Annotated in this window: 54 protein-coding genes (1 of these 54 running past the window's edge); 22 read left to right on the top strand and 32 right to left on the bottom strand. The window is 42.5% G+C overall.

Annotated elements, in window-relative coordinates; all coding sequences use genetic code 11:
- The 4 genes from IQ230_RS03830 to IQ230_RS03815 form a co-directional block, all read right to left on the bottom strand.
- Nucleotides 1-2,329 carry the 5' portion of a TonB-dependent receptor gene (locus tag IQ230_RS03830; RefSeq protein ID WP_322742275.1) on the bottom strand. Its footprint begins 263 nt before the window's first position, so 2,329 of the gene's 2,592 nt are visible here — the first part of the coding sequence; it begins with the start codon at nucleotides 2,327-2,329; its stop codon lies beyond the left edge, outside the window.
- A 163-nt stretch (nucleotides 2,330-2,492) separates the two neighbouring features.
- On the bottom strand, nucleotides 2,493-3,473 hold the full coding sequence (locus tag IQ230_RS03825; protein WP_193930757.1) for a helix-turn-helix transcriptional regulator: 981 nt from the start codon (nucleotides 3,471-3,473) through the stop codon (nucleotides 2,493-2,495).
- An 81-nt stretch (nucleotides 3,474-3,554) separates the two neighbouring features.
- A complete protein-coding gene (locus IQ230_RS03820; protein ID WP_193930756.1) occupies nucleotides 3,555-3,710 on the bottom strand; it encodes a hypothetical protein in 156 nt (51 codons plus the stop codon).
- 244 nt (nucleotides 3,711-3,954) lie between these two features.
- A complete protein-coding gene (locus tag IQ230_RS03815) occupies nucleotides 3,955-4,122 on the bottom strand; it encodes a hypothetical protein (protein ID WP_193930810.1) in 168 nt (55 codons plus the stop codon).
- Between IQ230_RS03815 and IQ230_RS03810 the strand changes: the two genes are divergently transcribed.
- Entirely contained in the window at nucleotides 4,105-5,367 is a 1,263-nt protein-coding gene (locus IQ230_RS03810; RefSeq protein WP_193930755.1) for an MDR family MFS transporter, read from the top strand. The genes IQ230_RS03815 and IQ230_RS03810 overlap by 18 nt on opposite strands.
- Before the next feature lie 173 nt (nucleotides 5,368-5,540).
- Here the strand turns inward: IQ230_RS03810 and hisIE are convergent, their stop codons facing one another.
- Nucleotides 5,541-6,188 carry a bifunctional phosphoribosyl-AMP cyclohydrolase/phosphoribosyl-ATP diphosphatase HisIE gene (hisIE, locus tag IQ230_RS03805; protein WP_193930754.1) on the bottom strand — a complete coding sequence of 216 codons (648 nt, stop codon included), beginning with the start codon at nucleotides 6,186-6,188 and terminating at the stop codon, nucleotides 5,541-5,543.
- 127 nt (nucleotides 6,189-6,315) lie between these two features.
- Nucleotides 6,316-6,504, bottom strand: coding sequence for a ChaB family protein (locus tag IQ230_RS03800; protein ID WP_193930753.1), 189 nt, complete (start codon nucleotides 6,502-6,504; stop codon nucleotides 6,316-6,318).
- Nucleotides 6,505-6,615: 111 nt separating this feature from the next.
- Between IQ230_RS03800 and hemL the strand changes: the two genes are divergently transcribed.
- Nucleotides 6,616-7,914, top strand: coding sequence for a glutamate-1-semialdehyde 2,1-aminomutase (gene hemL / locus IQ230_RS03795; RefSeq protein ID WP_193930752.1), 1,299 nt, complete (start codon nucleotides 6,616-6,618; stop codon nucleotides 7,912-7,914).
- 72 nt (nucleotides 7,915-7,986) lie between these two features.
- Here hemL and IQ230_RS03790 read toward each other — a convergent pair whose 3' ends face one another.
- The 3 genes from IQ230_RS03790 to IQ230_RS03780 all read right to left on the bottom strand — a co-directional run bounded on the left by IQ230_RS03790 (nucleotide 7,987) and on the right by IQ230_RS03780 (nucleotide 10,581).
- Nucleotides 7,987-8,958: a DUF1517 domain-containing protein gene (locus IQ230_RS03790; RefSeq protein ID WP_193930751.1), complete on the bottom strand. Its 972-nt coding sequence runs from the start codon at nucleotides 8,956-8,958 to the stop codon at nucleotides 7,987-7,989.
- A gap of 332 nt (nucleotides 8,959-9,290) precedes the next feature.
- Nucleotides 9,291-9,503: a sulfur carrier protein ThiS gene (gene thiS / locus IQ230_RS03785; protein ID WP_193930750.1), complete on the bottom strand. Its 213-nt coding sequence runs from the start codon at nucleotides 9,501-9,503 to the stop codon at nucleotides 9,291-9,293.
- Nucleotides 9,496-10,581, bottom strand: coding sequence for a thiamine phosphate synthase (locus IQ230_RS03780; protein ID WP_228054564.1), 1,086 nt, complete (start codon nucleotides 10,579-10,581; stop codon nucleotides 9,496-9,498). The genes thiS and IQ230_RS03780 overlap by 8 nt, the downstream gene beginning before the upstream one ends.
- Before the next feature lie 210 nt (nucleotides 10,582-10,791).
- Here IQ230_RS03780 and IQ230_RS03775 point away from each other — a divergent pair, with 210 nt between their 5' ends.
- Nucleotides 10,792-12,513, top strand: coding sequence for a DUF1565 domain-containing protein (locus IQ230_RS03775; RefSeq protein ID WP_193930748.1), 1,722 nt, complete (start codon nucleotides 10,792-10,794; stop codon nucleotides 12,511-12,513).
- Nucleotides 12,514-12,822: 309 nt separating this feature from the next.
- Here IQ230_RS03775 and IQ230_RS03770 read toward each other — a convergent pair whose 3' ends face one another.
- From IQ230_RS03770 to IQ230_RS03745, 6 genes are all read right to left on the bottom strand, one after another.
- Nucleotides 12,823-13,497 carry a response regulator transcription factor gene (locus tag IQ230_RS03770; protein WP_193930747.1) on the bottom strand — a complete coding sequence of 225 codons (675 nt, stop codon included), beginning with the start codon at nucleotides 13,495-13,497 and terminating at the stop codon, nucleotides 12,823-12,825.
- A 12-nt stretch (nucleotides 13,498-13,509) separates the two neighbouring features.
- Complete coding sequence (locus IQ230_RS03765; RefSeq protein WP_193930746.1) at nucleotides 13,510-15,699, bottom strand: ATP-binding protein; 2,190 nt, start codon at nucleotides 15,697-15,699, stop codon at nucleotides 13,510-13,512.
- Between the two features lie 421 nt (nucleotides 15,700-16,120).
- Entirely contained in the window at nucleotides 16,121-17,695 is a 1,575-nt protein-coding gene (gene ndhD1 / locus IQ230_RS03760; protein WP_193930745.1) for a photosynthetic/respiratory NAD(P)H-quinone oxidoreductase subunit D1, read from the bottom strand.
- A 94-nt stretch (nucleotides 17,696-17,789) separates the two neighbouring features.
- Nucleotides 17,790-19,874 (bottom strand): NAD(P)H-quinone oxidoreductase subunit 5, encoded by a 2,085-nt coding sequence (locus IQ230_RS03755; protein ID WP_193930744.1) that lies wholly within the window; start codon nucleotides 19,872-19,874, stop codon nucleotides 17,790-17,792.
- Between the two features lie 277 nt (nucleotides 19,875-20,151).
- The gene (locus IQ230_RS03750; RefSeq protein ID WP_193930743.1) at nucleotides 20,152-20,547 is read right to left on the bottom strand and encodes a thioredoxin family protein; all 396 of its coding nucleotides are present in this window, start codon (nucleotides 20,545-20,547) and stop codon (nucleotides 20,152-20,154) included.
- Nucleotides 20,548-20,873: 326 nt separating this feature from the next.
- Nucleotides 20,874-21,587: an NnrU family protein gene (locus tag IQ230_RS03745; protein ID WP_193930742.1), complete on the bottom strand. Its 714-nt coding sequence runs from the start codon at nucleotides 21,585-21,587 to the stop codon at nucleotides 20,874-20,876.
- 204 nt (nucleotides 21,588-21,791) lie between these two features.
- Here IQ230_RS03745 and IQ230_RS03740 point away from each other — a divergent pair, with 204 nt between their 5' ends.
- The 3 genes from IQ230_RS03740 (at nucleotide 21,792) to IQ230_RS03730 (ending at nucleotide 25,547) form a co-directional block, all read left to right on the top strand.
- The gene (locus tag IQ230_RS03740; RefSeq protein ID WP_193930741.1) at nucleotides 21,792-22,802 is read left to right on the top strand and encodes a LysR family transcriptional regulator; all 1,011 of its coding nucleotides are present in this window, start codon (nucleotides 21,792-21,794) and stop codon (nucleotides 22,800-22,802) included.
- 52 nt (nucleotides 22,803-22,854) lie between these two features.
- Nucleotides 22,855-24,225, top strand: a complete 1,371-nt coding sequence (locus IQ230_RS03735) for a serine/threonine-protein kinase (RefSeq protein WP_193930740.1) — start codon at nucleotides 22,855-22,857, stop codon at nucleotides 24,223-24,225.
- A 272-nt stretch (nucleotides 24,226-24,497) separates the two neighbouring features.
- Entirely contained in the window at nucleotides 24,498-25,547 is a 1,050-nt protein-coding gene (locus tag IQ230_RS03730) for a PstS family phosphate ABC transporter substrate-binding protein (protein ID WP_193930739.1), read from the top strand.
- A 38-nt stretch (nucleotides 25,548-25,585) separates the two neighbouring features.
- Here IQ230_RS03730 and IQ230_RS03725 read toward each other — a convergent pair whose 3' ends face one another.
- The gene (locus IQ230_RS03725; RefSeq protein WP_099701090.1) at nucleotides 25,586-26,305 is read right to left on the bottom strand and encodes a Crp/Fnr family transcriptional regulator; all 720 of its coding nucleotides are present in this window, start codon (nucleotides 26,303-26,305) and stop codon (nucleotides 25,586-25,588) included.
- 550 nt (nucleotides 26,306-26,855) lie between these two features.
- Between IQ230_RS03725 and IQ230_RS03720 the strand changes: the two genes are divergently transcribed.
- Entirely contained in the window at nucleotides 26,856-27,707 is an 852-nt protein-coding gene (locus tag IQ230_RS03720) for a DALR anticodon-binding domain-containing protein (protein ID WP_193930738.1), read from the top strand.
- Nucleotides 27,708-27,968: 261 nt separating this feature from the next.
- On the opposite strand, the gene IQ230_RS03715 is transcribed toward IQ230_RS03720, so the two are convergent.
- Complete coding sequence (locus IQ230_RS03715; RefSeq protein WP_193930737.1) at nucleotides 27,969-28,835, bottom strand: Cof-type HAD-IIB family hydrolase; 867 nt, start codon at nucleotides 28,833-28,835, stop codon at nucleotides 27,969-27,971.
- A gap of 297 nt (nucleotides 28,836-29,132) precedes the next feature.
- On the opposite strand from IQ230_RS03715, the gene IQ230_RS03710 reads away from it, so the two are divergent.
- Nucleotides 29,133-30,422 carry a glycosyltransferase gene (locus tag IQ230_RS03710; RefSeq protein WP_193930736.1) on the top strand — a complete coding sequence of 430 codons (1,290 nt, stop codon included), beginning with the start codon at nucleotides 29,133-29,135 and terminating at the stop codon, nucleotides 30,420-30,422.
- Here the strand turns inward: IQ230_RS03710 and IQ230_RS03705 are convergent.
- The 4 genes from IQ230_RS03705 to IQ230_RS03690 form a co-directional block, all read right to left on the bottom strand.
- Nucleotides 30,345-30,941, bottom strand: coding sequence for a class I SAM-dependent DNA methyltransferase (locus tag IQ230_RS03705; protein ID WP_193930735.1), 597 nt, complete (start codon nucleotides 30,939-30,941; stop codon nucleotides 30,345-30,347). The genes IQ230_RS03710 and IQ230_RS03705 overlap by 78 nt on opposite strands.
- A complete protein-coding gene (locus IQ230_RS03700; RefSeq protein ID WP_228054553.1) occupies nucleotides 30,938-31,699 on the bottom strand; it encodes a PIG-L deacetylase family protein in 762 nt (253 codons plus the stop codon). The genes IQ230_RS03705 and IQ230_RS03700 overlap by 4 nt, the downstream gene beginning before the upstream one ends.
- Nucleotides 31,687-32,904 (bottom strand): acyl-CoA dehydrogenase family protein, encoded by a 1,218-nt coding sequence (locus IQ230_RS03695; protein ID WP_193930733.1) that lies wholly within the window; start codon nucleotides 32,902-32,904, stop codon nucleotides 31,687-31,689. Before IQ230_RS03695 ends, IQ230_RS03700 begins: the two co-directional genes overlap by 13 nt.
- A gap of 196 nt (nucleotides 32,905-33,100) precedes the next feature.
- Nucleotides 33,101-33,706: a hypothetical protein gene (locus tag IQ230_RS03690; RefSeq protein WP_193930732.1), complete on the bottom strand. Its 606-nt coding sequence runs from the start codon at nucleotides 33,704-33,706 to the stop codon at nucleotides 33,101-33,103.
- Nucleotides 33,707-33,880: 174 nt separating this feature from the next.
- Between IQ230_RS03690 and rpsD the strand changes: the two genes are divergently transcribed.
- Nucleotides 33,881-34,489 (top strand): 30S ribosomal protein S4, encoded by a 609-nt coding sequence (rpsD, locus tag IQ230_RS03685; RefSeq protein WP_193930731.1) that lies wholly within the window; start codon nucleotides 33,881-33,883, stop codon nucleotides 34,487-34,489.
- A 190-nt stretch (nucleotides 34,490-34,679) separates the two neighbouring features.
- Here the strand turns inward: rpsD and moaA are convergent, their stop codons facing one another.
- Both moaA and IQ230_RS03675 read right to left on the bottom strand, forming a co-directional pair.
- Complete coding sequence (gene moaA / locus IQ230_RS03680) at nucleotides 34,680-35,666, bottom strand: GTP 3',8-cyclase MoaA (protein WP_193930730.1); 987 nt, start codon at nucleotides 35,664-35,666, stop codon at nucleotides 34,680-34,682.
- A 71-nt stretch (nucleotides 35,667-35,737) separates the two neighbouring features.
- Nucleotides 35,738-37,204 carry an MFS transporter gene (locus IQ230_RS03675; protein ID WP_193930729.1) on the bottom strand — a complete coding sequence of 489 codons (1,467 nt, stop codon included), beginning with the start codon at nucleotides 37,202-37,204 and terminating at the stop codon, nucleotides 35,738-35,740.
- Between the two features lie 341 nt (nucleotides 37,205-37,545).
- Between IQ230_RS03675 and cbiD the strand changes: the two genes are divergently transcribed.
- From cbiD to IQ230_RS03630, 9 genes are all read left to right on the top strand, one after another.
- On the top strand, nucleotides 37,546-38,643 hold the full coding sequence (gene cbiD / locus IQ230_RS03670) for a cobalt-precorrin-5B (C(1))-methyltransferase CbiD (RefSeq protein ID WP_193930728.1): 1,098 nt from the start codon (nucleotides 37,546-37,548) through the stop codon (nucleotides 38,641-38,643).
- Nucleotides 38,644-38,841: 198 nt separating this feature from the next.
- Nucleotides 38,842-40,389: a glutamine-hydrolyzing GMP synthase gene (guaA, locus tag IQ230_RS03665; RefSeq protein ID WP_228054562.1), complete on the top strand. Its 1,548-nt coding sequence runs from the start codon at nucleotides 38,842-38,844 to the stop codon at nucleotides 40,387-40,389.
- A 46-nt stretch (nucleotides 40,390-40,435) separates the two neighbouring features.
- Nucleotides 40,436-41,185, top strand: a complete 750-nt coding sequence (locus tag IQ230_RS03660) for a class I SAM-dependent methyltransferase (protein WP_193930726.1) — start codon at nucleotides 40,436-40,438, stop codon at nucleotides 41,183-41,185.
- 475 nt (nucleotides 41,186-41,660) lie between these two features.
- Nucleotides 41,661-41,840: a hypothetical protein gene (locus tag IQ230_RS03655; protein WP_193930725.1), complete on the top strand. Its 180-nt coding sequence runs from the start codon at nucleotides 41,661-41,663 to the stop codon at nucleotides 41,838-41,840.
- 440 nt (nucleotides 41,841-42,280) lie between these two features.
- Nucleotides 42,281-42,448 (top strand): hypothetical protein, encoded by a 168-nt coding sequence (locus IQ230_RS03650; RefSeq protein WP_193930724.1) that lies wholly within the window; start codon nucleotides 42,281-42,283, stop codon nucleotides 42,446-42,448.
- 77 nt (nucleotides 42,449-42,525) lie between these two features.
- Nucleotides 42,526-42,768 (top strand): DUF433 domain-containing protein, encoded by a 243-nt coding sequence (locus IQ230_RS03645; RefSeq protein ID WP_193930723.1) that lies wholly within the window; start codon nucleotides 42,526-42,528, stop codon nucleotides 42,766-42,768.
- A complete protein-coding gene (locus tag IQ230_RS03640; protein WP_193930722.1) occupies nucleotides 42,752-43,126 on the top strand; it encodes a DUF5615 family PIN-like protein in 375 nt (124 codons plus the stop codon). Before IQ230_RS03645 ends, IQ230_RS03640 begins: the two co-directional genes overlap by 17 nt.
- A gap of 145 nt (nucleotides 43,127-43,271) precedes the next feature.
- Nucleotides 43,272-43,847, top strand: a complete 576-nt coding sequence (locus IQ230_RS03635) for a Crp/Fnr family transcriptional regulator (RefSeq protein WP_193930721.1) — start codon at nucleotides 43,272-43,274, stop codon at nucleotides 43,845-43,847.
- 69 nt (nucleotides 43,848-43,916) lie between these two features.
- On the top strand, nucleotides 43,917-44,348 hold the full coding sequence (locus IQ230_RS03630; RefSeq protein WP_193930720.1) for an ester cyclase: 432 nt from the start codon (nucleotides 43,917-43,919) through the stop codon (nucleotides 44,346-44,348).
- A gap of 44 nt (nucleotides 44,349-44,392) precedes the next feature.
- Here IQ230_RS03630 and IQ230_RS03625 read toward each other — a convergent pair whose 3' ends face one another.
- Nucleotides 44,393-45,313 carry a cation diffusion facilitator family transporter gene (locus IQ230_RS03625; protein WP_193930719.1) on the bottom strand — a complete coding sequence of 307 codons (921 nt, stop codon included), beginning with the start codon at nucleotides 45,311-45,313 and terminating at the stop codon, nucleotides 44,393-44,395.
- Nucleotides 45,314-45,478: 165 nt separating this feature from the next.
- Here IQ230_RS03625 and IQ230_RS03620 point away from each other — a divergent pair, with 165 nt between their 5' ends.
- Nucleotides 45,479-45,826, top strand: coding sequence for a hypothetical protein (locus IQ230_RS03620; RefSeq protein ID WP_193930718.1), 348 nt, complete (start codon nucleotides 45,479-45,481; stop codon nucleotides 45,824-45,826).
- 326 nt (nucleotides 45,827-46,152) lie between these two features.
- On the opposite strand, the gene IQ230_RS03615 is transcribed toward IQ230_RS03620, so the two are convergent.
- From IQ230_RS03615 to IQ230_RS03600, 4 genes are all read right to left on the bottom strand, one after another.
- The gene (locus IQ230_RS03615; protein ID WP_015187198.1) at nucleotides 46,153-46,386 is read right to left on the bottom strand and encodes a DUF4327 family protein; all 234 of its coding nucleotides are present in this window, start codon (nucleotides 46,384-46,386) and stop codon (nucleotides 46,153-46,155) included.
- A 320-nt stretch (nucleotides 46,387-46,706) separates the two neighbouring features.
- Nucleotides 46,707-48,263, bottom strand: coding sequence for a glycoside hydrolase family 3 protein (locus tag IQ230_RS03610; protein ID WP_193930807.1), 1,557 nt, complete (start codon nucleotides 48,261-48,263; stop codon nucleotides 46,707-46,709).
- A gap of 57 nt (nucleotides 48,264-48,320) precedes the next feature.
- Nucleotides 48,321-48,755 (bottom strand): 30S ribosome-binding factor RbfA, encoded by a 435-nt coding sequence (gene rbfA / locus IQ230_RS03605; protein WP_193930717.1) that lies wholly within the window; start codon nucleotides 48,753-48,755, stop codon nucleotides 48,321-48,323.
- Nucleotides 48,756-48,811: 56 nt separating this feature from the next.
- Complete coding sequence (locus IQ230_RS03600; protein WP_193930716.1) at nucleotides 48,812-49,018, bottom strand: DUF751 family protein; 207 nt, start codon at nucleotides 49,016-49,018, stop codon at nucleotides 48,812-48,814.
- Between the two features lie 222 nt (nucleotides 49,019-49,240).
- Between IQ230_RS03600 and IQ230_RS03595 the strand changes: the two genes are divergently transcribed.
- Entirely contained in the window at nucleotides 49,241-50,071 is an 831-nt protein-coding gene (locus tag IQ230_RS03595) for a DNA adenine methylase (RefSeq protein ID WP_193930715.1), read from the top strand.
- A 104-nt stretch (nucleotides 50,072-50,175) separates the two neighbouring features.
- Here the strand turns inward: IQ230_RS03595 and IQ230_RS26370 are convergent, their stop codons facing one another.
- Both IQ230_RS26370 and IQ230_RS03585 read right to left on the bottom strand, forming a co-directional pair.
- Nucleotides 50,176-50,331, bottom strand: coding sequence for a hypothetical protein (locus tag IQ230_RS26370; RefSeq protein WP_228054552.1), 156 nt, complete (start codon nucleotides 50,329-50,331; stop codon nucleotides 50,176-50,178).
- Nucleotides 50,332-50,403: 72 nt separating this feature from the next.
- Nucleotides 50,404-51,327: a metallophosphoesterase gene (locus IQ230_RS03585; RefSeq protein ID WP_193930714.1), complete on the bottom strand. Its 924-nt coding sequence runs from the start codon at nucleotides 51,325-51,327 to the stop codon at nucleotides 50,404-50,406.
- Between the two features lie 110 nt (nucleotides 51,328-51,437).
- Between IQ230_RS03585 and IQ230_RS03580 the strand changes: the two genes are divergently transcribed.
- Nucleotides 51,438-52,352, top strand: a complete 915-nt coding sequence (locus IQ230_RS03580) for a hypothetical protein (RefSeq protein WP_193930713.1) — start codon at nucleotides 51,438-51,440, stop codon at nucleotides 52,350-52,352.
- Between the two features lie 130 nt (nucleotides 52,353-52,482).
- Here IQ230_RS03580 and IQ230_RS03575 read toward each other — a convergent pair whose 3' ends face one another.
- Both IQ230_RS03575 and IQ230_RS03570 read right to left on the bottom strand, forming a co-directional pair.
- Nucleotides 52,483-53,172 (bottom strand): N-acetylmannosamine-6-phosphate 2-epimerase, encoded by a 690-nt coding sequence (locus IQ230_RS03575; RefSeq protein ID WP_193930712.1) that lies wholly within the window; start codon nucleotides 53,170-53,172, stop codon nucleotides 52,483-52,485.
- Nucleotides 53,173-53,211: 39 nt separating this feature from the next.
- Nucleotides 53,212-55,170 (bottom strand): sensor histidine kinase, encoded by a 1,959-nt coding sequence (locus tag IQ230_RS03570; RefSeq protein ID WP_193930711.1) that lies wholly within the window; start codon nucleotides 55,168-55,170, stop codon nucleotides 53,212-53,214.
- A gap of 190 nt (nucleotides 55,171-55,360) precedes the next feature.
- Here IQ230_RS03570 and cobN point away from each other — a divergent pair.
- Nucleotides 55,361-57,671: cobaltochelatase subunit CobN (gene cobN / locus IQ230_RS03565; RefSeq protein ID WP_193930710.1), on the top strand; the 2,311-nt coding region annotated here is incomplete at its 3' end.

Here is a 57,671-nt window from a genome sequence, read left to right as displayed (position 1 = left end):
CTGTTTGAATCTCATAAGTTGACCACAAACTGGCTGAATTAAACGGCACACCATCAAGTAAATTACCTGGCTGTAGATTGTCATCTTTGGTAACTCTGGCATCGGTGTAGGCGTAGGATGCAATAATATTCCATCCTGGAAGAATTTGTCCTGTAACATCCAACTCAATACCCCGGCTTCTTTGCTCTCCTGATGGAATGGAGAAATTTGGATTATCTGGATCAGTAACTGCAAGATTACTCCTGGTAATTTCGTAGGCAGCCAGATTTGTAATCAAGCTACCGTCGAGAAACTCACCTCTAACACCTACTTCGTACTGCGTACCACGCACGGGTTCAAGCAGCGAACCATCTGCACGATTTCCAAAGTTAGGTTGAAATGACCTACTGAAACTGGTATATAGAGAAATTGGCTCTATCGGTTGATAGACGATGCCAACTCGCGGACTAAAGGCTTGATCTTGCCGTTCATCAGAAGGAGAGCTTTGATCGATATTGTCAAAACGTCCACCTACCAGTAGTTTTAAGTTGTCGGCTAGGGTAATTTGATCTTGCAGAAAAAAGCCAAGAGCATTAGTTTGAGACCCCAAAGGAAATACATCTGAAAATTCATCTCGGCTAGGTCGGGGAGCGATTCCATAAACAGGATTAAAGATATTAATGCTAGGAGCGGGTTCAAAACGCTCTACTCCTCCGTAATTTTGCCAAGATAAATCAACGCCAAATAGCAGGGTGTGCTGGATTGATCCCGTAGCAAAATTTCCCTCTAGATCGATTTGCAATTCATAATTTCTTATTGTAGATTCACCCTCAGCAAATTCTCTACCTAGTTCCCCAGTGGTTTCGTTGAGCCTGCCCGGTTCGAGCCGATTCCTGGTTTGGTCAGAGAAAGAGTACCTAAACCGATTGCGAATTTTCCAGTCATCATTGAAACGATGCTCCAATCGATATCCTGCTGACAAATTTGTTCTTTCATTGAAGTCGTCTGGTTCACCCAAAACTCGATCAAAGGGAATATTAGCAATGCCTGTTCCAAAAGCAACCAATCCCCGATCAAATGGACGACGATCATTTACGTATTCTAATTCAAGAGTTAAGTCAGTGCGATCGCTAATATTCCATGCAATAACAGGTGAAATAAAGAATCGCTCGACATCTGTGTCAAAGTTCCGAAAATTTCCGCCTCTCTCATAAGCTGCGTTTAATCGATAGAGTACTGTTCGCTCTGGGTTTAAGGGGCCTGATAAATCAAGGGTTGGTCGCACTAAACCAAAACTTCCAACCTGCAATCCCGCAGCATAAAAAGGCTCTAAAAGCGGTTGCTTTGTAACGAAGTTAATCACACCACCAGGGTCTAAATTACCATAGAGTACAGAAGCCGGTCCTTTGAGGACTTCTATCCGTTCCAAATTTGCCGTTTCTACAGTAGAAAAAAAGTTTCTATTGTTAAAGCCATCGCGGAGATTCCCTCCAAATTGTTGAAATCCGCGAATGTTAATGTTAAACACCTCGGATGTGCCACCAACTGTATTTCCCCTTTGCACACCACTGACATTACGCAATGCTTCTGAGGCTCGAATCACCTGTTGGTCGTCTAGCACCTGTCGGGGAACCGCTTGAATCGATTGGGGAATGTCACGCAAGGGTGTATCAGTCCTCGTCGCAGTTGTGGCATTGGGTACACTGTATCCGTCTTGCTCACCCGTTACTACCAATTCAATTGGCTCATCAGTTTGAGTTGATGGTTGTTCTGTTTGAGTTTGAGTTTCAGTTTCTGGTTCTTCTGCTGGTAATTGTGGAGTCTGGGCAGAGGATACAACTGGTGTGAAGCCAAAAATCAGACCTTCATCACTATCAAATAACTCCACTGTGGGTAATCCCGCCTCACCTATCGCTGTGACTCGTATAGTATTAGCATCAAAGTTTGTTACCGTTATTTCCGTAATCCCTCCAACTGGTTTTTGAGAACGAAATGTGAATCCATCACCACTGGGTAAACGCAATTGAGCATTAGGAATATCAGCGATAAAGTTATTATCGGCACTGCGATTGGTGATTTGTAACTGTTGTCCTTGAGTTGATTGTAAAATTACCTCCACACCTTTATCTGTGGGAGTAGCTTCCACTCCTGTCACTTCCACCAGTGTCGGGGAATTAGGTACTTGAGAAAGCAATTCAGCTTGATTCACAAGACGTTCACGTAGTCCTCTGCGCGTAATATTTTGCGAAACGCTTGATTTCGGCTGAACCACCTCAGCAGACGCAGATTGCACAATCAACGCAGATACAATGCCTGTCAAGCAAATGCTATAAAAAAGTTGTCGATTCACAGTACTCACACCAAAACCACAGTTACATGACATCAGCAAGCAAATGACAAATAAAGTTTTCACCTGCTAGTTAAGAATAGTTTTCAACTATCTTGCAAATATCTTTATGGTTTTGTAGGTACTGAGTCTATCCATAGACGAACTATTTTTATCCATAGACGAACTATTTTTGTCGGTAAGCACTGGGATTTACCCCAAATTTCTTTCTAAAGGCAGATGCAAAGTGACTCAGGTGAGAATAGCCAACAGCATGGGCAACTTGGGCAACAGTCAATTTTTGTTCTGTCAACATTTGTTTAGCTTGTTCCATGCGATAATCATGCAGGTAGCCAAAAACTGTAGTCCCAAATATCTGACGAAAACCTTGCTTCAGTTTCCTTTGATTAATAGCAACTTGACGTGCTAGTTCTAGCAATGTTGGTGGATGATGTAAGTTAGTAATAAGGATATCTTTGGCATAGTAAATACGTTCTATATCATCTGGGGAAAGTTTGACCGTAGACAGCTTTACCTGACGATAATTGAGTTCTTGTCCCAGCCACAATGCCACAAGTTCCAGTGCTTTACTTTGTAGATAAATATCTCGGATAAAATCTCGATAGGGACAATTGAGAATTTGGTATAGTACCGATTGCATTACAGGTGTAGTGGTTCGTAATTCGTAGTGTGGTGCATTTTTAGCCCCAAAAAGAGGAAGTTGCTGGTGTGGAGATAAGTATTGTGAGTGTTGATGAATCAACATTGCCCACATTTCAGGCGTGAGGTTGATGTCAACTTTCAAGTGTCGTTGATTACCAGCCCATTCTGTTATACCTCCGCGTCCGACATCCGACAAGCACAAGAAGTTTTGACCACCTTGCATCACCTCGCCTGAATACAATTTACGGTTTCCCGATAAACGAAACCCTATTTCCGGCCATCCCTCGTCGTCTGGTTCCTCCAAGATAATATGGTTTAGGAATTCATTATTTTCAATATCTATAGAAATGCCATCTGGTAGGAAAGCTCGCTGCCAATATCCTTTACCAATAGACTCTGAATATTTCAAAACAATGTCATTTTTAGTTCGATAAGGCTGATTACCGTTGATAGCTGTCTCTTCAAATATTGCATCCATACTTTTGATTAATAAAGCACCAGCCATCTCTAGTTGCACGCTCTTAAAGATAATATTTACAACTAGGCTAGCAGCATTTAAAGAATATTTCTCAAAAAGGATGGGTAGTTATGCATAGTAATGGTAAGCTAATAAACCCCGATTCTGCTGCCAAAACTGCGGACTAGTTTGTAGAGAAAGCAAGCCGACAGCCGATTGATAAGGCAACTCGCCAATTAATGAATAAGTTGTTGCTCGAACGCCTTGCCTTGGCAGCGATTGCAAGAGTAATAGGTGTATCTCAGCGTTGGCTGCAATTGTAGGACAACAGTTTGTCCAGCGCCTACGACTAACAACAGGACAATGACAGCCATAGGGGACAAACCAAGTTAGGAAGAACCTGTGAGTGCGTTGAAAAATTCGCGCTTAATCAAGCCAGGTACAGCAGGTAGACCGTAGATCAAAATCCAGGAAAAGCTATCAATCAAATACAGCTTAGGGTTGTTGCCATCTTGTTTTATATTGCCCCTCAGACTAATACATCTGTCAAACCCGTCTGCAACAATTGAGCAAAATGGGAGTTGGGATTATTGGCTAAACCCTGGCGATCGCCATATTCCACAATTCGACCACGTTCTAAAATTAATATCTGTGCCCCTCGCCCCTCGTTCCTAATTAAATGAAGTTTCTTCCGCAACAGTTATCCTCGTGGCTGCCACAACTCGATCCACAAGTCTGGATTCTTGGTTTTGGTCGTTTTTTATCAGAAATCGGTACAGGTTTTACACTATTTTATGCCCCCATCTTTTTTGTGAATCAGGTGGGTTTTTCAGCTACTGCGGTAGGTTTTGCTCTAGGTAGTGCTTCGATTTCTGGTATTTTTGGACGCATCCTAGGTGGTTCCTTGTCTGATTCTCCCAAGTGGGGACGCCGTCGCACTTTACTCCTTTCTGCGGCTGTTGCGGCGATCGCTTCTTTAGTCTTAGCAACAACAGTCACTTTCCCAATTCTGATTCTTGGTAATTTACTTGTCGGATTGGGACAAGGTTTGTATTGGCCTGCAACTGAGGCAGTTGTTGCCGATTTAACAACACCTGCAAATCGACGCGAAGCATACGCCTTGACACGACTCGCAGATAACTTAGGTTTAGGAACAGGAATCGTTTTTGGTGGCGCACTAGTTGGTGCAACTGGGGCATATCGCGCGCTGTTTTTAATTGACTCTACTTCTTTTATGGTGTTTTTCGTCGTCATCTACTTGGCGATTAAAGATTATCAACCCCAAGCATCTGTGTCTGAATTATCTGCCAAAAGTAGTTGGGCTATAGCACTAAGCGATCGCCGTTTGCTTGTTTATGTTCTAGTGAATATCATTTTCACAACTTACACCTCTCAACTCCACAGCACATTACCACTCTATTTGAGAAACTTCGTGGCTTCTGGTGCGACGCAAGGATTTACTGAATCAATCCTCAGTGTTTTGTTTGCTTGGCACATGGCGATCGCAATTTTGTTTCAATTACCAATTGCTCGTATTTTAAAGCACTTTACACATCCCCATGCTCTCATTGTTTCTGCTTTGATTTGGGCAGTGGGTTTTATCTGTGTTTGGTTTACTGGTATTACTCCTGTCAATCACTTATTTTGGGCTGTAGTTTCACTAGGTATATTCGGTTTAGCAATTGTTTCTTATACTCCTTCTGCTGCTGCTTTGGTGACAGAATTAGCTCCTGAATCTCAACGCGGAGTTTACTTTTCTATGAGTTCCCTTTGCTGGGCAGCTGGCTATTTCATCGGTCCGCCTTTGGGCGGTTGGGCTTTAGATCAATCGCCTGTTTTTGCCTACAACTACTGGCTTGGTTTGGCTGCTAGTGTTCTACTCACAATTGCTATTTTGTATTATCTCAACCAAATTGTTTACCAAGGCTTTCAGAAAAAATAAAGAAAGTTTTTGGAAAAGTTGGGCTAGATATTACTTGAGATTTCTGATATAATCTCTTTATAATGAAAATCTATTCTTTATTTTTAAAAAAGCTTATATTTCTATTATTTCATAAATCAATAATACCATATATCAAAAGACAATTTACCTTGACTTCTTAACTAAAGCTAAAATTAACGGCGGCGTTCTTGTAGCTTGCGATAAACGTCTTTTAGTTCAACTTTGTGATGCGCTAAAGCCACAAGTGTGTGATAAAACAAATCAGCGACTTCAGCCGCAATCGCATCTGGTTCATCATCTTTACAAGCCATGACAACTTCAGCGGTTTCCTCACCTAGCTTTTTCAAGATCTTGTTATCTCCGTTAGCTAAAAGCTTACAAGTATAAGAATCTTCCGTGGGATAATCGCGGCGATCGCAAATTACAGCAAAAAGCTGCGACAAAGTATCTGCAGGAGGAGCCACAACCTGCCCATCGATACGGTGGAAACAACTGCGTTCTCCAGTGTGACAAGCAACATCGCCGATTTGTTCAACGCTAACGAGCAAGGCATCGCTATCACAGTCATAACGCAGCGATCGCACTTTTTGAATATGACCTGAAGTTGCTCCTTTGTGCCACAGTTGAGCACGAGAACGACTCCAAAACCAGGTTTCTCCGGTTTCCATCGTTTTTTGTAGCGACTCGCGATTCATCCAAGCCATCATCAATACAGTGCCATCCAAATAATCTTGGACAATTGCAGGCACTAATCCTCGGCGATCGTAGTGAATTTTTTCTACAGGTATAGCTTCATTTAATATTTCTTTATCAACAGACATAAAAACTATCTTGTACAGGCAATATCTACCCGTTCAAGATATCATTTAATGTATGGGACAGGTGGGTAACGAAGTTGAATCATTAATTGCTTTGGCTAAAGCAAATAGCTTAGCCAGAAGAAGAAGCTTAAACAAGTACGCTCATAGTTCTAGCAGAGTGCATTCTCACAGCACTTAAAGCAACCTTATGGGCTTTTGCAGTATCACCATACCAATGAATTGCACAGTTATATGCAGCGCGATATAAGTCCTGAGTAGTTTCAGAAAAACCCGTACGGATTTCTAAAGGTAAGTCTTGATTTGTTTGATATAACATAATTTTATTTTCCGATATTCCGGATGGGAATACTTGATAACATAGGACTTTCAAATAACACGTACCACCGTCCAAAGATAGACGTTTAGACATCTCACTAAGGAGAGAATCTTGGTTAAGACCACGATTAAAACAACCAAATCAGAAGAAATTTTTGCAGCAGCACAGAACTTAATGCCTGGGGGTGTCAGTTCACCAGTTCGAGCCTTTAAATCTGTCGGAGGGCAGCCGATAGTATTTGAACGGGTTAAAGGAGCTTACATTTGGGATGTTGATGGCAACCAGTATATCGATTATGTAGGCACTTGGGGACCTGCCATCTGCGGTCATGCCCATCCAGATGTGTTAGCAGCGTTACATGAGGTACTAGAAAAAGGCACAAGTTTCGGAGCGCCCTGTGCGTTAGAAAATGTACTTGCCGAAATGGTCATTGATGCGGTTCCCAGCATTGAGATGGTAAGATTTGTTAACTCTGGCACTGAAGCTTGTATGGCAGTGCTGCGGTTAATGCGGGCTTTTACCGGACGTGACAAAGTTATCAAGTTTGAAGGCTGTTATCACGGTCATGCTGATATGTTTCTGGTCAAAGCTGGGTCAGGGGTTGCTACCTTAGGTTTACCTGATTCTCCAGGAGTGCCTAAATCAACGACTAGCAATACTTTAACAGCTCCTTACAATGACCTAGAAGCTGTCAAAGCCTTATTTGCCGAAAACCCTGATGAAATTGCTGGTATTATTTTAGAGCCTGTTGTCGGCAATGCTGGTTTTATTACCCCAGATGCAGGTTTTCTGGAGGGTTTACGCGAACTAACTCAAGAGTACGGCGCATTACTTGTATTTGATGAAGTTATGACTGGCTTTCGGATCGCCTATGGTGGCGCCCAAGAAAGATTTAATGTGACTCCTGACTTGACGACTTTAGGTAAAATTATCGGTGGTGGTTTACCTGTAGGAGCCTACGGCGGTCGTCGAGAGATTATGTCAATGATTGCACCCGCAGGACCTGTATATCAAGCTGGAACGCTATCAGGCAATCCCCTGGCGATGACAGCAGGCATTAAAACCCTCGAACTCTTGCAAAAACCAGGGACATATCAGTACTTAGATCAAATCACCAAAAAACTGAGTGACGGGTTACTAGAAATTGCCAAAAAAACAGGTCATGCAGCCTGTGGCGGTCAAATTAGTGGGATGTTTGGCTTGTTCTTTACTGCTGGACCTGTCCACAATTACGAAGACGCAAAACACTCAGATCTAGATAAGTTCAGCCGTTTTCACCGAGGAATGCTCGAACATGGTATTTATTTAGCACCATCTCAATTTGAGGCAGGATTTACTTCTGTTGCCCATACTGAAGAGGATGTCAACAAGACGTTGGCTGCGGCTGAAGAAGTCATGTCAAGTCTCTAAATACCAATAAAAAGGGGACTAATTATTAGTCCCCTTATAGATCTATCTATTAAAGGATTGTTGCTACACAATCTAAACCATTTTCAAGTCGGCATATTTTGCTAATAGGTCGTCCGAGCTTAAGGTATCACCTGCTGCTTGGGGAGTCCACAAAACTTCAATTGCCAACAAGCGATCGCTAGGAACAGCACCAAGAACTCGTAATGCTTGACGCAGATCCTCTGCACTATTAATTTGCGGCATTTGAAAGTTACCTAAGGTTGCTGCTAGTAGCGTAACAACAATATATTCTCCAGGACCTTCGGTCATTAGACGAGTGGGGTTATCTTGATCAGCACCTGGTAAAACTCCTCTGGAATCTGTACCTCTAAGCTGATTGTTGACGTTAGAAAGTGTTTCTTCGCTAAACTTGCTACGTTCAGCAAGAGATAGGCGATTAAATTCAGCCTCAGCTGCATTTAACCGTGCTTGACCATTTCTACTACCAGCGTACGCCCAATATTCGGGATGGCGTAGTAATGCTAGGCTTGCTTCTTGTAATACTGCTGCGCGACCTGCGGGGGAATTTGTATCAGCAGTTTCTGCAATGCGGTTGAGATCTTCTTGCAACCCGCGTGCTTGCGCTAACAAGCCTACTTGTAACTCGGCAATCGAGACATTAGGATTGCTGTTGTATCCAGTATCATATCCTGACTCGCCACCACTACTAGCACGACGGAACGATTGCAGCAGGAAGTTGGCGATCGCAAAAAATATCAAGATTGAAAATATACTGCCGAAGCCGCCGATTCCAAAGAAAGGAAGTAAGAAGGGAAAACCAAATCCGCCTCCTGGATAAGGAGCATAATATCCTCCACCACCTCCACCAGGGGGAGTATAAGGACGGCTGGGGGCTGGTCGATTGAATGAACCGCCGCCGATGCGACCTCCACTTCGTGCTGCCAAGGCTGCATCAGAGTGACCCAACGCTAAGGCTGCAACAAGCCCAAAGAGAAAAAGGGGTTTTACAAGCGGTTTCATGGCTGAAAGCAGTTTCTTGAGCATAGTATGTGCCTAAAAGACAATATCGGCTTTGCTATATCCTATGAAGATATTTTATGTTTATTCATAACACCAGCCGATAGCCTGAGACATAATCTGCAAAGTAGAGCAATGTATTCTTTCTTTGCTAAATTTATCTACACAAGCTACTCCCTTAATGTATCGCTTCTTTTATGCCTCTAGCAGCAACCTGAGGGTGGATTACCGGATATGAATACCGTACCTTATAGAGGGACAGGGGGTAGGCGGGTAGTAGAGTAGTAAAAAACAATAATAATTAAATCTCTCCCACACTCCCACACTACAATGCTCCCACACTCCCACTAGTCACTCGTTTAACCACCACCCACAATTGTGACGACTTCTAGGCGATCGCCTCCTTTAACTTGAGTTTCTGACCAATACTGACGGTGGAGAATTTCACCATTGTACTCTACTGCAACTAAGCGAGGGTTATAGCCTAGTTGGTGCAGGACGTCTGGAAGTTGAGAATCAGCCGCACAGGTACGCGTTTCGCCGTTGACTTCCAATGTGATGCGATCAGACATACGACTGACTCAATTCTGGTTTATTGTTGCGAATATGGACACGAGTAAGTTGAGATATGAAATATTGAGTAACCAAGGTGGGTTGTTCAGCTTCCACGATCGCTCTCACGACTGCCACGCGTTCAGCACCGGCGGAGATGACATCATTAATATTGTTTACGTCAATTCCACCAATGGCGAACCAAGGAACGGGGCTATGCTGGGCTGCGTAGCGTACATACTCTAATCCTGCGGCTGGCTTATCTGCTTTGGTTGGTGTTTCGTAAACAGGACCTACACCAATATAATCAGCACCGCCTTGAATTGCGCGTTGCATTTCTTCTGCATTTGTGGTAGAGCAGCCGATGATTTTATGCGGTCCTAATAGCTGTCGCGCTACTTTGATGGGCAAATCTTGCTGTCCGAGATGGACGCCATCAGCTTCCACTGCTAAGGCAAGGTCTACGCGATCGTTGACCAGAAATAACGCACTATATTTGTGACACAATTGACATAATTGCTGAGCATGTGCCAGGCGATCGCCATCTTTAGTATTTTTGTCTCGATATTGTACTAAAGTCAGTCCTCCGGCTAGGGCAGCTTCTACAACTGACAACAAGTCGTTTGCTGGAGAGGTGACAAGATACAACTGCGATCGCAAAAGTTGTTGATGACGTTCGTAACCGAGAAACTGGCTTTCTAGTATATAAACACGATACCGCATGTGCTTAAATGCACTGCCCATCTGCGGATGATAAAGCTTGCCATATTCTTCTAAAACTCGCAAAGCTTCTTCCACACGACAAAAGTTTGCTTGAAGCAAAGATTTTAAATCAGTGCGTTGTTGTTCTTGTGGATGTGTCAGTTGCGTGCCAGGATCGCTAGGTGTATCTCGCGCTGCACGTAATTCTGGATTATGCCAAGTTGCGAGTTCTTGCCGTAGTTGTTTGCATTCACCACTCAACTGGGCATTATTCAAACCAAAGCGACACCATTCTTCAATTATGCGCAATCCTTCACGGGCGCGGTCTAAATTTGCGTCCAAGATACGGCAAACGGCTGGTTGCACTTGTCCTCTTTGGTTATGTAATTCGACCATTGGAACAAACCCATTATTGTTTTCATCGTACCAGCCAGCATTCATATTTCAGCAATTTGAGTGTGATTTAACTTTATTGCAAAAAGAAGTGTTTAATGCCATTGATTTTCTGCGACATCGGCTGTATAAGAAGCAGCATAGATTAACGTCGAAGTCGCCGTTGTCATCACCCTTGACTTTGATATTCCCAAAGTGATGCGGAGGAGTGCCGTGAATTTAACCCGCCTTGATACCTATCTTGAATTTGCTCCCTGTAGCAATGTAAATAGACTTATTTTGAGCATAGCTAATATTTCTTACTTAAGTTCCAATACAATCGCGGTTGGTTTAGCAAGTATCACTTTACTTGTTGCCAGTGATATTGGTTTATCGTCAGAATTGCCACTATTACACTTGGCATCGCGTCCTAATCAGACATCTCCAGCGAAAGTGATATATGTCAACCCTAATATAGAAAATACTGCTCAAGCCGATGGTAGCGATCGCGCCCCATTTAAAACAATTACTCAAGCACTAAAGGTAGCTTTGCCGAACAGCGTTATTATGCTAGCAAGCGGTAAATACAGCGCCGAAACTGGAGAAACTTTTCCACTTCAGCTTAAATCAGGCGTATCAATTCAAGGCGATCCGCAAACTCGTGGCAGTAATATTATTATCCAAGGTGGCGGTGTTTTCCTCAGCCCTACTTTTGCACGGCAAAATGTGACGATTCTAGGAGCAAACCAAGCTACGCTGACAGGTGTCACAATCACTAATTCTCATCCACGGGGTTATGGTTTGTGGATCGAGTCGAGTCATCCCACGATTATCAATAATACATTTACTAGTAGTACCCATGACGGTATTTCGGTAACGGGTAATAGTACACCCCTCATTCGCAACAATTACTTTCATCAAAATGGGGCAAACGGTATTACTATCTATGGCATCTCTCGACCGGAAATCCGCGAGAATATCTTTGAAAAAACTGGGTTTGGTATCAATATTTCACAGAAAGCCGCGCCATTATTAGTTGGTAATCGCATTACACAAAATCGTGCGGGAGTAGTGGTACAAGCTCAAGCTCAACCAATCCTCAGAAATAATACAATTGAGAGCAACATTGAAGATGGTGTTGTAGCGATCGCTTCTAGTCAACCTGATTTAGGCACTGCTACGCAACCAGGAGGCAACATATTTCGCCAAAATGGCGGTTACGATATTAATAGCAAGGCGGCGCGTCAGACAATTCCAGCGTTCGGTAATACTTTAGCTGCTAACGCTCGTACAATTGGTAATCTTGATTTATCAGGTAAGGTCGATTTAGTGGCAATCCCTCAGACGCCACCGCGAGTAGTACAACCGAATACAACTGCGACAACAATTGCACCAGTAGTTACAACAACTCCTACAAACTCAATCGCGATTCCTGTACCCCCAGCGAATATAAACAATCGCGCCAATCCTCCACAGTTACCTCCAGCGTCAGGTTCGGATACTGCGATCGCCATTACTGTACCGCCACCGACAACTTCTGCAACTATCCTCCCGCCACCAGCAAATCCTAATCCTGGTACTATAAGCGTCCCAGTGTTGCAGTCTGCACAAATTACCGAAGCAGATTTACTTCCTGTTCCTAGTGGCAACATTCCGATAGGAAACCCGCGTAATTTACCAAAGATAACATTACCAAGAACAGCGCCTGCGCTTGGTACTCCACCACTTCCACCCACTCGCGAATCAGCTTTAGGTTTGCGTTATCGAGTGATTGTAGAAGCTGAAAATAAGAGTAAGCAAGACTTGGTACGATCGCTTGTTCCTGGAGCTTTTCGGACGTTTGCGAATGGTAAGGTTTTTATGCAGGTAGGAGCCTTTGGCGATCGCGCAAATGCTAACGAAGTTTTACAATTACTCAATAGTCGTGGTTTAAAAGGGACAGTAGAGCAAATTTAGGTAGTTCTAAAAACTGGAAGTGACTAGTAGCTAGTGGTTAGTTACTAGTCATTAACCAAAAAGGCTTTGGCGATCGCATCTAAGTCTTGTTTAAGCTGAGTAATTAGAAATACAAAAAGGCACTAGATCTTAAGAAGACGTAGTGCCAATAACCTGAAGCGGAACTCCTAAGCTTTATTATGTTAAAATCCCAAGTTTCTACTAATTATATCATCTCCAGTTAACCAATCAGACTAGCAGTAAAATGACACTTTTGCTAGTAATTAACTAATCAATAGCCACTTTTAATCTCATTTTTATCATCACTAATCAACCGAATTTGATATTAGAAACCAAATTAAATTGGCGTAGAAAATCGATATTCTCAGGAGACATAAGTTTTTGCAAAGAAGGAGTATTGTTGAGGATGCTAATTTCTTCTTCACAGACTTGACGCAGAATTTGTAAACAGCGATCGCGTTGAGAACCTGGAGGTAAGTTTTTGACTAGAGACATTGCCATATTAAGTTTTGGAACAATATTGGTTTTAGAATTAGCATACTTTTCTAATTCTTGAACTTTTTGTTTCAAAGAATCAGCCCGTTGGCGTTCGTTATGATACTGCTGCATCACAATTTCCTGCTTGGCAAATCGCGAAGCGATCGTATTTAATAATTCTGTCCGAGTAAAGGGCTTGGTTAAATAATCATCTGCTCCTAAATCCATTCCCCGCCGCATATCAGCGCGATCGGCATTTGCTGTTAGAAAAATGAAGGGAATTGTAGCTGTTACAGAATCTTGGCGTAATGCTGTAAGAACATCATATCCATTAAGTTCTGGCATTCTTACATCACAAATAATTAAGTCAGGTAAATATTCCTGTGCCCACATTGCACCAAAAAAACCATTTTCTGCACCAACAACATGAAAATCTTCTGCTTCGAGCAACTCAATGATATTAGCTCTAACATCTGGCTCATCTTCAATAACTAAAATCTTTTTCATTTAACTTAATTCCTAAGGATTTAATGGTAGTGTTACCGTAAAGGTTGTTCCTCTATTTACTTCACTGTCAACAGTAATTTGACCTCCATGTAAATCAACAGACTTTTTCACAATTGCTAAACCTAGACCAGTACCCGAAATGACACCTACATTACTAGCTCGATGAAAAGAGTTAAATAGTTGCTCTTGGTCTAGCTTAGGAATTCCAATACCTTCATCTTGAATAACAAAAACTAGCTCATCTTTTTGACAAATCAAGTCAAAATGAACAAGACAACCTTGCGGCGAATATTTAATAGCATTTGACAATAAATTTGTTAAGATGTGCCTTAATAACTTTTCATCCAAGCAAACTATTAAGTTTTGATATTGAGCTTGAAAAATAATCTGATGTTCTGTAGTACTAATTTGCAATTCTTCTACTAAGCTGGAGCAAAACTGAATTATATCTAATGGCTGTGGATTAAACTCTAATTTACCTGCTTCAGCTTTGCCAATTAATAAAACATCATTCAACAAACTAGTCATGTGGTTAACAGCAGACTGAATTTTATGAATATGACTAAGCTTTTTATCCTCACTCCATTTATGACTATAATATTCTAATAATTCTGCTGAAGAGAGAATTGTTGCTAATGGAGTACGAAATTCATGAGACGTCATAGTGACAAAGCGTGATTTGAGTTCACTTAGTTCTCTCTCTTTTTTCAAAGCATTGAATGTGTCGCGCTCGATTCTTTTACGTTCTGTAATATCGTAAGCAATTCCGGTTGTGCCAATAATTTCGTTATTTTCGTTATGAATTGGTGTTTTGATAGTTTCAAACCAAATCTCACTACCATCTGGATTAACTGAAAATTCTTCAAAATATTTTCTTTTGCCAGTCGCTAAAACTTCGCGATCGTCATCAATACATTTTTGAGCCAAATCAGGGGGAAATAAGTCGTAATCTGTCTTACCGACAACCTCTTCTAATTTTTTATTAAATAACTTCAGCAAGGGTTCATTAACAGCAATATATCTACTTTCGTTATCTTTAAGCCAAGCACTACCAGGAATATTATTTAAAATTGCTTTTAGCTGGCGTTCTTGTTGCTGTAATAAATCTAAAAATAGCTTAGTTTCAGTAATATCACGAACAATCACCATCACTTCATTTTCTGCACTAACTACGATTCTAAATTCGTAGTACCGCAAAAGATTATCTACAAATGTTTGTGATTCAAAAACTTGAAGTTCTCCTGTTGCTAAAGCTTTTTCGATACACGTCATTGCGGGCAAAGCAATTTCTGAAGAAAGCACTTCACATAAATGCTTGCCAACAAAATTATTGTCAGGTATAACTAAACTTTCATTTTTTGCTGCTTTAAAGTTAACAAAGTATCCTTCCTTGTTGATCCGCAGTAGTAGATCTGGTAAGGCATTGATTAAGGCTCGGTTTGTTGCCACACTAGAACGTAAAGCTTCTTCTGCTTGTTTGCGTTGAATCAAAGAGCCTAATTGAATAGCTACTGTTGAGATGATTTCAACAAGTCGTTGATCCTCCTCATAAGCCTCAAACATGAAAAAGATGAGGATCGCTAACACTTCATTGCGGTTAATAATTGGAATACCTACTCCCGCCTTGAATCCAACTTCTCTAACAAGTTGACAACGTTGACAAACTGTTTCAGATACATTAGAAACATCCTGAATCCACTCTGGATGCTTTGATTCCCAAACACGTCCTGGAATACCGACTCCTAATGAAAAAGTAAATGTTTGACTTAATGTTCTAAATTTTTCTAATTCTGGGCTAACACCATACCAAGCAGGACTGTACTCTAAGACATGAGAATTTGTTTTAGGAATCCACGCCTCACCAAATTTCCAACCTGTGAAGTCGCACACCTTTTGTAAAGCAATTCCTAGTGCTGAATGAAAGTCTGTAGCTTCACTAATTGCTTGTGTCATCCTTTGTAAAAAAAGGACTTCTTCTTCTGCACGCCGTAAATCTATGTTTTCTATTTTTAATTGCTGATTAGCTTGTTCAAGTTCAAGAATGCGTTCTTCTAGTGTTTGCTTGCCAACGTAATTGTTTTTATGTATAGAGTCTAGCAAGTGAGAGTCATCGGGATAAATATGAGGTGGGTGAGTTAAACTATCTTGTACTGCTAGTATATGTTGCTCATCTAGCGACTGTTTATCTCTACCTACAAGCATTGTGTTACCTCTGATTATGCCTTATGCTGCTTTGAAGCAAGGTGAACAAATATCTTAAAAAATTGATATCATCCGCTCAATCGTATTCTGTAGATAGGCTGGCTGTAATCCGAGAAAACTAGGAGATAAATTTCTTCTGGTTCAGAGAAATTGCTGATACTTGTTAAAAATGACAGCAGAAGAGCGATTAGTCATTAAAATGCGAGTGCGAATGAATTTACTACCAAATAAACTAAAGTCCACCAATTTAGAGTGTTGAGTTATGAGTTAAGAAAATTTAAAATTCAAAACTTAAAACTATGCTTGAGTAGCCCTGACTTCAGTTGAAGGGTATCTATGATTCATACAGGAGGTCTACAAAAAAGACAGGTTTTGACAACCTGCCTGAGCAATCGTATTTTAGTTTTTGAAACCTTGTTTGTTACTTATTACTAATAGCTGGTGCACGGAATGACAAAGTAGGCACTTCTTGAGAAACAAGAGTAGGCACAGAATCACGCAACCTTTCAGTTAACTGAATTGTTGTAGCGTCGTAGACTTGAGTCAGGATCTTAGGATATAAACCAATTCCAATAATTGGCACTAACAAACAAGCAATGATAAACACTTCTCGTGGTTCTGCATCAATCAAGGCTTCATGAGAAACCAATTCCTTATTTTCAGGTCCGTAGAAGATCTCGCGGAGCATTGATAGTAAGTAAATTGGCGTTAAAATTACACCAACTGCCATCAGAAAGACGATGATGATTTTAAACGTCGGGCTGTAGGCATCGCTATTAGCAAAGCCGACGAATACCATCAACTCTGCAACAAAACCACTCATTCCAGGTAAAGCCAAGGAAGCCATTGCACAAGTTGTCCACATAGCGAACATCTTCCGCATTTTCTGTCCAACACCACCCATCTCATCTAACATCAGAGTGTGAGTGCGATCGTAGGTTGCTCCAACTAGGAAGAATAGACTTGCACCAATCATGCCGTGAGAGATCATTTGTAAGATTGCACCATTCAAGCCCAAGTCAGTGAATGAGGCAATACCAATAACAACAAACCCCATGTGGGAAATCGAAGAGTAAGCAATTTTTCGCTTGAGGTTACGCTGGGCAAATGATGTCAGTGCAGCGTAGATAATGTTGACAACTCCCAGAATAACCAACACTGGAGCAAAATAAGCATGAGCATCGGGTAGCATTCCGGCATTCATCCGAATTAAAGCATAGCCGCCCATTTTCAGAAGAATTCCTGCCAGTAACATATGTACTGGGGCGGTCGCTTCACCGTGGGCATCTGGTAGCCAGGTGTGTAGTGGAAAAATGGGGAGTTTTACCGCGTAGGCAATCAAGAAAGCTGCATACACCCATAACTGAAAATTCAAGGCATAGTCTTTGGCAGCGATCGCCCGCATATCAAACGTCACAGTATTGCCATAGAATGCCATTGTCAGGGCAGCAACCAAAATAAACAGCGAACCACCCGCCGTGTACAAAATGAATTTTGTGGCTGCGTACTGCCGCTTTTTACCGCCCCAAATTGCCAGCAACAGATATACGGGAATAAGTTCGAGTTCCCATACCAGGAAAAACAGCAGCAAGTCCTGAACAGCAAATACTGCAATCTGACCGCCGTACATTGCCAGCATCAAAAAGTAAAACAAGCGCGGCTTGAGAGTAACAGGCCAAGCCGCTAGCATTGCGAGCGTTGTAATAAACCCAGTTAGAATGACTAAAGGCATTGACAAGCCGTCTACGCCTACAGACCAATTTAAATCTAGCTGCGGCACCCAGGGGTAACTTTCCACTAGCTGTAAATTGGGATTAGTAAAATCATACTGAGAATAAAACGTCCAAACAATCAGTGCAAAATCGATCAATCCCACGACTAGGGAGTACCAGCGTACTGTTTTACCATCTTTATCTGGTAGAAAGGGAATCAAAAGTGACGCGGCGATCGGCAACAAAATTATCGTCGTCAGCCAGGGAAAATTAGCGGTATTCATAGTTAACTAGGGAGTAGGGAGTAGGGAGTAGGAAGTAGGGAACTTAGGGTTTTAACTCTTTACTCGCCCCTCGCCCCTCACCCCTCACTCCTCATTACGTCACACCAAAAACAATCACCAAGCCTAACACAGCCCCAAATACAATCAGGGCATAGAATTGAGCGCGACCATTTTCTAGGTATTTCAATCCTTCACCGCTAATGAGTGTGAAGAAGCCTGTTAAGTTAACTGCACCATCTACAACACGGTAGTCAACTTCCATGACTTGTCGCGCTAAGCGGCGACTACCTAACACAAAGAAACGGTGGTAAATGTCATCAAAGTACCACTTGTTGAGAGAAAGTTCATAAAGTGGTTTGATTGAAGAAGCGATCGCTGCTGGATCGATCTTACCGAACAAGTACATTAAGGACGCTAGGGTAATTCCAATCAAGGAAATACCTACCGAACTGCCTGCCATGATGAAAAATTCTGTTTGATCGAACTCGGCAACTTTTTCCATCACTTCTGCTAGGGTTTCACTCGGAGGATAGATAAACTCCTCAAAGTAGTTAGCATAAGGCGTTCCCACTAAACCAATCAGGATAGAAGGAATTGCCAGGGCAATCAGTGGTAGCGTCATTGTCCGCGGTGATTCATGGGGATGTTCGCTATGTCCATGACCGTGAGAATCGTCAGATAAAGCTGCTAGTTCTCTGGTATCCATAGCCCCAGGACCAAAGTTAGGCGCAAGGGGAGAAGGACTCATTAATGTATTAGCTGCGGCAGATTTCAGCTTTTGGCGAATTTCAGATTGATTACCACGGAATTTGCCTTCAAATGTGGAAAAATACATCCGAAACATATAGAAAGCTGTAATTCCAGCAGTTGCCCAACCGACAAACCATAGAAAAGGATTTGCCGCAAAGGCAGAACCTAGGATTTCATCTTTAGACCAAAAACCGGCAAATGGTGGAATACCACTGATGGCTAACGTACCAATCAAAAAGGTAATTGCGGTAATTGGCATGAATTTCCGCAGTCCTCCCATCATCCGCATATCTTGTGCCAAGGCTGGATCGTGTCCAACAACAGCTTCCATGCCGTGAATGACAGAACCTGAACCAAGAAACAGCATTGCTTTGAAATAGGCGTGAGTCATGAGGTGGAATAACCCTGCGCTGTATGCACCAACACCCATTGCCATCACCATATATCCCAATTGGGAAATCGTGGAGTAGGCTAAGCCTTTTTTAATGTCGTTTTGCGTAATGGCGATCGTTGCCCCTAAAAACGCAGTAAAGGCACCTGTAAAAGCAATGACATTCATTGCTGCGGGTATCCCTTCAAAAACTGGGTACATCCGCGCAATTAAAAATACTCCAGCTGCAACCATTGTCGCTGCGTGGATTAGTGCCGAGATTGGAGTTGGACCTTCCATTGCATCCGGCAGCCAGACGTGCAGTGGAAATTGAGCCGATTTAGCAACAGGACCTAAGAAAACCAAAATTGCGAATAATCCGGCAAGCAGACCACTCAGTGAACCTGTTTCTACTAGTATTTGCAGGCGATCGCCGATTGCCTCAAATTCAAAGCTACCAGTTGCCCAGTACAGCCCTAAAATGCCCAGTAATAAACCAAAGTCACCGACGCGGTTAGTGACAAATGCTTTCTGACACGCATCTGCTGCTGCTTGGCGATCGTACCAAAAGCCTACAAGTAGGTACGAACACATACCTACCAGTTCCCAAAAAATGTAAATCTGCACAATGTTTGGGCTAACAACTAAGCCCAACATCGATGAGCTAAATAGACTCAGATATGCGTAAAAGCGTACATATCCTGGATCGTGAGCCATGTAGCCGTCGGTGTATACCATCACCAAAAAAGCCACTGTGGTGACAATCACCAACATCAGGGCTGTGAGGTGGTCAATGGTATAGCCCATTGTCAGGTGAAAGTTTCCTGCGGCTGCCCATTCTAACGTGCGGATATAAGGCGCGTGTCCTTGAAATTGACTGACAAGCAATGCCACTGATAGAAACATTGCGGCACCTAGCAAGGAGACGACAAACACCGCATTTAATTGCCGCGCGCGGTTCGTCACCTGATTGAACGAGATTAACCCAAGACCGACCAGCATTGCCCCGACCAAAGGTAACACCGGAACGAGCCAGGCATACTGATAGATTGCTTCCATCACTGACGCCTATATAATTCTTTTCTATTGTGACCAAACTGTTAACAATTGTGACATAAGGGTTTTATCATAAAATAGCCCACTTGACTGAAATATCCGTGGGATTCTAAAAATAGCTATCAGTTTTGAGCAAAGCGACTGATGAGTGGTTGGTGAGTAGTAGTTAGTGAATAGTTATGAGTTTTGACTTCTGAATTGAGGAATTTTCTTAACTCTCTACTGTTTTATGCTTAACACTGATTCCGAGTAACTCCTAGTCTCCCCCAGATCTTTTTGCTTAAGCTAAACGACACTCCCACTCAGAAGTAAAAGATGAGCTTACGCCTGCAAGAGAACAAAGTTTATTTTCGTAGAAAAGTTGAATTTTCTCTAGTTCTGCACGCAGTTCTTCCCGCCCGCGTAAAGTGTCCCATCGTCGCTGAGGATGACCATCTTCGAGCAGGATTAATGTTGGTAGTGTGGTGAGACGAAAGGAGTTAGCAAGTTTGAAGTTTTCGTCAGCGTTGATGCCAACAACTTTAATTCGATGACCACACTGAGATTGAAATTGTGATAGTAAAGGTTCGATGTTGCGGCACAGACCACACCAAGGTGCCCAAAAATGCACAAGAACAGGAATAGGAGATGCTAAAACTTCTTGAGTAAATGTCTGCTCATTAACCGACAACACCATAATTCCTCTAAGTAAATTTATCGAATTTTATTATTAAATTAGCTACCTGACCTTAGCAGTCGAAAAAGGATGTATTAAAAATTTGACAATAGTTGTCTTTGACAACTGACTAACTGCTAATTTTTAGTAGCCGATTTGAACCATGCTACATCAATTTGGGATCAATTGGTAAGCTAAAATTTTCAATTTACATTTTATAGGTAGAATAGTGGGATCAATTGTTGCAAGGGTTTTGACAAATTCGCACTCAAGCAAATAACATTCTAAAATACGCGTGTTTAGCGATCGCTATTAGTAAGCAAGATTCCTCATTAAGAAAGCTTACCTTACCAATTGACTTGACCAGTTGCTTGAATTAAAAGTGGATGAGACAACCACAGTAAGAGGACAAAAACGGCAACACCTAGGTAGGCAGGTCGGAAAAATTCTTGAAGTTTAAGCGTTTGTTTGCCTTGGACAATTGCCAGAAAAGGAATTATGGATGTCCGATCTTTAACGCTAGTAAAAGCTTTTCCGTAACGATTTGTTAAGCGGCGATCGCCATGCCAGACTCCAAATAAATGATGCAAGACAAGTCCTACAGAAGTCACGAGTGTAAATGTTGTTCCCAACCACAAGGTATGGGCAATGCACCAAATAATTTGACCTACCATTTGCGGATGACGCGTAATCCGAATAATGCCACTTTCATAAAGATGAACTTGGGGTTTCTGAATGGCGGCAATTTCTAGTAGATTGAACGTAGCTGGATAAAGGAATAAAAAAGAAATAGCTGACAACACCCAAACGACTGATTTTATCCCCAAAACCCCTTGAACTTGCCACAATTGCCAACCATCGTACCTGTGATTGATAAAGTAAATGATTAAGATAACTGCCAATGGCAAACTTACCAAAGCAAAGACAACGCGATAAAGTCGCGCACCAATGCGTTTTTCTGCCCAAGGTCGTAATGCAGCTAAACCACTGTGGGCGATCGCAAATCCGACTAAAAGACTCAGCATAATGAAATGACTGGGCGTCAACCAAGCGAAAATCATGTAAATAAAGTTGTGAGAAGAAAACTAGCGTGCAGTACAACCAATAGCACAAAGTATTCAACAGGATCGACTTAATCAGAATGAGTTGTGATAGTGTCAAATTCTAGATTAAGTCCCCTTAACAAGCAGGCTATGAACCATCTAGGTATGACCGCTCTAGATTGGTTGCCTGAAGTCTCCTTTCATCTTCGTGGGTTTAGCAGTATGTCTGACCTTCCGTTTACTTTAGATCAGTTACGCATTCTCAAAGCGATCGCTGCCGAAGGGAGCTTCAAGCGTGCCGCTGATAGTCTCTACGTCTCGCAGCCTGCTGTGAGTCTCCAAGTACAAAACTTAGAGCGACAGCTGGATGTTCCTTTGTTCGACAGAGGAGGACGCCGAGCACAACTAACAGAAGCAGGTTATCTCCTCCTTAGCTATGGTGAGAAAATTCTCACGCTTTGCCAGGAAACCTGTCGCGCTATTGAAGACCTCCAAAACCTCCAAGGTGGTACGTTGATTGTTGGTGCCTCGCAAACGACAGGAACTTACCTTTTGCCACGGATGATTGGTTTGTTCCGAAAACAGTATCCTGATGTAGCAGTTCAGTTGCACGTTCATTCCACAAGGCGTACAGCTTGGAGTGTAGCTAACGGGCAAGTCGATCTTGCTATTATTGGCGGCGAAGTACCAAGTGAATTGCAAGACTCGCTAGAAATTATTCCTTATGCGGAAGATGAGCTAGCATTGATTTTACCGATGTCTCATCCCTTTGCGAAGCTAGACACAATCTACAAAGACGATCTTTACAAGCTACAATTTATTGCCCTTGACTCACAATCAACAATTCGTAAGGTAATAGACCAAGTACTAACGCGCTGTGATATTGATACGCGTCGTCTCAAAATTGAAATGGAACTCAATTCAATTGAAGCGATCAAAAATGCCGTGCAATCAGGGCTGGGTGCTGCCTTTGTATCGATCACCGCGATCGCTAAAGAATTGCAAATGGGAGGGTTGCACTGTGCCAATATTGAAGGCGTTGTAGTCAAGCGGACATTGTCGGTCATTGTTAACCCGAACCGTTACCGCTCCAAAGCCGCAGAAGCATTCATTAACGAAATCTTACCGCAATTTGCTAAACCAGGCTGGAATAAGGATGTGTTGAAATCGCAACGACCAATCGTACCTGATTTTGATGAAGAAGAAGTCACGCCAAGCTCAGCTGGAGGATAGTTGCATGATGGGGATTTGGCGTTAAAACAATCTTTAGCCCCAACTTGGATTCATGGAAGTCTTCTGCACCCGTTCTGGTTGTCCTCGTCCCCAAAATTTTTTTGCGGATTTAGACGATAGCGCTACCCTCAAAACGATTCAACAAAAATACTGCACTGCTTGCGGGATGCCGTTGATCTTAGTCGGACGCTATCTACCTTTAAAACTACTCGGCAAAGGCGGTTTTGGCGCAGCATTCTTAGCCCGCGATCGCTATACTCCAGGAATGCGCCGCTGTGTTGTTAAGCAATTTCAGCCTTCTGGCAACTTAACTCAAACTCAGCTACAAGTTGCCCATCAATTGTTTGAACGGGAAGCCGAAGTTTTGGAGGAATTAGGCAACCAACACGACCAAATTCCCAATTTGTATGCGTTTTTTGAATTAACAGTTCCGAGTTTACAAGCCAACTCGCAAGACAAGTTTTTTTATTTAGTACAGGAATACATTGATGGCAAAAATTTAGAGGAGGAATTACAAGAAAAAGGCAAGTTTTCTGCTAGTGATGTGGTGGAATTACTGCGGGGAATTCTCCCTGTGCTGCAATTTGTTCACGAACACGGTTCAATTCATCGCGATATCAAACCTTCCAATATTATGCGCCATCGCAATGGGCGGCTTTATTTGCTCGATTTTGGTGCAGTTAAACAAGTTACCAGTGCAGTTGCCGTCAAAGGTTCGACAGGAATTTATTCACAGGGATACGCACCACCCGAACAAATGTCTGGCGGGAATGTTTACCCATCAACTGATTTGTATGCCTTAGCAGTGACTGCTGTCATCTTACTCACAGGCAAAGAACCTGCTGAATTGTTTGATGCTTACAACAATTGCTGGAATTGGCGATCGCACGTTAGTGTTCCATCAGCGATCGCTGACATTCTCGATCGAATGCTGTTAGTAACACCTAATCAACGCTTTCAGTCTGCCCAAGACGTATTAGCTGCGATCGCCTCAGCGACGGCACCACCTGTATCTCCGCCTCCTAGTACCGCTAAGGCAGTACCTCAGTCAAATCAATCACCATCACGCCAAAGCGCATTTTCGACATTGGAGTTGCTCTCAGGTGCAGGATTAAGTGGATTTGAGGGGGGTTTATTTGGAATTGCTATCTACAACTTACTCAATTCGCTACCCATCACATTAGCTGTAACTACATTCATTTTAGGGATACTTATTTTTGCCCAGACGCGACGCTGGGCTGATATGAAAGATTTATTAATTTTGATCGGTATTACGCTGGCCATCATTTTGTTTATTCCAGCATTGCAAGGTGGACAGACAGTTCCAAATATATTGCTTGTTGCCTTAGTCACAGGCGCAGCAGCGATCGCTTTTGCAGCAATATTTCGTTTAATATACAAACTGCTTTCTTTAATTTTTTAATTTAAGATGCCCTCCGACTCCCTTCGGGGCTACTCAAGCATAGTTTTGAGTTTTAAGTTTTGGAAAGCGAAGAAAGGTGCCGGAGGCAATCATTTTGAATTTTCTTAACTCATAACTCAACACTCATCACTCATCACTCTAAATTGATGGACTTTGTCTATGTAGCAACGAATTCATTCGCTAAGCTTTGGGCGTATTGCTGATGCCATTTTGAATTTTAGAGCTTAAATTTTGAATTAAGTTTAATTCTCAGGATCGCCTGATCAAATCTTATGTCTCAAAAAAATGAAACCGCTGTTTTAGTGTCGGCTCTCTTCATTACACTTGCAGTAATAGGTGGTAGTTTGTGGTGGTTTGCCAATCGATCAGGTATTGATATTGACTTCAGTAGAATCACAACACCATCAGAAGATGATAATTCGCCGCCTATTGGATCTGACAGGACAAATTTTGCCTCAGTACAAAATGTTCCCAACGGATTGTTTAACTATGGTGGTAGTACAACTTGGGCACCGATTCGCTTAGCCGTTGACTCTGCAATTCAAGCAGCACGACCAGAGTTCCGCTTGCGTTATGTTAACCCGACAAGCGATACACCAGGTTCAGCAAGTGGCATTCGGATGCTTATTGACGGTACAATTGCCTTCTCACAGTCTTCTAGACCACTGCTCGATCAAGAAATTGCACGTGCCCAACAACGCGGATTTGGTTTGCAACAAATTCCAGTGGCAATTGATGGATTAGCGATCGCTGTTAACCCTAATTTGGATATTCCAGGACTCACAATCGACCAAGTTCGCTCAATCTACACTGGCAAGATTGCCAATTGGAATCAAGTAGGCGGTCCTAATTTACCTATACTACCTTTTTCTCGGCAGATCAGCGACGGTGGCACTGTTGAGTTTTTTGTCCAAGATATTTTGGCAAATCAATCATTCGGCTCAAATGTAGAATTTGTTCCTGACACGACTCAAGCGTTGCGCAGATTAGCGGTGACTCCTGGTGGTATTTATTATGCCTCTGCACCAGAAGTTGTTCCGCAGTGTACTATTAAATCTCTACCTTTAGGGCGTGGGTCAGGTGAATTTATTCCACCCTACCAAGAACCCTTTGTTCCTTTATCTCAATGCCCAAAGTCGCGTAATAGCCTCAATCTTGAAGCTTTTCAAACTGGTCAATATCCAATCACGCGTAACTTGTTTGTTGTCATCAAGCAAAACGGTCAAAGTGACGAGCAAGCCGGAGATGCTTATGCTAATTTTCTTTTAACAACGCAAGGACAAGAACTCATCGAGCAAACTGGTTTTGTCAGAATTCGCTGACATAGAGGCTATGTACGATGTTTATGCATATAGGCATGTTACCTCTTGGCGATATTGACTGAATCTGCTGGTAAACAAATCAAGTTATCTCCCTGAGTAATTAACAAACCTCGCTGACGTAGTTTACCCATCAGGCGAGTCACAGTGACTCGTGTAGAACCAATTGCACTGCCAATTTGAGCATGGGTAAGCGGAAATGGTAAGCAATAACCACGAAGTAATTCGGGATCTTCTGGACTGAAGGAAGGTTCACCATACTCTTCAACTAACAGTGTAAGAAATCCGAGCAGGCGATCAATTGTTCGCCTTTGCCCCAAAGCACTCAGCCACAATAATTTTCGTTGATGTTGGTAACGAAAGGCATCGAGAACTTCACGCCGGAAATGTGGCCAATTATCTAAATCGTGCCAATACATCCAAACTACAGAAGTTTGATCGACATGAGCGTATGCTTGGAGTGTAAACGGCGATTGAGCAACAATTTCAAAGGGCTGTCCAGCACCAACAAAGCCTAAGAAAGCTTCTTCAGGGGTGCGGTTAACTCTGCGAGAGGTAAGCTGACTGGCGGTGGCACTAACCTGGGCAGTACCCACAAGTCTAATCGCACCACGTTGTACTAAGTACAGTAGCCCTGGTCTTGCAGGAATTCGCTCATCTTTATTAAAAGAGCGAACTCGGTAGTGTTCTTGCGCCCAGTCGAGAATTCGTTGCCAAGTTAAAAACGGTCTTGGTGTTTCTGGAAATGTTGGGGACTGCATAGATGGAGAATGCATAAGTCGAAGCATTTGGCTTTTAGCCGAAAACGTTACAACAAGATGCAGCCGTTACTGATATGTTAACGCTCTCAAGAGCACCTAACAGACCAGTGTAATTATCGGCTACTAGTTAGCTTAACTCTACATTTGTTTTATAGGTCTTACAAAACAATCCTAGTATTAGATGTTACTTAATATTTACTAAGTTTTGCAGTTTTTTCTTTTGGCGATCGCGTAGTTCAATATTAAAACAACATAAAGTTTGGCAAAATTGAAACAATGTCAACACAAGAAATGTCAGCACATACAGTGATACACATTGCCAGGACTATCCACCCTCGATTGTTATTTTGTCAGTGATCTTCGTCACATTTTTAGGTCTTTTTTATCACATGACAATATCAGTAAAATTTTAGTATCGAATGAAACTGATTTAGATAGAAGTGATGGTTGAACAAAGCTGAATATCTGCACTAGCGACGAGAAAAAATGTGTTTGAAATCATAAAATGATTGTGGTTGAATTTTGAACTAAAATTTACGCGTGGAATCAATTGTTATCTCCTAAATACTGCACAATTAAACACGTATTATTGCAGCAACTGCAAATAGCTCTCGATTTATACTTGCTGAATCAAAAGTTGTACGCAAAACCAAAAATTAATCTTTCCTGGAACTTAAAAAACAATCAAATTACGTATATCTGGGCGATCGCTTTGCAGTTAAGTACAGTACAAAAGCTTCCGGCAATGCAAATTGCGACGATGATGATGCACTTGATTGACACTACAGAAAATGCTGTTAGCTCAACCTCGATCGTAACTCATGTAGCACCACCAGGTTTAATTTATTTAGAACTAACAGATCTCACTGTTGGCAGTTGGCTACAGTACTTCACTATTAACCCTCCAAGAATAGAAAAATATTGCTCGCAAAAAGGCAGTGGTGCTTCGCTGTCATTTACTCTTCAGTATACCCATGCTCGTTGTTGCTCAGTTCTACAGCTAGCTGCACAAGAAGGATTAATTACACTACGATCGCGAGTAGAGTCTGCCGAAAATATCTTTCCTGTTGTTTCAGAACAGACGCTAATTTCTTTTCTTGATTCTCAACAACGCCTTCTTTGTTGTCACCCAACTGAGCAAGCTTTAATCAAGCAATTATTAATGCTATTTGATAACTTATATTATCCCAGTACCGAGTCAAAAGCACAGTGGGAAAAAATAACACTAAATTTATGTCAATCTTGGCAAAACTTCTATACTCACTGTCGGATCTGGGGTGAAGTCAAACAAAATAACCTACTTCTAGCACGGGCGCGGTTGGGTTTAACGTCATTAACTCAAAGTCTTCTAGCTGTATTCCTAAACGATAAGTTAGGCGTTTACGCACCAACCGAACTATAAGGCAGAATTTGTAGGGATCAGAACATATTGCCAGAGACTGTAAATCGTAAACACTAATTACATAAACTTTCTACTCTTCTGATATGACATTGGTAACTTCTACCTTTAGATAGAAAATTTTGGGCAAAGCAGTGACAAATAGATAGAGTTCATATAATATTGCAAGTGTGTGAGGAGCGAACCAGTCAGGGTACCGAGACGAAACACGGCCAGTCGTCGGTACTCTTTCTGTGTTTGAGGGTACTACCCCGATAAAATGTCTTACCTAAGCAAAATAAATTCTTCAATTGCTGCTGCTGCACCATCTTCTTCAACACTCGGCGCTACCCAGTGGGCAATATTTTTAACTGCTGTCGGTGCATTACCCATTGCAACACCAACACCAGCATATGTAAGCATCTCCACATCATTGAAATTATCACCAATTGTCATGACATTTGCAGCTTGGATACCTAAGCATTCTTCTGCTAAGTAACGTACGGCTGCTGCTTTGTTTACTAGGGGATTGGTTGCTTCAAAAAAAGTCGCAACGGATTTTGTCATGTACAGTTCAGCGGGCGTATAGCGCTGCCGCAAGCTTCCTAAAAGACGATCGATTAAGGCAACATCATCACTGAGTGCAAGCACCTTTGTAGGTTCATCTGCAAGAACTTGACGCAAGTCACCAACAGCGATTGGTTCAATCCCAGAACGTTCTGAGTAGAGTTGAGTTTCTGATGTGAGTTCGCGCACATAGAGGCGATCGTTGATATAAAAGTGAACTGATAATTGCGATCGCAGTTGGGGTTGCTCAAAGTAATCTAACAACTGGTACGCTGTTGCTTTTGCAACAGATAAATGACGGTGAATTTTTTGCGTGTGGGGATCTTGAATCCAGGCTCCTTGGTAAGCTAGTAATGGCATTGTCGAGCCAATATCTTGATGAAAGCGTAAGGCAGAGCAATACATTCGACCTGTAGCTAGTGCAACTTCAATGCCCTTGGCTTTTGCTGCTTGGATCGCCTGACGTACAGCAGGGCGAATTGTGTTTGATTCTCCGGCGATCGTGCCATCGATATCGAGTACAAGCAGTTTAATTGAAGTCTTAAAGAGTTTTGAGTTTTGAGTTTTGAGTTTTGAATTAGTCATTGGTAATGGGGTTGGAATAAAGTATAAATAAACTTCACTTATGCTTGATACGTCTGGCAATACGTATTTTGGCAAAATACGATTTATCTTGTTATGCAAACGGTTAATAAACAATTATTCTGACATTTTTTACGCCCAAATTTTAAACCAATAAGGCAAAAAGGTGTGGATTAGTTGTAGTAGGAACTACTTAATGTTGGCGTTTTCAATATCACAAAATCAGCTTAAAAGTAGATTCAAAAAATAGTAGAGATAGATACACTGAAGCAATTGCTTTTGGTATAGGAATAAATTAATATGCTGGGGATTGAGCGTTTTGGAACGCAAACAGCAGCCCACGCAAATTCAGCGTTTCAGGGAGCATCAGTTGAGCCTTTAGTAACTACGCCTCCTGCTGCAGAATGTGAAATATGTGTCGTTGTACCAGTACGAGATGAAGCTGAACACTTAGTAGCTACACTCAATGCCTTAGCACATCAAATCGATCTACAAGGAAAACCACTACACTACAGCCGTTACGAGATTATTCTGCTTGCAAATAACTGCTGTGATGACTCTGCAGCGATCGCTCGTAAATTTGCCCAGCAACATTCATCGTTAGCACTGCACGTAGTAGAAATGACCTTATCCAAGCCCGAAGCTTATATTGGTAAAGTACGACGTATATTGATGCACGAAGCATATCGTCGCTTGATGAGTATCGGACGCAAGCGCGGTATCATTGCTTCAACCGATGGCGATACTCGCGTAGCACCGACTTGGATTGCTGCAACTATACAAGAAATAACTCATGGTGCGGATGCAGTCGGCGGGAGGATTATTACAGACCGTGCAGAACGCAGTTATTTAGAACCCTATGCGCGATTGTGTCACTTGCGTGAGGTAGGCTATCGCTATTTACTAAGCGAACTCGAAACATATCTCGATCCTGAACCGTGCGAATGTTGGCCTCGGCATTATCAGCATTATGGTGCAAGTTTAGCCGTTACAGCGCAAATGTACGCTCGTGTAGGTGGTATGCCTGCAGTACGTACGCCGGAAGATGTCGCTTTTTATCAAGCACTGGTACGTGTAGATGCGAGGTTTCGTCATAGTCCAGCTGTGAAAGTGATTACCTCAGCACGACAAACAGGACGTGCCAAAAATGGCTTAGCAAATCAGTTACGTGAATGGGCAGTGATGGGACACCAGCATCAGCCATTTATTGTAGAATCGGCAGCAATCAGCGAGCAACGGTTGCAAGCACGTCGTAAGTTACGGATGTTATGGATGCGATCGCGTATTCATCAACAATTAAACAAATATGAAATTGCACAATGTGCGCATGAATGGAAAGTTTCCCTTTCTTGGTTAACCGAAGAACTATCCCATTCACCTACTTTTGGTTTATTGCTAGAACGAACCAAAGAAAAAACAGTTGAATTAGAGCGAGATGCTTACCAAGAAATTTCTCAGGCGATCGCCGATCTCCGATTGCGTTTAAGCAGTTTACGTAAAGCAGTAACTCATTTAAATTCGCTCGAACAAGTCAAGCCGATATTGATCTTCCCGCAGTCCTCGCAAATGCCGCAAGTGCGAATCAGTTAGTTCCATAAACGAGTCATGAACTTCATCGCCCCATAAAGGGTAATCTTCTGCATATAGTGTCCAATGGACGAGAAGCAGATGCCCTCCTGATTCTAGATGCTCTAGGATCAATTTTTGCGTTTTTCTTAAATCATCCCAAGATAAGTAATAACCAACTTCAGAAACTAAGGTCAAATCGAAAGTCTGCGGTGGATAATCGCGAGGAACCTGCATCAATTGAAACTCAACGTGGGATAAGTACTGACAGCGTTTAATCGCTCGATTCAAGGCAATTTCCGATGCATCAATTGATAAGAGGAAATCGCAGCGTTCAGCTAAACGCGAGGTGAGGACACCAATTGAACAACCAATTTCGAGTGCACAGCGATAGCGTTGTTTAGGTAGTACAGCTAAGGTATTTGCATACTTGTGCGCTTCGTACTCACTTGTTTCAAATTGCCACGGATCTTCATCAGCAGTGTAGAGATCGTTAAAGTATTGAGGTTGCAGTGAGTTCATGTGTGGCTTTGGTTGATTCATTGCGTCTGCTCCAAGTAAAGTTCCCAAGAATGGGCAAAGTGTGCCAGCATTTGAGGTGTCAAACGAAAACCTTCAGGGTCGTCGTCAATTAAATCTGTTGTTTGCGAACGATATGCTGCGATCGCCTGTTGTTTTAAATCGATTACTGTACTAATGTCCAACCGCCACGGCTCAACATTTCCAGGTAGTGTTGCATCTTTGCGTTGCAAGGGATCCCAATCCCAAATCAAATATTCAATTTGGCGCACAGATAAATTTGCAGTATAAATTGCGGCTGTCAGTAGTTCCCAAGTCGCACGGTGATCGGGGTGTGGATCGTACCGCCAAGGTAAAAAGAGCGATTTGAAATTACGGCTTGATAAATAGTCGCGTAAGCAAGCCACAGCCGTATCAAAATCTGAGGCATTCCTATGAGGAACAGCGCCGTCTTGGAGGCGGAAAAATGTGACTGCGTTAACACCAAGTATCGAAAGTGCTGTGCGAGTTTCACTTTCACGTAAGTCTCTTAAGGCTGGTGCTGGGTAGCGACGTGAGTTGGGATGCGATTGAGTTCCATCACTCATTACAAGTACCTCTACGGAGATACTAAGCTGCTGTAATAAAGCGATCGCACCACCACAACCGAGCGATTCATCATCAGGGTGCGGTGCGACGATGAGTGTAGAACCAAAGTCAGCGATCGCCTTTGCTGGACGTAGTGGTATTTGTTCTGGATGAGCTAATAATGGTTGCGGCACGATTGAAGTCATAGCGTCCATAGCGAACTTGCGGTTTCACTAGATAGCGCATATTGCCCGATATTGGCGATTGCTGCATCAAACGCAGGTTGTCGCAGGTACAAAGTCAAGTCACGGATGACGCGTTCTATTGGTTGTGGTGGCAGTAATCCGCGAGTACCAACACAGCGTTCGCATAGTTGAATGACATTCATACAGATTTGCTCAATCGCAGTGCGTACCATATTGCCATAGGCAACAATTGTGCTTGCTTGGGGATGCTCATCCGAAGCATAGCCACCAAATACAGGCGCGTACTCATCGACTAAAGTTGCTGCACCGCGTAACCAAAGATGACCACTTTCGATGGCGATCGCCATTTGTCCTAGGCGTTCTTCTTGGTAAGGATCTTGAGTCCGATTGAGTGAGTGTAGGTATTCCCGCGTCAAATTAAATAAAGCTTCAGCACCACCAAGTTGCACCGCAGCAAAACGAATCACACCTCCTGTCAACCACGGTTGACGGAAGTAATCGCCAGGATTGCCAATGATGTAGAGTGGATCGAGTTCCACACCTGTAAAATCTACTTTGTAACTAGCCGATGCCCGCATTCCTGAAGGTTGCCACCAAGAAGGATCGACAATTGTCTGAACTTCATCCATTGGCACAATACACATTTGCCAACTACCATCTGGTAGTACTCCATTCACAAACGGACGTTCGACAAAACCACAACCCGAAGCAAAGGTTTTAGAACCTTCCAGCCGACAATTGCCATTGTCTAAAGGAATGACTTTGACCCCATCAGCGGCTTCAGCATTCCAAACACCAAAGATTTTATGGCGATCGCGTGCGGCTACAGCAAAGCTTTCAATTTGTTTTGGAGTTCCAAATGTGTTGATCAGTTGTAGTGCATTAACGTGACCTTCATAAACGCGACCAACAGATAAATTACCACGACCTAGTTGTTTAAGTAACAGCAGTAATGGTAGCGTTCCACCTGCTTGTGTACCTAAGCCTAGTCCGCCCAATTCGCGAGGTAGCGGTGCGGTTAATAACCCCGCTTGCGCAATCAGTTCAAATTCTTTCGCGGGGAAGGCTCCGTGACAATCTACCGCAGCAGCATTACTGAACGCAAAATCAGCAATATCTACAACCCGCGATAATATTTCTGTAATTGCTGGTTCGTGCCAACTATCAGGAATAACGCTGGGTGAAAGTTGTGTAATAATAGTATCCTCCTTCAAGTCTTCTGTGTAAACCCACCTACGATTGCACAACCAAAGGCTTTTTGGTATTTATTATCACTGTCTCACCGCCGCTTATGTTCATTCCTGGGGTAGAGCTTGTAGGAGAGGGGTGAGGGGTGAGTGATTAGTTATGAGATTTGAGTTGTATAGAAAACAGTATTCTTCCTCTGCTCCCCTGCACCGAAGCTCTAACTCACGGAGTCACTGGCGTAGTTGGTAGGGGAGAAGGTTGTGCTGGTGGTACTGGGGTAACGGGTTCTGGAGACGTTTGAATCGCAGGCGTTTGGCTTTCTGGGATGAATGTTGGGGAAAGGTTTCCTAAAGGATCGCTAGCATCGATACAACTATCCATTGCTTGAACAGGCGTAAAATTAATTTCACTGCGTAAACCAACAACACACTCAGCAAAGCGTACTGGTAACAAGCTGCGACCGCAATAGTCTAAAACATTAGCAGGTTGTTCTTCGCTAGTCTGACTAATGCCGACAACACAGGTGGCTAACTCATCTTGACTTCTTACCTGTCTACACGTCGCCAAAGCATCAGCTGCAGCAATTTCTGTGCGTTGATCAATGCTTAATACACAGCTAGATAGCTCCCGAGGATTTAGTGCTGTGGCACAAGCATTAGCTGCTGCGACATCGGTAATACCAACACTTAGGAGGCGGGCAGTACAAACGCGAAAACTATTGCGGTAAGAAGTCGTAATTGTTGCGGCAACACTAGGAACACTAGTCATTGCAAGTACTGCGATCGCGAGTGGGGTAGTAGCGATTTGGATGTGCTTTCTTCTTGCCATATCACCTTTACTTAATTCAGTATTCTACAGCGATAAAACTTTATTTTCCGCTATATTACAGTCTGCAGCGGCATTTGATAGAGTTGAATTTACTCCAAACTTTGCCAATATGATTATTACAGATTTATAATGGTCAATTTGGGAGAAGTTTGACAAGGTAGTAAAGAGGAACCCATGTCCCGATACAGAGGACCACGATTAAGAGTTGTACGTCGTTTAGGAGAGTTACCAGGATTAACTCGTAAAAGCGCCCGTCGTTCATATCCACCAGGGCAGCACGGACAGAATCGCAAGAAACGTTCTGAATATGCTGTTCGTCTAGAAGAGAAGCAGAAGCTTCGTTTTAATTACGGTTTAACAGAAAAACAGTTGCTACGCTACGTCCGCCGCGCCAGAAGAGTGACTGGTTCAACCGGACAAGTGCTTTTACAACTATTAGAAATGCGTCTTGATAACACTGTTTTCCGCATGGGAATGGCTCCTACGATTCCTGCTGCGCGGCAACTGGTGAATCACGGTCATATTACAGTCAACGGTCGAGTTGTTGATATTGCAAGTTATCAATGTCGTCCAGGCGACGAGATTAAAGTTAGAGATCGCGAAGCTTCACGTAAGTTAGTAGAAGCTAACCTACAATATCCAGGACTAGCAAACCTTCCTAGCCATTTGGAGTTTGACAAAAATAAACTCGAAGGTAAAGTTAACAGCTTGGTTGAGCGTGAGTGGGTGGCGCTACAGGTTAATGAATTGTTGGTCGTTGAGTACTACTCACGTCAAGCATAAAAATTTTGGATTTTGGATTTTGGATTATCAACCTAGCGACTAAAGTCGCGGCTTAAAAGCAAAGTCCACCTTCGTGGACTAACAAAAATTAGTGTCTGAGAAACCTACGAAGGTAGGTTTTGTCTGATTAGCTGCGGTTTTAACCGCTAGGTTTTCAATAATCGCAGTCAATCCAAAATCTAAAATTGAGTTAACCGCCAATTTGAGACATTGTACGGCTGTAAGCGCCAATCGTCCCTGATTCACGTTGCTTGAAGTTAATTTCTGGTTTAATTGCTAAAAGTTGGCGTACTTCTTTGCGCAACTGTGCCATTTCTGTGCCAGTGCGTAAGGGTGTTTTAAGGTCGATTTGATTGCCTTCGTTGAGCAAGCACGGACGTAACCAACCATCAGCAGAAAGCCGCATGCGGTTGCAGCGATCGCAAAAACATTCTGACATCTGACTAATAAATCCTAATGTTCCTTTAGCACCAGGAATTTGAAAAACGTCTGCTGGACCATTACCACGCACTTGTGATTCGGTCAAGCCAAAAGCATCGCGAATTTGTTGGCGGAGTTCTGCGGAAGCAATCCAACCGCGATCGCCAAAGAGGTGGAAATTACCAATCGGCATAAATTCAATGAAGCGGACGTGCCATTCACGGTCAATAGTCAAAGCAGCAAGATCTAGAACTTCGCGATCGTTGACACCAGGAATGACAACGACATTCAGCTTTAAAGGATCAAAACCAACTTGATACGCAGTTCGAATGCCTTGCCAGACTTGTTGCCAGCGCGAACGACCGCGATTGCCAATAATTTGGTCGAAAGTGTCGGGATCGAGGGAATCTAAACTAATATTAATCCGCCGCAGTCCAGCATCGTAGAGAGCCTGTGCCATGCTTGCAAGTAAAAACCCGTTGGTTGTCATTGCCAGGTCTTGAGTTTGAGGAAAAGCAGCGATCGCGCGGACAATTTCTACTACACCAGGACGCAGTAACGGTTCTCCACCTGTTAACCGAAACCGCGTAAATCCGACGGGAATAAATACCTCCTGAATCAAGCTAAGTAGTTCCTCGTCAGTTAATAGCTGTTGCCGCAAAACATAATCTAATTCAGCACCCTCCGGCATACAGTATTGACACCGGAAGTTACAGCGATCGATTAAGCTGATCCGGAGGTAGTCTACTGCATTCATAGTTGCCAATAAGCTGTTAGCTGTTCGTTATTAGCTGTTAGCTTAGCGCTAATCGCTAGTTACCATTATTTCTATTCTGAACGATCGCTAATTTCTATAGCAGGAACAGGAGTCAGATGTTGCTTAAAGGGAAAGATATTGCGGACGATTTTGAGAACCGATTGACTGCGAGGTTCGCGGACAAAAACGAGCGGAAATAGCGCAATTAAGCGGACTAAAACTGAAAGTGCAAATAACCCAGGTAAGCCACCAATGACAGACAACTGCGCCAGAAAGCCGCCAGTGGTTGTGCCAAAAGCACCGCAAACTCCAGATATTGCTGCTGCGATCGCAAAATATTTAGAAGGGTGTTCAACAGGGGCAACTTCCATCTGAATATTGTTGCTACACAAATCAATCGCTGCCCAGGTTCCCCCGCTGAATATATGAATTAAGGGCAACCACAGCCAGCGCGAAAGCGAGTCAGCACTAGCCCCTAGCCAGAATATTGGTGTAATTGCAGCTAAAATTCCTACCAGAAGTAACAGTGGACGATTGCCTACGCGATCCGCCATCTTGCCCCACAACACCAGCATGACGAGATTTGCTCCAGCCGTCAAACTCGTGTAAGTTGTAACCCAACTTAAATCTAAATGTAAATTATCTAACAGATACAAATTAAAAAACGGTGCACTTAAGTTAACAGCAAATGTCCACAAGCCAAAGTAGATTAAAAATTTTAAAAAATTAGCGTCTTGAAAAATACTAGGCTGTAAACGGGAACTATCATCAACTACATTCAGAGTTTCTGCAGCTTTTGCCTTAGCTCGATAAGAAGCAGCATCTCTAGGCTGTAATGGATTTACATCTGCCATAAAAAACTGACATCCCAAACTAATTAACCCAGCAACGATACCTAGCAATAGCACTATTCCGTAACCTTGGATACTGCTATTGGGCCATGCTGAAACTGCGAAACCGAAGATTGGTACACTTAATAAAGTCGTGAGGCTACTTGCGCTATTGCGAAAGCCAAAATAGCGTCCGCGTAGGCGATGAGGAACTAACGCTGCCATCCAACTTACCCAACAAGAACTACCTAGGGCGTTGAGGATGTGCGTTACTAGGATCATACCTAGTGTCCAACTGACAAGTTGATGTAGATTGCTTCCTGACCAACATACCCAACCAATGCCTATCACCAAAATTAACCAAAGTAGCCGAGATACACCAAAAATACCCAAGCAATAGTTATGGCGGCTTGTGGTTCTGTCTGCAAAGTAAGCTCCTAAAGGTTGTAGTAAATTGACTATCATCGGAATTGATGAGAGCATCCCAATCTCTACAGAACTTGCTCCCAGTTGCAATAAAAAATTGGTAAGCAAGACGCCACTGGTAATACTAGAGAAAATCGCTGCAAAAACCCCATCCAGGGTTGACGCTTTGAGACTCGTCCGAATTTCTTGCGGAGAAATTTTAGGCGGTAGTTCGCCTGGCGCTACCACTAACGAGTAATGGTCTTCTCTAATTTCTACGGTAGGAGGAGAGATGGTTTCCACTAGGCATCATCCAAGCTTATACAGCGATCGCGGACTGATTTAGAGTAGTTCTTTCGCAGGATAAGCTGGTTAAGAATAGCTCAACAACAGTCCTCAGTAAGATACGTTTCTCAATCTATTGAAACAAAAAATAAAGATGTTATTCCCTCTTTCGTTAGTTACAATTACAAATCTTTGGAAGAAAAGGCGAGGAGGAGCCACTGTGCTATCGCGCTTCGCCGACTTGTAGCAAGTGGTGTTGATGAGTAGCTAGTAGCTAGTGAATAGAGAAAAACAAGCTTTCAGGGGTTAACACACATCTTAAAATTGCCTCTAGTCTACTTAGTCTTTCTTAACCAAAAATGCTCTTTCGTTCCGGATATACTTTGCCAGTTTTTGCTTGTGCAGCGGCGATCGCCGCTTTGCATTGGCTGCACAAAAAGCAAGTCATGACTTCGGTTGACGTTAATCTTATTCATCCTGCAGAAATTGTAGAAATTCCGATTGAGCAAGTTTCAGGTGTTCATCAAGGTGCGTTGGCAATCACTCGCAGCGATCCTGGTGATAACCTCGATTTAACTCGGAATACGCCGATTTGGGCATTGGTAGAACAGCGTGAGGAAGGGCAAGCGATCGCTATCCGAGGCGGTGAAGGAATTGGCAAGCTGGATGCAACAGGGGAAGCAGCTATTTATAGCTATGCACAGCAATTGTTCCAAGAAAATTTAGCGCAGTTACTACAACCAGGCGAAAAAATCACTGTCACGATTATTCTTCCCGAAGGAAGACAATTAGCTGAACGGACGTCAAATGCTGCGTTTGGTGTTGTCGAAGGACTCTCTTTACTGGGAACGACTGGAATTGCTCAACCATTGAGCGCTCCTGGACAACTAGAAGCCTTTCGCGAGGAATTACAGGCAAAACGTCACTTTGATTGTTTGGTGTTTTGTATCGGTGAAAATGGCTTGGATTTAGCAACTCAGTTGGGAATTGATCCTGAGCGATTAGTGAAAACTGCGAATTGGCTTGGACCTTTACTTGTGGAAGCAGCAGTACAGCAAGTCCCAGCTATTTTACTATTTGGTTATCACGGGAAGTTAATGAAACTTGCAGGCGGAATTTTTCATACACATCACCACCTTGCGGATGGACGTCGCGAAATTCTGACTGCGTATGCTGCAAATGCAGGTGTACCAACACTAGTGCTACAAACTTTGTTTACAAGTTCTACAGCAGAAGCTGCACTGAAGTATTTACAAGATGTAGATGCACAAGCAGGTAGCGATTGGGTAAATATTGTTTATAGTGCGATCGCTCACAGCATTGATCGACGCGCTCAAGAATACATTTTTAAACAAAGTACTCGCCAACTTCAGGTTGGTTCAGTGATGTTTGACCGCGATCGCCAAGTTATTGTCAAAAGTGAAATCGGTAGCACTTTATTAACACATTTGTGTTAACTTAAGAAAAATATATATTTTAGTATCCATATAATAGCTTTTTAGGGATCTATCGTCTGGTAGGTGTTTAATAGTACGTACTACCAAGATAGAAATTTTTAACCTTCGCCGCTGCAAACCTTCTTCATCGGGAATCCATCTGTGACTATCCAGACACAAACACCGCCTCAAACGACTTCAAAGCAGCTGGATCGCCAAATGATTATCATCTTGGACTTCGGCTCTCAATACTCTGAACTGATTGCCCGTCGCATTCGGGAAACACAAGTTTATTCAGAGGTGATTTCTTACCGCACCACTGCTGAGCAATTACAGCAACTTAACCCCAAAGGAATAATTCTTTCTGGTGGTCCTAATTCAGTTTACGACGTCGGCGCTCCGCAATGCGATCCCCAAATTTGGGAGTTGGGTATTCCCATTCTTGGTGTCTGCTACGGAATGCAGTTGATGGTGAATCAACTCGGTGGAAATGTCGTTCGTGCTGAACGGGGTGAGTATGGTAAAGCATCACTCTTAATTGACGATCCAACAGACTTACTGACAAATGTCGAAGACGGCACAATCATGTGGATGAGTCATGGGGACTCGTGTACCGCATTGCCAGAAGGATTTGAGGTTTTAGCGCACACGGAGAATACTTCTTGCGCAGCGATCGCCCACCATGAAAAAAAGTTTTATGGTGTACAGTTTCATCCAGAAGTCGTGCATTCACTAGGCGGAATGGCGTTGATTCGTAACTTTGTTTATCACATCTGCGACTGCGAACCGACATGGACAACGGAAGCTTTCGTCGATGAAGCAATTCGCGAAATTCGTGCCAAAGTTGGTGATAAGCGGGTATTGCTAGCGCTTTCTGGTGGGGTGGATTCCTCGACGTTAGCGTTTTTACTTCACAAAGCAATCGGCGATCAGTTGACGTGTGTCTTTATTGACCAAGGCTTTATGCGTAAGCTAGAGCCAGAGCGGTTAGTCAAGTTATTTCAAGAACAGTTTCATATTCCAGTAGAGCATGTCAAGGCACGCGATCGCTTTTTAGCGGCAATTTCCGGTGTCACCGATCCCGAAGAAAAACGCCGTCGCATTGGACACGAATTTATCAAAGCCTTTGAAGATGCTTCCAAGCGCTTAGGACCTTTTGATTATCTAGCACAAGGAACTTTGTATCCTGATGTGATTGAATCGGCAGATACCAATGTCGATCCCAAAACAGGGGAACGTGTCGCAGTCAAAATTAAGAGTCACCACAACGTCGGCGGCTTACCCAAAGACTTAAGATTTAAGCTTGTCGAACCACTGCGTAAATTATTTAAAGATGAAGTGCGCAAAGTTGGGCGATCGGTTGGTTTACCTGATGAAATTGTGCAACGACAGCCATTTCCAGGTCCAGGTTTAGCCATTCGGATTTTAGGCGAAGTGACAGAAGAGCGCTTGGAAATCTTACGCGATGCTGATTTAATTGTCCGTCAAGAGATCAACCGCAATAATATCTACAATCAATTATGGCAAGCGTTCGCAGTCTTATTACCAATTCGTAGTGTTGGCGTGATGGGCGATCAGCGTACCTATGCGTATCCGATTGTTTTACGTTTGGTTTCCAGCGAAGATGGGATGACTGCGGATTGGGCGCGAGTTCCTTATGACTTGCTAGAGACAATTTCTAACCGCATTGTGAACGAAGTTCGCGGCGTGAATCGCGTCGTTTACGATATCACTTCCAAGCCACCAGGAACGATTGAGTGGGAGTAATCAATATTGTTGTACGGTTCCCAACCTACTTGTAGGCGAAATTGATATGTATGACGACATTGCTAGTCTTTATCACCTTGTTTACCCCAACTGGAATGAAGCGATCGCAAAGCAGGGAACTGCACTCAACGGTGTAATTAGCAATTTCGTGGGTGCAGCCTCACAATCGATTCTTGATGTTTCCTGTGGTATTGGAACCCAAGCAATAGGACTCGCCACTTTAGGACACAACGTTACAGCATCTGATTTATCAGCAGCAGCCGTTGCACGGGCACATAAAGAAGCATTGTCACGCGGACTCGAAATGACCTTCAAAGTAGCAGATATGCGTCAGTGCGCCCAAACGCATGGTTCTGGATTTGATGTTGTTTTAAGTGCCGATAACTCCTTGCCACACCTTCCTGGGGAAGATGAGATTCGCGTTGCGCTTCAGGGTTTCTACCAGTGTTTGCGACAAGATGGAGTGGCGATCGTGAGCCTGCGCGAGTATCTTGAAGATGAGGATCGATCATCTCCGCAAATGTGGTCGTATGGGTTTCGTGATGACAAAAGCGATCGCTATTTTGTGTTTCAAACTCGTGATTGGAGTAACAATGCTTACGACGTTGCGATGTATTTTGTGCGTGAGGTAAAGCAAGGCATTCCTGCTAGCGTTACTGCTGGCTTATCTCGTTATTATGCGATTACCGTAGAGCGGCTAATGTTTCTATTTAGAGAAGTAGGCTTTACCGATGTCCAACGTTTAGACGGAATACTTCACCAACCAATCATCGTGGGTCGCCGTGTTGATATATAACTAAGGTGTTATACAGAAGAATTTCATTTAATACTATAAATGAAAATGAAGATGTTATACAGAAAAATTCTTGATAGCACCAAGGAAGACATGGAAGAATTCTACATAATGTTCCTTTATAAAAGGATTATGCAGAAAAAATCTGGATCATATCCAAATAGCGGCGTAAAAAAGAAAATTTCTGTATATTCTGACAGCAAAGGGGTGTAATGCTTACATATCTCTATTTAGAAAAAGATTACATAGAAACTAGACCTCCTGCATGAATCAAAAAATCATCGATGTCATTCTGAACGAAACGCAGTGCAGTGAAGCATCTCAGGAGATATTTCGCTACGCTCAACATGACAATTTTAAGTATTAGCGCAGGAGGTCTACTTTCCGTCTAATAAATAATTATGCCGCTTAGTCCTCGGTGGGGACAGTAGTTAAAGCTTATTGTTTTTTTAGTCCAATTAGTATCGAGAGGTGTGGCATGACGAACTCGAAGCGGATAGGAGGACTGCTGGGTCCAACCCTGATAGTAATGGTTGCTTCGGAGTTTCCGCTTGTTCAACCACACCTCTACAACGAACAGATCCCACCAGTCATCTACCTCTCTGGAGTCCTCATGTTCGTCGCGGGTTTGGCGATTGTGCGGTGGCATAACTTATAGCAACGTGACTGGACTGTGTTGGTCACGTCTTGCTGGCTCTCGGACTGCTCCGAATGTTCGCTGCTAGCATCTACCGACAGGCATCTAGCAACGCGAGTTCGCTCTTCTTCATGATTGTCGAAGGTATCCTATTCGCAATCGGGTTCTTGATGACTTGGAAGGCATACGCCCTCGACGAAAAGTAGCGCATCGAACTTCGTATCGATGTACTTGTTTCGTTCGTTCGACAGAAAGCCATTGAATTGATGTTGTGTCTAGAACATTGAGGTAACAAGAACGCAGCATAACAAGCCTGTTGGAGCGGACTATCGAAGATCTTGGTGTGGATGCAAAGATCGCTGATAGCTGCTCAACAGAGACGTTACGTCGCTTGAGTTGCGGGTAAGATCGCAACTTGAAAATTGTCGGTGAGATGCAAAAGTCGAGCTTAAACTGAAATCATGAGTTTTCCTAGCATCAACCATGAGCCGAATTATCTCAACTACCATAAAGTCCTGGGCGATCTACATCCATTCATTGCACTTGGTCTAGATTTGCGCGATCGCGGTCATGATATCGTGTTTGCCACTATCAAAGACTATTGTGCTAAATATGATAGTGAAGAATGAATATGTAAGCTTGTATTGTAGACATAACTTATCCTCATTGAAGGTTAAGACAATAATGAAACGTTGGAATTCCTCTAATGAGACTAGATCGTATTACGAGCAATCCAAAACGGATGAATGGGCAACCCTGCATTCGTAATCTTCGCCTTACGGTTCGTCGGGTGATTGAGCTACTAGCAACTTATCCTGATCGAGAAGAATTACATCAAGAGTTTCCAGAACTAGAGGATGAAGACATCCGACAAGCCCTGATTTTTGCCTCTTCCTACTTGGACGATCGCATCATCGAGCTTCCTAACTACTATGAAACTGTTGCTTGATCAGGGATTACCACTCTCGGCGGCAGCGTTGTTATGTGACGCAGGCATCAACACTATCCATGTTAGTGAGATCGGGATGTCTGAAGCTGAAGATGCAGACATCATCCAGAGAGCCAGAAACGAGGGGCGTATTGTTGCTACTCTTGACGCAGATTTTCATACACTGCTGGCACTTGATTTCTCAATCACTCCTTCAGTCATTCGTATTCGGATTGAAAGATTACGTGCTCAGGCACTCATGAATCTTTTGTTGATAGTAATCGCAGAATGCAAAGAGGACTTAGAACGAGGAGCAGCTATTACGGTTGAACCAAACCGCATTCGTATTCGTCGTTTACCGTTAGTGCCAGATGTCTAACAATCCCGTAGGACACTGACTGTATGGAGTCTCTTCATTGAGTCCAAAAGGTTACTAGCGGTAGGTAGAACGGGAACTTTTATTAGAAACTTATATTTTTAGGTATTGGTGGAAGCTTTGTAGATATGTTGGTAGTATAAGCTCAATGTATGAACCATTTTATGAATTTATTCAGCAGCTTTCGCCTGACTTCAAAATTGATGTTATGCGCATTGATCCGCTTCTAAAACCAAAAATAATTAAAAAGGGAGAATTTCTGTTTCAGGAAAATGATATTTGTGACTTTGTTGGTTTCACACTAAAAGGTTTTCTGAGAACCTTTTTTATAAAAGATGGAAAAGAGTTTACGCTGTTTTTTCACCCTGAACACCGACCTGTAGGTGATTATGAAAATTTTCGCAAACAAAAACCTGCGTGTTTCTCGTGTCAGGCGATTGAAGATTCTGAAGTTCTGATCGTCAATCATCAAGTATTTAACGCTTTTGAAGAATTACCTGACGGTCAAAAATTTTTGAGACTTCATGCAGAGAATCTTGCGTTTATGCTACGAGATAAATTGCTTTCTCTTTTTAGAGACTCACCCGAACAGCGCTATCTTAACCTTATTCAAACCGAATCCGAATTGCAGCGCATACCTCAATATTATTTAGCATCATATCTCGGTATAGAGCCAGAATCACTCAGTCGATTGAAGCGGAGAATTTACCAGAAAAAATCTTAACCCAAGTCAATGCGAGTCACGAGCTTTGCAAAGTAAATTTGCAAGAGAACCCTTCAAAAAGAACCGGCAATGTCGTTGGAACAAAATAAAATTATCGTTTTGCAAGCCTACGAAGCTTTTGATCGAGGAGATATCGAAACAGGTAAAGCGTTAATTTCTCCAGATATTATTAGCTGCGTGATGGGAAGTTATGAACTTAAAGGAAATGATGCTTTCTTTGAGTATGCACTAAGAATGCGTGATGCTTTTCCTGATGGTCGCCACACGTTTAAAGATATCATTGCAGAAGGCGATCAGGTTGTTACTCGTGGAATATTCCGTGGAACTCATTTGGCAGAAATTATGAGTATTCCCCCGACAGGAAAGCAAGTGGCATTTTCAGTCGTTCATATTGATCGCGTCATCAATGGTAAAGTTGTAGAACATTGGGGGCAAGCTGACATAATGGCTTTAATGCAACAATTAGGTTTGGTAAACTTTCCAGCACTACATGCAACTTAATTCTTAAGCAGCGATCGCACTCTAGCAACTTAATAACTCAAAGCTTATGATTTAGCTTCATAACCGATGCGATCGCTTTGATAATTTGGTGGCTCAATATGAATAGAAATACGTACAGGGCTAAATTTTTCTATCAGCTTCGCTTCGACTTGTTCAGTTATTTTATGGGCAGTTTCGACGTCTATGGCATCGACAATTAAGTGCATTTCAATAAATACTTGTCGCCCGACAACACCTCTAGAAGCAATATCGTGACAGTTAATGACACCAGGAACTTGCATGACAAGTTCATAAATTGCTTCAGGTGCGATCGCCATTTCATCGACGAGCCAAGGTAGGTTTTCTTTTAGTACTGACCAACCACTTTTAAATACTAATAACGCTACCGGAAAAGCGAAAGCAACGTCTAACCATTGCAGTTGTGGCAAATTTAAAATATTTCCTTGCCATATACCAACTAATCCAGCAATTACCGTAATTGTTACCCAAACATCGCTCATTGTATGTTTAGCATCAGCAATCAAAATTGGACTACCTACTCGTTGACCGACAGTGCGTTCGTAGAAGGCAACAAAGATATTAATTCCGAGTACAATTAACAGTAACCATAACTCTGACGAAGATATCTGCACAGATTCTCCACCATTGAGAATTCGCTCAACTGCACTTTGAAGAATTTCAAAACAAGCAATACCTAAAAACGCAGCAATTCCTAGCGCGCCTACGGCTTCAAATTTGAGATGTCCGTACGGGTGATTGCGATCGGGTTGTGGAGAAGAAAAGCGACTGGCAACTAACCCTAAAATATTATTGGCACTATCTGTCACACTGTGTAATGCATCAGCCTGTAAGCTTAGAGAACCAGTCCACCAACCTACTATGGCTTTTAATGACATCACCAATAGATTGAGTATCAGCGTGATAAGCAACACCTTCCGCACAGTTGCGCGGTTATCTCTGACCATAGAATACTAATTCGTAATTCCGTAGTTGTTTGTCTATATGTTGTAGTTAGGAATTGTCTGATTAATACATATATATTAGAAGTTTTGGTGGAAAGTAGCCTGTGTATTTAAGAAACTGCGCTGTAACAGGTAATATAAAGTAGCAGGTTTGGATAAATTACGCTTATGTCCCCAAAGCTAACTTTAAACTTGGTTGAGGGTTCTGTTTCTTTTAGTTTCTCACCACAAGCTGCACGCGAGTTACAAAGTGCGATCGCACAATTGATGCAAAGTCTTAAAGCTGTTAGCACTAAGGTCACTTCTGGCACTAAAGCTACTCCACAACAGCCTTTAGAATATCGTTACACTGGCGAAATCTTTCTAGAGATTTTTTGTAATCCCAATATCTGGGCTACACCTTTTGCCGCTAAAGTGTTGATTACGCTACGCGATCCTCATATTCGTCTTACTACTGAAGCAGAATTAACTCGAATTACTGAAGATCTCAATTTTTATTTAGAACAGGTAAGTTGAATTATAGCTATAGTTTTTCTGTTTAAGTTCTAAACATCCAATTAAGGCTGCCGATAGTTAATGATTAATTTTTGATGGAGTTCTTGCGTCCACAAATCATTTAGAAGGGCGATAGTGAGGCAAGCTGCTGCAGCGTTACAACTCTGTTGCAGTCTACCTAGTTTTATGAAAACTCCTCAAATAAAAAATTGTTCTGCCTAACTACTTTTTGGCAAAACAATCAAAGAATGTAGAAAAATTCTATGTATTTATTGTGGTCTTTATCTGAAGTTGATAATAGAGCGATCGCAACGTTCTATATTTACTTTTCTAGCAGCTTAAGCGATTTAATCGTTATCCCATTCCTCATGTCCTAAGAGATCGCCAATGCGATCGCGCAGCAGGAAGTCGCACTTTTCTAGTTCTCCTTCCAAACAAACCCATTCCCGTGGGGGAATAAACTGGCACAACGTGTAGATTGGTTGTTGGCGGCTGATTACTCCTTTTTGCACCAAACGCCGCACCTCGTCTTGAATCACATCTAACGAGTACCGAACAGGTGGCAATGTATTCACACTCATGATTTTTAACCCAGGAAAAATTAGGGATATAGTATTCAACTCTCTATTTCGATCTTGATAATCTTGGCAGTAACTTTAGTTTTTGTATTTTACTATACTGATACTTTTTCTATTTTCGTTTCTTCTTTTCTATTATAATATTAATAAATGTTGCAAGAGTCAAGAAAGCGTGACAATTTCACTTATAAAGTTTTTAAGACAAACCATAGTAAACGTAGAACTACGCTAATCTAGTCTAGCGTTAAATAGAGTATCATCCTGAAATACTACCTTTAGATAGAAGTGTACGCTAAAAAAAATCTATCTATTGATAGAAAGCGTTATAAATTGAATAACGTATTCATGATTGTTAACTGAGCAGCAGGTATTTGCCCATAGGAGAATAAGCAAGGCGTCGTTTTAGGCAACGCTGGTAAAAACTCCTGCACTACATAGGGACTACCGTAAACGATTAAAGCTTGTAAATTGTCCGATTGTAATAATCTCTTAAATAAGTCCTGGGCTAATTGAGTTAAACCAGCACTACCTCGAAATGGATTACCACGAATGAATAGTTGTAACAAAGTAGCTTGATTGCTCTCAAAGGCTGTAGCTGAAGTATGACAATCGATCAGTTCAGTTATATAGCCTAATTGTTTCGGAATCGCGATCGCTGGGCTAATCTCACTTAAAAAAGTGCAGTTGAGGAGATTATCCACAACTACTAAGTTGCGTAAAGCGCCAGAAGTCACATCCACATTGATAGGGACAGAACCATAAATAACCTGTGCTGCTTGCAAAATGTTGTTAACTATCCCAAATGCTGCGGGTTGAGCTAATTCTTGTAGTGTAGGCATAGGATACTCAACCTGCTGTTTAGCTTGCCAGATGCGCTCTACTGAAGTCCGAATTCGATCTAAAGAAATGCGATCGCTCTCAACTGCGTGACAAACAGCTTGGATTGCGGCTTCGGGTTCAGGTGGCATTAATAAAATATCTGCTCCCGCTTCTACGGCTAATACTGCAGCTTCTTCACTTCCGTAGCGGTTGGCGATCGCTCCCATAACTAAAGCATCAGTCACAACTAATCCATCAAATCCCAGCTGCTTGCGCAATTGTTGAGTTAATATCTTTGGCGAGAGTGTTGCTGGATATTCGCTATCCCAAGCGGGAATGAGCAAATGGGCACTCATGACAGCATCAACACCAGCAGCGATCGCGGCTTGAAATGGTGGTAATTCGATTTTTGCTAATCTTTCAGGCGAATGTGGAACGACAGGTAATTCGAGATGAGAATCTGTTGCCGTATCACCGTGTCCTGGAAAATGCTTTGCTGCGGTGAGTACAGGGTATTTTTTAGCGCCTTGAATAAAAGCTGTTGTTAATTGACTAACAATTTCTGGCGTTTCTCCAAAGGCGCGAACGTTAATTACAGGGTTGGCTGGATTGTTATTGACGTCTACTACTGGTGCTAATACCCAGTTGATGCCAATTGCTAACGCTTCTTGCGCAGTCACAGCCCCCATTTGCGATGCGTATTGTATGGCAGCATTGAGATCTCGCTGTGCGATCGCACTCAGTGCCATTGGTGGAGGAAACTCTGTAGCACCCGAAAAACGTTGTCCGACGCCTTCTTCAATATCTGCGGCAATGAGTAAAGGAAATTTTGCCCAATTTTGGAGTTGTTGCGATCGCAGCGTCATTTCTCCCGCACTACCTCCCAACAAAATGACACCACCAACACCAATTTCTAGCCAATACTGCAACTTAGCTGCAGGGGGTTCCCACTGTGGGTACTGAATTTGATGATCGAATAAATAGCCAGAGGCGCGAACGACAATCATTTGGGCGACTTGTTCGGCTAACGAAAGGCTATTGATATCAGGAAGCGATCGCATTACGGTAAATGTTGAATAAAGTATGTCCTGTAGTGGCACAGGCGTCTTGCCTGTCGCTTAAGTATCCTCGGATTTAGTATCGAATTCACTATCAAACTGATCGAAATCCTCTTGTGTTGCTACTGCATCATCAATTTGACGATTTTGATTAAGTTGGTTAATCAGCGATAAAACTCTATTACCGCGCTCAATTGAACGATCTTCTTGGAAGACAATTTCTGGCGTTCGCCGCAAGCGGACTCTTTGTCCTAATTCACTGCGGACGTATCCAGTTGCAGACTTTAAGCCAGCCATTGTTTCTGCTCGTGCTTCATCAGTACCATAGATACTGACAAAAATTTTGGCGTGTTGTAAATCGCCCGAAACATCAACATCAGTTACGCTAACCATTCCTGCACCCACGCGATCGTCTTTGATATCGTGGATTAGCATTTGGCTAACTTCGCGTTTGATTAATTCGGCAACGCGAGAAACGCGACGACTAGTAGCCATTTCTGTTCTACTTCCTCACTATATGTTGTCTTTAACCTATTCTTTCTCGCTCTCGCTTAAATCGGATCTATCCCTAGCATGGCACGCAGCGTAAATGTGACAAAAACAATCGTCCCAATCAATACACCAATAAGTGCGATCGCTGTGACTGGACGCTTGAATAGTGGCGCTAGTGGTGCAAATGCGTTTAAAAAGATACCCAGGATAATAGTAATAAAATAACGAGGGTAGCGCGAGATGTTTTGCCAAAATCCATCAAACATCTTGTGTTATTGAGGTAAATTTTGATAGGTTTCTTATTTGATTAATATTATATGACAATCAGATTTAATTATGAAGACTTCTTTTAACGACCCACTCCCGACACAGAGAATGGAAAAAGAAAAATACCTGTGATTGTTCTATTACCGGCATTATAATATGAACTTATTAAAATATTTCTCAAATTTAATTTTGTCTTTAATATTTAAAATGCGTTTTTATTAATGTTGAATCAAGAATCTAGCTATCCAAAACCCTTTCTGAAATGGGCAGGTGGAAAAAGTAAGTTAATTCAGCAATATACTTCTTTATTTCCACAGAAAATTAATAATTACTATGAGCCTTTTTTAGGTGGTGGAGCAGTATTTTTCTACTTATATAATAATTATTCACTTAGTTATGCAGACCTCTCAGACATTAATCCTGAGTTAATTAATACATACTTATGCATAAAACACGATGTTGAAGCCGTTATTTCTTTATTAGAACAATATCAAAAAAAACATAATAAGGAATATTACTACTATATGCGCTCTTATAATACAGACAATTCTGTAGAGCGAGCCGCGCGGTTAATTTATTTAAATAAAACTTGCTTCAATGGTTTATACCGTGAAAATTCTAAAGGTGAATTTAATGTGCCAATAGGGAAGTATAAAAATCCGCAGATTTGTAATTCAGAATTACTGCGTGTTGTAGCGAAAGCACTACAAGTTGCTCAAGTAGAAGTAAAACCGTTTGAAGCAGTTTTGAACTATGCTAAAAATCATACAGATTTTGTGTACTTCGATCCTCCTTATTATCCTCTAAGTGATACTAGCAACTTTACTGCTTACAGTCGCGATCCTTTTAATAAAGACGATCAGATTAAATTGAAAGATGTATGTGTAGAGTTAGCTCAAAGAGGAGTAAAAGTGATGCAATCTAACTCGGATTGTCCTTTTATAAGAGAACTCTACAAAGATTTCAAAATATATGAAATCAAGGCTGCTAGAGCAATTAACTCAAATGCTAACAAGCGGGGTAAAATTTCAGAAGTATTAATTACTATCTAACAGATATTTTTATTAGCCCATGCAACAAAGCTTGCTAAAGTATGACTAAAGTATGAACTGCAAGTAGATTTTGATTCAAACCAACAACTTGTTTGTGCTTTTAACTAAGAAATAGCTCCAGGCTTCATGCCTCCACCATCAATTAATATAATAGTTGGTTCTGGATAGCAAGTAGGAATATATCCGCGATCTAGTAAAGTTCCTTCAACAGTTTTTTCTAAAACATTACCGGATGTATTTGCTTTGGCTCCTTGGGACACTTTACTCTCAACTAATTATCATTCTCATACCCTTTATAGTTCCCAAAATATCTAATAAAAATGCTTCTGTGCTTACAATTGAACTATACCTTTATCAAAAACCTGATGCTTGGTATCGATAGCAGAAATTTCGATGCGATCGCGATACACTTCATAAGCAGCAAAACTTAATTTTTCAGCAGAATGTTTTGTCCATTCTGAACGTCCTACTGGGCGCACTCCAGCACCTGCTCCACAAGTTAAATACATTGTACCATTGATTGCACGAGTACGTTCGTAATTGTGATCGTGTCCATTGATATATAACTGCACATTGTATTTTTGAAATAGTGGAGTTAAGTTTTTGATGAATTCTTGATTTGTGCCGTAATGACCAGAAGAATAAATTGGATCGTGTCCAAAAACAACTTTCCAAGCTGCATCACTGCGGCTCAGTTCAGTTTCTAGCCAAGGTAATTGCAATTTCCAATCAGCATTTTTATTGGTGTCTAAAGCAAAGAATTGCACTGCATCATGCCGGAAAGTGTAGTAGCGTCCTTGCATATTAAATCCTGGATATTTGACTTGAGGATCGCCATTGGCAGTACGAATATCGTGATTTCCTAGACAAGCACGAAACTTAACGCCTTGTTGTAACAAGGGTTCATAAGGACGTTCAAAAACTGCACCTATTTTCTCAATTTCTCCATCGTTATAAATATTGTCTCCAGCTAAAATGGCTAAGTCAAAAGCATTTTGTTTGTGATGTTGTGTCATTGCTTGCGCAACAGCATATTGCCCTTTGGCACCAGTTCCTGTGTCGGCTAATGAAACAAATCGTAAAATTGGTTCGGATGTGAGTGGTTGAGCTTGAGACACTAAGTTGAAATCAGAAGTGCGTTGGCGAAGCCTACACGAAGTGTATTCGCTGCTGTGACTCTGCATTTTACCTAGCAAAGCCAAACCGAAACCACCAACACCACTGAAAAATACAAACTGACGACGTTTGAGAGGCATAATCACACCTTTGGGGAATCAAACCTCACAATGATAGATTAAGGCTGAGTAGGCAGCAACGTCAGAATGAAACTTAATTGATGTGTAATCTACTGCCTTAGTAGCGAGTGATGTCACAAACACCCAATCCACAACCGCCATCGTCTCAACCACAAGAACAAGTCACTTCCAATCTAGGGTTCGTGAAAAAGCAGAGTGTGAGAGTGCTGCGTGGGACAATTAATGTCTTAGAAAAATTAGTAACAAAGCTTGAAACTGAACCAACAGTACCCACTACGCCATTCTGGAAGCAACTGCAACGCGGATGGAGTAAATTTTTAGCTGGAATTCGTAATTTCTTACCTGGAAATGCTTCACTATCAGATACAGCACTGACGGGTATTATTGCTGGAATTGTTGTCATTGTAGTAGGAACAACAGTCTTTTTCTTAGCACCGAAGTCACCACCGCCAGAAGTCGCGGAGGTACCACCAGTACTTATTCAAGAGGAACCAGAACCACCACAAGAAGAACCTGAGCCAACCATACCACCGCAAGCAGTTGCAGAAGCGCCACAACCAGTTACAGAACCACCACAAGAAGAACCTCTGCTAATACCTGCGCCATCAGAATTAGTTGCACCAGAACCACCGCAAGCAGTTGCAGAAATTCCTTCACCTGTCCCCTCAGAAACAGCACCTTCTGAGCCAATTATCGAACCTATGCTACCTGTTATCGAACCCACACCTGAACAGAGTTTGATTGCAGCAATTGAAAAGCAAGTTGCAGAAGTTAGCGATCGCTATGGTGATGGTATGATTCAATCGCTTCAAGTTAATTTTCCGGCTAATAGTCTCACTGTGAAATTAAAGACTGATTGGTACAATCTAGAGCCATCACAACAAGACAAATTAACCGCACAAATGTTTCAGCGAGCCAAGGAACTCGATTTTATTTACTTAGAAGTTGTCGATCCCCAAGGAAGTTTACTCGCACGTAGCCCAGTTGTCGGAGAAAATATGGTGATTTTGAAACGACAAGCATGAATTTAGTGTTGAGTTAAGAAAATTCTTCTAACCCAAAATTCAAAACTCAAAATAATTGCCTCCCAACTATGAGCGCTTTCCAAAAATCTTTAAGATTCAAAACTCATAACTCAAAACTCATAACTAATCACTAGCTGATCGCGGATCGATATGCCTTCACTAAAGAATCGATTCCAGTAATGGCTGTACCGACAACTACAGCGTAGGCTCCTAAATCGAGTGCTTGACGTGCCATTCGGGGAGAAGAAATACCGCCTTCACAAATTGCTGGAACTGCGAGTTTTTCTACCATTTGTGTCAGGAGTTCAAAGCCAGGAGGAGATAAATGTGTAGTTTCACTTGTGTAGCCGTAGAGAGTCGTTCCCACAAGATCTGCACCCGCAGTGACAGAAGCGATCGCCGCTTCCATCGTATCGACATCTGCCATCACAGGTTTGCCAAGTTCTTGATGAATTTGTTCAATTAAGGAAGTCAGAGTTTCTCCCTCTGGGCGTTGGCGTTGCGTGGCGTCAATGGCAATAATATCTGCTCCAGCTTGGGCGATCGCTACTGCATGGTGGAACTGCGGCGTAATATACACGTCGTAGCCTGGTATTTGTTGTTTCCATAGCCCAATAATAGGTACTGTACAGCGCTGTCTTACTGCACTAATGTGTTCAGGTGTATCAATTCTGACACCTACGGCTCCTTGATTCGTAGCCGCCTGAGCGATCGCCGCAATTACCATCGGCTCATGCAACGGTGAGTCAACCGGAGCTTGACACGAAACAATTAAACCTTGCTTAAGCTTTGCAACTACACTGTTAAACTCATGTATCATATTATACTTCTAAAAAATCTAACATCTAGCCACTAGCAGCTAGCCACTCACTGGCAACCAAACTGTGAAAACTGAACCATTACCTACAACCGATTCGACTTCAATGCGCCCTTGATGCAGTTCTACTAAGTGTTTGGTAAGGGCTAAACCAAGCCCTGTTCCTTCATATTGGCGACAGTAGGGTGTATCTAGCTGCTGAAATTTCTCAAATAGTAGCGATAACTGTTCTTCTGGAATACCAATGCCTGTGTCTTCAACCTGAAAGACTGCCGTGTTTTGCTCTAGCCAAGCCCGTAATGTGACTTGTCCTCCAGCTGGAGTAAATTTTACCGCATTACTTAAAAGATTCCACAGAATTTGTTGCACGCGCTTAAGATCTGCGGTGATGCGATCGCATGACGCATCAATTCTCAAATCTAAATTAAGGTCAACAGCTTGCTGTGCTGCAACACTAATGAAAGATTGCAAGCTAGTTTCAGCAATTGATCTCAAGGAAAACTCGCTTCTGTCTAAAATTGCTTTGCCTGCTTCGACCTCTGATAATGTCAAAATATCATTGATCAGAACTAGTAAATGTTCGCCGCTATTGTGGATAGTTTGTAAATATTGACTCTGACGCTCGGTTAATTTACCCAATGGCCAGCGTAATAGTGTCGCGGATAATCCGATAATACTTGTCAGTGGCGATCGCAATTCGTGACTCATCGTCGCCAGAAATTCGCTTTTCGCACGATTTGCAGCCTGCGCAGCGATTAAAGCATCTTGGAGGGCTTGGGTACGTTCTGAGACTCGTTGTTCGAGTAATTGCTTTTCTCGTGTTAAAGATTGCATTAACTCGGCTTGGTGAATAGCGATCGCCAGTTGTTCGGCAATTCGTTGTAATAAATTTTTTTCACTGTTGCGCCAGTTGCGATCGCTACATTGATGCGCGATGAGTAAACCCCACAGCTTCTCTTGAAAGACTATTGGTGCTGCTAGCTTTGCCCTTACTTGGCTCTCGCGCAAAAACTCTAAAAGACACTGTGACAAAATGTATGTCTTTTCTATATTGTCTACGGCAAGGGTAAAGCCTTTACGATACTTATCCCAACATTGCGAACTTGGTATAAAACAACCTGCTTCGCGGTAGTTCAACATAGAGGGGATTGATTCTGCTGCACGGGCTTCATACACCACACACCCAGAATGTTGCCAGGTATTGCTATGGTGCAGCACCTGTGATGAAGCAGTTCCTTCCTGATGGCTATCCGAGTCGCGAGCGCTATCTCGTTCAAACTGATAAATTATTAAGCGATCTAATTGCAGAAAATCACGGACATGATTAACTGCTGTAGAAAGAATGACTGATAAATCTAAACTTTGACGAATTTGATTTGTGAGTTGGTTTAACAACCGTTCGTGAGAAATCTGCTCTTTGAGAGCATTTTCTACAGGTTGACAGACAGATACGTAAGGATATTCAGTTTGCGGTGCGATCGCCTTCTCTTCAGTAAAGATAGATAATAGTAAGAGCGAAAAGTAACTTTGCAACTTAGCATCATTTGGTTGCAAGCTTTGACAGTACTGAGCCAGAGTTTGGTAAGCTTGGGAATCGTGCTGAAGAGTACTGCCCAGTTTTTGCAAGAAACGAGCGATCTCATCTTGATCAAATGTTAAAGTGGCATCAATTGAAGACTCTTGCTGAGCAGATAGTAAAAATTCGCTAGGTAGTGATGAATCTCCAGCATCGTTAAAGTCTTTCATCTTGACTGAATTGTGAAGGTTTGGTTTTTCAGGTTCCTCTTGAGATCCCAAAAGCAGCGCACTAAATCCCTGAGATATGATGACGATAAATTGCTGCTTCTTCTGAGAAACAGGAATTGATAAGAGAATGTCTTGTGTCAGCACCACAGCTTCTGTTTCTGCGACTTGAGCCATCTGATGCAACAACTGCCTGAGTTGCTCAAAAATTGCCAAAGGCAAAGTGCCATGAAAGCTCAAATCTTCAGGATGGAACATACTCTAAGGTTTAATTAAATCTTGGCTAAATTGCTCTCCACGGCAGCTTTTCTTCCTGTTGCAAGTTATCTAGCAATGGTCAATAGGGTTAAGACATTATCAAGGTTCAAAATCATTCTCCAAATAGCTTTTAATCCTGACCTCTGACCTCTGATATAAAACTACATTATGCATTTTATAAGACAACGTTATGCATCGTATTAATGCCACACCAGGAGGTTGGAATCCTCAATCAGAAGGCGTAATTTTTTTAGAGCAGACTCCAGCACCAATCGTGTTTCTAACTGCTGCTGATACTGATATTCAAACCATAGCAGCCGCGATCTCGAAACTACCAGTGGGGTTTCCTGCACTGCGGGTTGCTAATTTATTACAGCTGCAGCAACAACTGACAATTGATACCTACGCAGAGGAAGTATTAGAAAAAGCTCAAATTATTATTTTACGGCTACTTGGAGGACAATCTTACTGGGCTTACGGCTTAGAAGTGGTACAGGAAACCGTACAGCGTACAGGTGCATCGCTGATTGTCATTCCTGGAGACGATGTTCTCGATCCTAATCTAATTGAACATTCTACAGTTTCTTTAACCGCTGTTAACCAAATCTGGCGCTACTTTAGTGAAGGCGGTGTAGAAAACATTGTCAATGGCTTGCAATTTGTCTGCGATGCGTGTTTGGAAACTAGCTATTATCCGCTGCAGCCTCAAGTTATACCGCGTGTGGGTTTCTATGAGGGATCGGGTATCAGGGCTTGGGGATCAGAGGAAAAGCCTAGAGTAGGGATTTTATTTTATCGCGCGCATTATTTAGCGGGTAATTTGAATGTAATAGATGCTTTTTGTCAAGCATTGTGGGAAAGAAATTTAGAACCTATACCGATTTTTGTGTCTTCTTTGCGCGATCGCCTTTTGGTGCAAGATGAGCTTATTTCTTATTTCCAACCAAAAGAAGAACCGCAAATTCAACTATTGCTAAATACAACGAGTTTTTCACTAGCGCGATTAGAAGCAACGCTGCAATTAGATTTTTGGGAAAAACTAGATGTTCCTGTGTTGCAGGCAATTTTGAGTAGTGGTTCTGTCGATGTTTGGGAAGCCCAATTTCAAGGGCTTTCACCGCGCGATATGGCAATGAATGTTGCACTACCAGAGGTGGATGGGCGGATTATTACCCGTGCAGTTTCGTTTAAAGCTGTGCAAACGTGGAATTCTGATTTAGAAACGGATGTTGTTGTTTATGAACCACGGTGCGATCGCATTGCTTTTGTTGCAGATTTAGCCGCGAGTTGGGTGCGGTTGCGGTTGTCTCCACCACACGAACGACGAATTGCGCTGATTTTGGCGAATTATCCGAATCGCGATGGGCGTCTAGCGAATGGCGTGGGGTTGGATACTCCGGCAAGTTGTGTTGAGATTTTGCAGGCTTTGCAAGATGCTGGGTATCAGGTGAAAAATCCGCCGCAGAGTGGGGAAGAGTTGATGCAGCGCTTGACGAGTGGGGTGACGAATGATCCTGAGGGTAGGGAATTGCGTTCGGTGTTGCAAAGCGTGAGTTGGCAGGAGTATGGCGAGTATTTTGCAAGTTTGCCGTTGGAGGTGCAACAGGGGATTGCTGGGCGGTGGGGGGAAACGAATCACAGAGGAACAGAGGAAGCGATCGCGGTTCCTGGGATTAGTTTGGGTAATGTGTTTGTGGGAATTCAGCCAGGGCGGGGTTATGATGTTGACCCAACTTTGAATTATCATGCTCCTGATTTGGAGCCTACTCATGCTTATTTGGCGTTTTATTATTGGGTACGAGAATGTTTCGGTGCTGATGCGGTGGTTCATGTAGGGAAGCATGGCAATTTGGAGTGGCTACCAGGAAAGAGTGTGGCTTTGTCGGAGAGTTGTTATCCTGAGGTAGCATTCGGTGCTTTACCACATTTGTACCCGTTTATTGTGAACGATCCTGGTGAAGGCTCGCAAGCTAAGCGTCGCGCTCAAGCTGTGATTTTAGACCATCTGACACCGCCGTTGACTCGTGCAGAATTGTATGGACCTTTGCAGCAGTTAGAGGGATTGGTAGATGAGTATTATGAGGCGCAGAGTTTAGATCCGGCGCGGTTAACACTAATTCGCGATCGCATTCTCAATTTAGTTCTGCAAGAAAATCTCTACCTCGATCTTGGTGTCGGGAGTGATGAACAATTAAGCATTAGCAACATTGATGGCTATCTCTGTGAACTGAAAGAATCCCAAATTCGCGATGGTTTACACGTTTTTGGTCAGTGTCCGCAAGGAAGACAACTGTGCGATTTGATTGTTGCGATCGCCCGCATGCCAAGTAGCGATCGCATAGGACTCACTCGCGCAATCGCCCAAACTTGGGGACTAGATTTCGATCCTCTCACCACAGATCTTAGCCAAAAGCTCTCTGCAACCGAAATCGAGTTACTCTCAACAAAAACACAACAACCCTGTCACACTGTCGGCGACGCTGTAGAAGCCCTAGAAAACC

The sequence above is a fragment of the Gloeocapsopsis crepidinum LEGE 06123 genome (assembly GCF_015207655.1).
GTDB lineage: Bacteria > Cyanobacteriota > Cyanobacteriia > Cyanobacteriales > Chroococcidiopsidaceae > Gloeocapsopsis > Gloeocapsopsis crepidinum.
Note: the sequence above shows the minus strand (reverse complement) of the source record. Positions and strands in the feature narration are given on the sequence as shown.

What these genes read in the sequence shown, in the direction of transcription:
- IQ230_RS03825 (WP_193930757.1), bottom strand. Translation starts at nt 3,473, where the DNA reads ATGGCTGGTGCTTTATTAATCAAAAGTATGGATGCAATATTTGAAGAG.
- IQ230_RS03810 (WP_193930755.1), top strand. Translation starts at nt 4,105, where the DNA reads ATGAAGTTTCTTCCGCAACAGTTATCCTCGTGGCTGCCACAACTCGAT.
- hisIE (WP_193930754.1), bottom strand. Translation starts at nt 6,188, where the DNA reads ATGTCTGTTGATAAAGAAATATTAAATGAAGCTATACCTGTAGAAAAA.
- IQ230_RS03800 (WP_193930753.1), bottom strand. Translation starts at nt 6,504, where the DNA reads ATGTTATATCAAACAAATCAAGACTTACCTTTAGAAATCCGTACGGGT.
- IQ230_RS03790 (WP_193930751.1), bottom strand. Translation starts at nt 8,958, where the DNA reads ATGCTCAAGAAACTGCTTTCAGCCATGAAACCGCTTGTAAAACCCCTT.
- thiS (WP_193930750.1), bottom strand. Translation starts at nt 9,503, where the DNA reads ATGTCTGATCGCATCACATTGGAAGTCAACGGCGAAACGCGTACCTGT.
- IQ230_RS03780 (WP_228054564.1), bottom strand. Translation starts at nt 10,581, where the DNA reads ATGGTCGAATTACATAACCAAAGAGGACAAGTGCAACCAGCCGTTTGC.
- IQ230_RS03770 (WP_193930747.1), bottom strand. Translation starts at nt 13,497, where the DNA reads ATGAAAAAGATTTTAGTTATTGAAGATGAGCCAGATGTTAGAGCTAAT.
- IQ230_RS03765 (WP_193930746.1), bottom strand. Translation starts at nt 15,699, where the DNA reads ATGCTTGTAGGTAGAGATAAACAGTCGCTAGATGAGCAACATATACTA.
- ndhD1 (WP_193930745.1), bottom strand. Translation starts at nt 17,695, where the DNA reads ATGAATACCGCTAATTTTCCCTGGCTGACGACGATAATTTTGTTGCCG.
- IQ230_RS03755 (WP_193930744.1), bottom strand. Translation starts at nt 19,874, where the DNA reads ATGGAAGCAATCTATCAGTATGCCTGGCTCGTTCCGGTGTTACCTTTG.
- IQ230_RS03750 (WP_193930743.1), bottom strand. Translation starts at nt 20,547, where the DNA reads ATGGTGTTGTCGGTTAATGAGCAGACATTTACTCAAGAAGTTTTAGCA.
- IQ230_RS03745 (WP_193930742.1), bottom strand. Translation starts at nt 21,587, where the DNA reads ATGATTTTCGCTTGGTTGACGCCCAGTCATTTCATTATGCTGAGTCTT.
- IQ230_RS03740 (WP_193930741.1), top strand. Translation starts at nt 21,792, where the DNA reads ATGTCTGACCTTCCGTTTACTTTAGATCAGTTACGCATTCTCAAAGCG.
- IQ230_RS03735 (WP_193930740.1), top strand. Translation starts at nt 22,855, where the DNA reads ATGGAAGTCTTCTGCACCCGTTCTGGTTGTCCTCGTCCCCAAAATTTT.
- IQ230_RS03730 (WP_193930739.1), top strand. Translation starts at nt 24,498, where the DNA reads ATGTCTCAAAAAAATGAAACCGCTGTTTTAGTGTCGGCTCTCTTCATT.
- IQ230_RS03725 (WP_099701090.1), bottom strand. Translation starts at nt 26,305, where the DNA reads ATGCAGTCCCCAACATTTCCAGAAACACCAAGACCGTTTTTAACTTGG.
- IQ230_RS03715 (WP_193930737.1), bottom strand. Translation starts at nt 28,835, where the DNA reads ATGACTAATTCAAAACTCAAAACTCAAAACTCAAAACTCTTTAAGACT.
- IQ230_RS03710 (WP_193930736.1), top strand. Translation starts at nt 29,133, where the DNA reads ATGCTGGGGATTGAGCGTTTTGGAACGCAAACAGCAGCCCACGCAAAT.
- IQ230_RS03705 (WP_193930735.1), bottom strand. Translation starts at nt 30,941, where the DNA reads ATGAATCAACCAAAGCCACACATGAACTCACTGCAACCTCAATACTTT.
- IQ230_RS03700 (WP_228054553.1), bottom strand. Translation starts at nt 31,699, where the DNA reads ATGGACGCTATGACTTCAATCGTGCCGCAACCATTATTAGCTCATCCA.
- IQ230_RS03690 (WP_193930732.1), bottom strand. Translation starts at nt 33,706, where the DNA reads ATGGCAAGAAGAAAGCACATCCAAATCGCTACTACCCCACTCGCGATC.
- rpsD (WP_193930731.1), top strand. Translation starts at nt 33,881, where the DNA reads ATGTCCCGATACAGAGGACCACGATTAAGAGTTGTACGTCGTTTAGGA.
- moaA (WP_193930730.1), bottom strand. Translation starts at nt 35,666, where the DNA reads ATGAATGCAGTAGACTACCTCCGGATCAGCTTAATCGATCGCTGTAAC.
- cbiD (WP_193930728.1), top strand. Translation starts at nt 37,546, where the DNA reads ATGCTCTTTCGTTCCGGATATACTTTGCCAGTTTTTGCTTGTGCAGCG.
- guaA (WP_228054562.1), top strand. Translation starts at nt 38,842, where the DNA reads ATGATTATCATCTTGGACTTCGGCTCTCAATACTCTGAACTGATTGCC.
- IQ230_RS03660 (WP_193930726.1), top strand. Translation starts at nt 40,436, where the DNA reads ATGTATGACGACATTGCTAGTCTTTATCACCTTGTTTACCCCAACTGG.
- IQ230_RS03655 (WP_193930725.1), top strand. Translation starts at nt 41,661, where the DNA reads ATGACGAACTCGAAGCGGATAGGAGGACTGCTGGGTCCAACCCTGATA.
- IQ230_RS03650 (WP_193930724.1), top strand. Translation starts at nt 42,281, where the DNA reads ATGAGTTTTCCTAGCATCAACCATGAGCCGAATTATCTCAACTACCAT.
- IQ230_RS03645 (WP_193930723.1), top strand. Translation starts at nt 42,526, where the DNA reads ATGAGACTAGATCGTATTACGAGCAATCCAAAACGGATGAATGGGCAA.
- IQ230_RS03640 (WP_193930722.1), top strand. Translation starts at nt 42,752, where the DNA reads ATGAAACTGTTGCTTGATCAGGGATTACCACTCTCGGCGGCAGCGTTG.
- IQ230_RS03635 (WP_193930721.1), top strand. Translation starts at nt 43,272, where the DNA reads ATGTATGAACCATTTTATGAATTTATTCAGCAGCTTTCGCCTGACTTC.
- IQ230_RS03630 (WP_193930720.1), top strand. Translation starts at nt 43,917, where the DNA reads ATGTCGTTGGAACAAAATAAAATTATCGTTTTGCAAGCCTACGAAGCT.
- IQ230_RS03625 (WP_193930719.1), bottom strand. Translation starts at nt 45,313, where the DNA reads ATGGTCAGAGATAACCGCGCAACTGTGCGGAAGGTGTTGCTTATCACG.
- IQ230_RS03620 (WP_193930718.1), top strand. Translation starts at nt 45,479, where the DNA reads ATGTCCCCAAAGCTAACTTTAAACTTGGTTGAGGGTTCTGTTTCTTTT.
- IQ230_RS03615 (WP_015187198.1), bottom strand. Translation starts at nt 46,386, where the DNA reads ATGAGTGTGAATACATTGCCACCTGTTCGGTACTCGTTAGATGTGATT.
- IQ230_RS03610 (WP_193930807.1), bottom strand. Translation starts at nt 48,263, where the DNA reads ATGCGATCGCTTCCTGATATCAATAGCCTTTCGTTAGCCGAACAAGTC.
- rbfA (WP_193930717.1), bottom strand. Translation starts at nt 48,755, where the DNA reads ATGGCTACTAGTCGTCGCGTTTCTCGCGTTGCCGAATTAATCAAACGC.
- IQ230_RS03600 (WP_193930716.1), bottom strand. Translation starts at nt 49,018, where the DNA reads ATGTTTGATGGATTTTGGCAAAACATCTCGCGCTACCCTCGTTATTTT.
- IQ230_RS03595 (WP_193930715.1), top strand. Translation starts at nt 49,241, where the DNA reads ATGTTGAATCAAGAATCTAGCTATCCAAAACCCTTTCTGAAATGGGCA.
- IQ230_RS03585 (WP_193930714.1), bottom strand. Translation starts at nt 51,327, where the DNA reads ATGCCTCTCAAACGTCGTCAGTTTGTATTTTTCAGTGGTGTTGGTGGT.
- IQ230_RS03580 (WP_193930713.1), top strand. Translation starts at nt 51,438, where the DNA reads ATGTCACAAACACCCAATCCACAACCGCCATCGTCTCAACCACAAGAA.
- IQ230_RS03575 (WP_193930712.1), bottom strand. Translation starts at nt 53,172, where the DNA reads ATGATACATGAGTTTAACAGTGTAGTTGCAAAGCTTAAGCAAGGTTTA.
- IQ230_RS03570 (WP_193930711.1), bottom strand. Translation starts at nt 55,170, where the DNA reads ATGTTCCATCCTGAAGATTTGAGCTTTCATGGCACTTTGCCTTTGGCA.